This window comes from Paenibacillus xylaniclasticus, assembly GCF_004001065.1.
GTDB classification, from domain to species: Bacteria; Bacillota; Bacilli; order Paenibacillales; family Paenibacillaceae; genus Paenibacillus_T; species Paenibacillus_T xylaniclasticus.
In genome coordinates, this window is the sequence record NZ_BIML01000010.1 from 57,672 (window position 1) to 114,623 (window position 56,952).

The window sequence follows — 56,952 nt, forward strand, 5'->3', positions numbered from 1 at the left end:
GAATGGAACTCCCCGCCTTCTAAGGAACAATTCATCGCCTTCTGGAGGGAGCACTTTCCAAAGTGTATCGAGCCGATGGCGCATCTGTACGAAATGCTCGATTATTTGAAGCATCGCGGCGTCAAGCTAGGCCTTATTACGAACGGACCGGAGCATATCCAACGCCGCAAGATCGACAGCCTCGGCATCGGTGACTATTTTCATTCGCTTCTCATCTCGGGAACGGTTGGAATTCATAAACCGGATGCACGCATTTTTCTTCAATGTACAAGTGAACTGCAAGTAGCACCAGAGCGTGCCTGGTATGTCGGTGATCATCCGGTGAATGATGTGGCGGGCTCGCGAGGAGCAGGGCTCGTTCCGGTCTGGCTGGCGCGGCAAGGCGACTGGTCCGAAGACCAGCACGGCGATTCTCCTGCACATACCGTGCAAACGCTGCAGGAGCTGATAGCGTTATATGACCGGCTTCACCCCCATGATGCATACTAATGCTGCACTAGAACATTAATATGATGCTAGGAGGCGTATTTCGATGTCGACGATTACGTATTCTTCATCCCGGCAAATTTCAGCTGAGGAGCTGTCTCAAGTATTTGCACGTTCTACCATTAAACGTCCGTATCAAGATCTTAACCGACTGCAGACAATGCTTGACAATGCCGACCTGACCGTGTCCGCTTGGGACGGAGAGCGGCTTATCGGCATTGCAAGGGCTTTGACAGACTTCTCTTACTGCTGCTACTTGTCCGACCTTGCAGTCGATCAAGAATACCAGCACAACGGCATAGGTTCAAGACTGGTAGAGCTTGTCCGGGAAGCTATCGGACCGCGCTGCTCGCTAGTGCTAATTTCTGCACCCGATGCCGTCGGCTATTATCCGAAGCTAGGCTTTACCTTGTCGGACAAAGCATACGTTATACCTAGAAGCGTTTAATGAACTGTGCTGCCCTGAAGCACTGGACAACGAGGAGGGGCTTATATATCTATGCAGTGGTTAAGGCAGCTTATTCGTTTCGGCTGGATGCAAGCGCTGAACTGTATGTTCGCCGTCGTCATTTTTGCCGCTATGGCTCTAACCCGTTACGTCGACATCACGTTCATCCCGAGATACGACGCCATCCTGTTCGTATGCTTACTGATGCAAGTGCTGCTTATCTGGTCGAAGCAGGAAACCGTCGACGAGCTGAAGGTTATTATCGTATTCCATCTGCTCGGCCTCGCGCTCGAAACCTTCAAAGTGTATATGGGCTCATGGTCATATCCCGACGAAGGCTATTCGAAGCTGGCTGGCGTTCCGCTGTACTCTGGGTTTATGTATGCAAGCGTCGCGAGCTACATCTGTCAAGCATACCGCAGATTTCGGATCGAAGTGTTCGGATGGCCTCCAGCCATTGTCACGATTTTGCTGTCTGCAGCGATTTATTTGAATTTTTTTACGCACCATTGGCTGTACGACGTCCGCTACTGGCTGATGGCTGCTCTCCTCCCCGTATTCGGGCGGGCATACTTTAAATTTACCGTTGGCCAGCACACCTATTCGATGCCGGTCATTGTCTCCTACCTTCTAATCGGCTTCTTCATCTGGCTGGCAGAAAATATTTCAACATTTCTAGGGGCTTGGCAATATCCGAACCAAGAGGGTGTCTGGCATGTCGTCCATTGGGGCAAAATCGGCTCATGGTTTCTACTCGTTATCATCTCAGTCATTATCGTTACAGAGCTGAAACGGCTCAAAGGACGACTGGACAGAGGCAAGCCTGTCGTTCATTTGCGTTAACAATTTCTTATGGTAAGATTACCGTAAGCATGACTATGAAGGAGGTTGAGTCTCATGAAGGATTTGTTCAGTAAAGCGGTATCGTTCGGACTGGGCGCGGCAATCGCAACCAAGGAGCAGGCAGAGAAGCTCGTAGAGGAGCTTGTGAACAAAGGCGAGGTGAACAAATCGGAGTCGAAGCAGCTGGTCGACGAGCTGCTGCGCAAAGGTCGTGAAGTGCAGGCCTCTATCGATGCGCGCGTCAAGGAATATGTACGCTCTGCGTTGAATGAGGCGAACTTAACGACGAAGGACGACTACAACCAACTCAAGCAGCAAATCATTGATTTAGAACGACGGGTCGCCGAACTGGAAGCGAAGACAGCAAGCGGAGCAGCCGAGGCCAAGCAGGAAACTGAAGGCGAAGCGGTCTCCCTCAAGAAGGAAGAATGATCGGCATCGGTCGCCGGATTCGCCATCTTCAGCGTTATCGGGACATCGCGAAAGCTTTCGCACGAAGCGGCTTCGGCTATCTCGTCAAGGAGCTTGGCTTAACCGAACGATTTCCGCTGTCTTCGCTTCGTTCGGCAGAATCCGAATCTGCCAGCACGAAGTCGACAGGAGAACGAATTCGGCAATTTCTGGAGGAGCTCGGCCCTACGTACATTAAGATTGGTCAGATCGCCAGCACACGCCCCGATCTGCTGCCGGCTGACATTATAGCTGAGCTCATAAAGCTGCAGGACCATGTAGCGCCTATCCCATTCAAGGAGGCTGCTGCTGTCCTGGAAGCAGAGCTCGGCTCTTCCGTATACGAGCTATATGCTTCCTTCGATGAGACGCCTGTTGCTGCAGCATCGATCGGACAAGTTCATCTGGCAGTCTTGCCGAACAACCAGCCTGTCGCCGTAAAAATTCAGCGGCCCCATATTTACGAGCAGATCGAGACCGATCTCGAAATATTAGACAATCTCGCCCGGATCGCTGAGCACCGGATCGAATGGGCGGCCAAATATCAAATCCGCGACATGGTCACAGAGCTGGCGCACTCGCTGCGCTCCGAGCTCGACTACGCGATTGAGGGGCGCAACGCCGAGCGAATGGCACGGGCGTTCGCCCGGGACCCGGGCATTCATATCCCAACCATCTATTGGGAATATTCGAGCAGACGCGTGCTGACGATGGAACGGATGAGCGGTGTCAAAGTGAACGACATCGATGGCCTCAAGAGCATTGGGGCGTCGCCTAAGAAGGTCGCCGAACGGATTACTAACGTATTGTTCCGCCAAATATTCGACGTTGGACTGTTCCATGCCGATCCTCATCCCGGCAATATCATCATCCAGCAAGGCGGTGTCATCGGGATGCTCGACTTCGGCATGGTCGGACGGATGACGCCATCGATGAAACGGCATTTCGGCTCGCTCGTCATTGCACTCCGCCGCAACAGCACGAACGGGATTATCCGCGCAGTCGAAGCGATGGGAGTGCTGCCGGAGGACATTGATATGCGGCAGCTGCGGGACGACATCGATGTGCTCCGGGACAAATATTATGACGTTCCGCTCAGCCAGATCAGCTTAGGTGAATCGGTGAACGACCTGTTCGCCGTCGCCTATTCGCACCGAATTCAAATCCCCTCAGACTTTACTTTGCTCGGCAAGACGCTGCTTACGCTTGAGGGTGTCATCTCTTCGCTGGACAATTCATTCAGCATCGTCGACGTCGCCGAGCCATTCGGACGCAAGCTGTTCATGGATCGGGTCCATCCACGATCATTCGCTGAGAACGCCATGCATTATGCCGGCGAATATGTCGATCTGCTTGCCGAGCTGCCAGAGACGCTGCGCGACGTATCTCACGTTGTGCGCAAAGGAAAGCTCCGGCAGGAATTATCCGTACCGGAGCTGGATACGTTTCTGAAGAAGATGGACCGGATAGGCAATCGTCTATCTTTCAGCATCGTGCTGCTGTCATTCAGCATTGTGATGGTCGGACTTATTATCGGCTCGTCCCTCGGACGACAGTCGACCTTCATTTGGCAATTCCCGGTCATCGAAATCGGCTTCGGCATTGCAACCGTTATGTTCTTATTTATGCTCTACGCCATATTCCGCTCAGGACGATTCTGACTGACGAAGGCAGCTTTATGGACGACCTGCTCCCGGTCAGATCGTCCTATTCGTCTCTGCACAGCCGCTTCGCTTAATCCTCTTCCGTCTCCTTGACCACCTTCCTGCGAACGCCGCCTGGCCGGACCACCGCTGCATACAACAATATAACCGCAGGAGCAAGGAGCGCCGGAATGAGCTCTTCTTGTACCGCTAATACGATTCCGCACGGCAGCCACAGCAGAATCGCAATAATTAGAAATGCCGTCCGGTCAACTACGATCAGCGATGTCGTCCGGCGGTCGTTAGGCAGCGGATATATATGCGCCCAGACCGCATATTTATGCGAATGCCTCAGCGCTCCGAGCTGCAGCCCGATAATAGCTGCGAATAGGGCATACACAGCGCATGCTCCCCAGCCGTCCAGCCATACCGCCTCGCCAAGCCAATACAGCACAAGCATACCGAGCAATGTCAATCGGACAAGCATGCCTCCAAGCTCTGTCCGGAACATCGTCATCGCATATAGATAATGATACGTCCCCCGCTGCGCGTATGGAATCCGTCCGCCAATCCAAGACAAATAACGGCGACGTGCGATACGCGGGGCCTGCGTCGGCACATCGATAAACAAGGCCATAAACCGGTAATAACGCCGTCTGGTCCTTGTCTCTTCGCGAATGAGCGTATCCCAAGGAAACGGGTGCTTTCGCGGCAGACGGCAGGCTAGCGCGTAAAGCACTGCGGCAAGCATTCCGAGAATGAATGCCTTCCATGGCTCAAGCTGATACAGCGCTGCAAGCGTCAGTCCGGATAACACCCATCGAGCAAACCTTAGCAGCCGTCTTGCACCAGCCTCCGACGCCCGCCTCTCCTGCCAAGCGCCGGCCGTATTCGCCACTTTGAGCACCGTTAGAGCGATGAATAGCAGCAGGGCGCCAGCTTGTCCTTCTCCCTGCGAATACATCGGCCAATAAATGAGAAGCGACGCCCATACACCGATCAGCCCTGCTAGAGTGTTATAACGTATGGAACGGCGAATATAGCTGGTCATCGCTGCCTCCTGCGGCAGCAGGAAGACCGTATCCGCCGGTTGAAGCCACGAGCGCAGCGGACTCCAGCAGACGAATCCGATCGTCAGTACAAGTCCGAACAAAGTGAACGGAAAATGTGCTGGCACATCCCGTACGAGCATCGAATACCCTATCGCCGCTACGATCAGCCCTAGCATGATAACACCAGGGAACCCGCTTCGCGCAACGTAGCTGGAGTAGGGTATCATCTCCTTCCGGAATGCGGCTGCCCGGTACGACCATAGCTGGTTCGGGTCGAAGCGGCCGGTCATCGGCAAGGCTGAAGACCTCTGTGTCTCTGTACCGCTTCCCGACTGAACTGTTTTATCGCCCATGGGTCAGTCCTTCGCCTCCCGCCGTATCCGATACGAGACGGAAAAAAGCTTCGTCTAATGTTCCATCCGCCATCCCTGCGGCCTTTCGTACATCGTCCAGCGTACCTGAAGCAGCAATCCGCCCGTGGTGAAGCACGATATAACGATCGCAGTACGTCTCTACCGTCGATAAAATATGAGAGCTCATCAGCACCGCTGCTCCAGCCCGCTTCACCTCAACGAGCCGCTCCAGCAGCGATCGGATGCCGAGCGGATCGAGCCCAAGAAACGGCTCGTCAATAATGAACAGTGACGGATTAGCCAGCAGTGCGTTCATAATCATGACCTTCTGCTTCATCCCTTTGGACAGATGCTCCGCGAAGGCACCTCTCTTCACCCGCATATGGAACTGGTCGAGCAGCCGTTCGCGCCGGTCGTTGTAGGCATCGCCATCCACTCCGTATGCCATGCCCGTCAAGCGCAAATGCTCATCGACGGTCAACTCGTCGAACAGCACCGGCGATTCCGGCACGTAAGCGATAGAGCTCCGATACTTCTGCGGGTCGCGGTCAAGCGTCGTTCCGCTGACCTGAATCTGACCTGTATGCGGCTGCATTAGGCCGAGAATATGCTTAATCGCGGTACTTTTGCCAGCGCCGTTCAAGCCGATAAGGCCGACGATCTCGCCCGGGCGTACGTCGAACGTCAAACCGTGCAGCACCGGCCTCCTCGGACTATAGCCGCCGACAAGCTCCGTCACCTGCAGCACTGGACTTGCCGCCGCGGTCGGACTAATATGATTCGTATCCCTTGTATTAGCCGTACTCTTCTGATTCATCCGTTTCCCACCGTCCTTCCTCTTAATTATACTCGATGAAAGGGAAGAAACAGAAATACAGCGCCACGAATGACTCTTAACTAGGCGACAAGGCGGTACAGAGACCTATATTATGGCCCCGTACCGCCTTGCTCCTGATTCATATAGAAATAATCATCATGCGATTACTTAATGACGATCAGCTTAACTACGTTATGCTCAATCGTCAGTTCGATCGCTTGACCAGCAACAAGCTTCGATGTATCACCCGAAATGACGACGTTCGGATCAACGTTATAGATAGCCGCCTGCGCCGTTCCGTTCACCGTCTTAATAATCGAGACTGTAGCCAGCTTGCCTTGGGCGTTCAACGACACCGTGCTAAGCGCGCCGGCATCAACGAATTTCGTCGATTGCGGAGCCAATTTCGTAACATCGATGAAAATGACTTTATTCTGATACGTGCGTACGAGCACCTCGTCGCCCGCTTGCAGCTCGGATACCGCTACCTTCTTATTATCACGGAAAATAAAGACGTTCGGATCGAGCGCGAGCGTCGCTTCCGACTTATCCGCCTTCACGACAACGATGGAGCCATTAGACGGTGCGGCCTTCAGGCTGCCTGTAATCGCCTGTCCATCGTTATTCGGCAGCTGCGAGTCGGTGCGGTCGAGCAAAGCCGCGAGCTCAGCGCGCGTAACCTGCTGGTTCGGACGGAACGAATTATCTTGATAACCTGTAACAAGACCTTTCTCCAGAGCAACAGCAACATAGCCGACTGAGCCTGCCGGAATTTGCTTCGCATCCTTAAACGTCAGCTTCGTATTGCTCTTTGCCTTTGCTTCCCCATCCAGCTTGAGCGCCTTAACCAGAATCGTCGCCGCCCAGAGGCGAGTAGCTGGCTTTTCCGGGTGAATCATATCTTCTGTCTCACTGAACAGGTCGTTCTCCAGCGCGACGGCTACGTAGCCAACGGCCCACGGATATTTCTTCTTCAGCTGGTCAGCGTCTTTAAAATTCAATTCCGTACTCATCTCAGCCGCTGATTCCGCCTGTTCGCGCAAGCCCATCAGACGCACTGCTGCAACGAGCGTCTCAATGCGGGAAATTTTTTGCGAAGGCTTGAACGTGCCATCCTGATAACCATTGAACACACCTTTAGATGCTAGACGAATAATGTACTCCTCTGCCCATTTCATCTCGTCTGCATCTTTGAAATGAAGGTTAATCGATATCGTATTGTTCTTCTTATCGTCATCCTTGCCCTTGTCTTTACCGTGATCATGCGCAGCGAATGCTGTGGAAGCCCCACTCACCAGTGTCATTGCCGCTATAGAGGTAATCGCAACCTTTTTCCATTTAGAAGCTGTCATTAAAAAGCCACCTCTCCTATGCGTTGTTCGGCTGTGCCGTTTTCCCTTACGCCCATAATGTTCGGGAGCCGGGGAACGCTTTCGGGGGGTGGCCTCAAAAAATGCTGCGTTAATTTTTCGATTCAGACTGCTGCGCGGCTCGTTTCGCCTTCAACCATTTCGGAGCGCCTTTATCCTTCGCTGCCTTCTTCCGCTGCTTCTCCGTCATCTTGCCTGAACCAGACTTGCCTCCATGCTTAGCGCTGGAATCTCGGCGGTCAGCCGGCCGTCCCGACAGATCGGAGGAGCGTTCGCCGAGCCGCTGCGTTCCTCTTGATGCGCCGGATAGACCTGCTGTCCGTTCCGTTAGCCCAGCTGCTGCACGGCTATCGCTTCCCTGTTCAATAAGCGAGGACCGCCTAGCTATGGAAGAACTGCGCTCCGACCGTGAGCTGTATGCTGCCGTCGTTGCCTTATCGCCGGTTGAACCAGCTTGCTTCGAAGACACATTCCGGCTGCCCGGCTGCCCTTTCGTTCTTGGAGCGGCAGCGGCAGCGGCGCCTTGGCGGCGCGCCTCATCCGGCGTCATCAGCTTGCCATACGACATGACGCGCTCCTTCAGCTCAATTCCGAGCCGCTTGGCGAACTTGTCCATTATGAACCGTTCCTGATGTGTGATGAGCGTAATGACAAGCCCTTGCTTTCCCATCCGTCCAGTACGTCCTGCACGGTGAACATAATGGTCAGCATCGATCGGCGGATCGAGATTCAGAACAAGCGGCAGCGCAGGAATATCGATTCCGCGTGCCGCGACATCGGTCGCGATCAGCAGCTTGCAGGCTCCGCTGCGGAACTTATCGAGCGTTACGGAGCGGCGCTGCTTGTTCGCGTCGCCATAGAGCATCTCAACGGTAAAGCCTTCATACTTCAGCTTCGACTCCCACTGAGCGATATTGTCCGTATCGTTCAAGAACAACAGAGCCGAGGACGGATTCAGAAGCCGGATTAGCCGACGCGCCGCATCGACTTTATCACGCTTGTCGACAACGAGATATAGATGCTCAATTGACTCCGCAACGCGCTGCTTGCCGGCGAGGTCGATCAGCTTCGGCTCACGCATCCATTTGTGCTCCATCTCCGCCATCGACTCGGGACGTGTCGCCGAGAAGAACGCCAGCTGACGATCACGCGGCGTACCCTTGAGCAGCGCATCCACCTCGCGCAGCGATCCGAGGTCGAACACTTGATCCGCCTCATCGATGATGAGCTGCTTCACTTCACCAAGCTTCAGCTTGCGCGAGACGAACAGCTCATGAATGCGTCCCGGCGTACCGACGACAAGCTGCGGTTTATTTTTTTTCAAATTGTCGATTTGACGAAATACTGCCGCACCACCGATCAACGGTACGACCCGAACGCCTACCGCCTTACCGTACGTCTGCGCTACTCTCGTAATTTGCATGGCGAGCTCCTGCGTCGGCGCAAGCACGACAGCTTGTACCGACGAGCTTGCGCTGTCGATGCGCTGCAGCACTGGCAGTAGAAAAGCCAGCGTCTTACCGCTGCCCGTCTGTGATCTTGCTGTCAGGTCTGAACCGGCCAGCATGACTGCAATTGCCTCGCGCTGTACCGGCGTCGGTTCTAACAGGCCGTCTGCTGCAAGCGCGTCCGCAAGAATACGGCCTACCCCAATCTCTTCCCATTTCAATGCCATTTCATTTCCTCTTTCCGCTATACATCATCGTTATTTTTTGTTCAGTAAGCCGCCAGCAATCCGATCCGCGGCTCTTGGAAACAGCTGATACAGCTTCACGCCGATCGCTGCCCACCCGGGCAAGTCGATCTCTGCTTTACGGCGCTGGATGACGCGCACAACCGCATTGGCCACCCGATCCGGCTTCATCATGAACGATTTTACACCTTTCACATATGTGCCGCTCGGATCAGCCGTTTGAAAAAATGGCGTCTCGAACGGTCCCGGATTGACAGCAGACACGATAATGCCCGTACCGCGCAGCTCTTGCCTAAGCGCATTCGTGAATCCGAGCATCGCATGCTTCGAAGCCGCATAGCCGGTCGACTTCGGTGTCCCAAGCTTGCCGGCAATCGAAGCGATATTAACAATCTGTCCGCTGCCGCGCTGGAGCATTTGTGGGAGCAGCGCTTTCGTGCAGCGCACAGCTCCCATATAGTTCGTATCCATCATCTGTTCAAAATGAGCAAGCGGCGCGTCTACGAAACTCTCAAAGTAGCCAAAGCCTGCATTGTTGACTAATACGTCCACGCCGTTCATCTCACGCCAAATCCGTTCCAATGTTTCGACGGCAGCTGCAGCATCCGTAACGTCAAGCGAATAAAGCCGGAAGCTCTTCGCACCAGGAAGCGTATCGACAGCCGTCTTCAGCTTCGACATGCTCCGGCCTGTCATGACAACGTTCGCGCCCCGCTCCGCTAACTTCAACGCGGTAATCAGACCTAGTCCGCTCGACGCCCCCGTTATAACAATTGTCCTTCCTTTTACCATCTTTCGCATCACCTGCTAATAGTGTACTTCATCGCTTGATCGTTAGCAAAATAAAAGACGATCCCTCCGGCATTCGAACAGGCTCAGAGCAATCGTCCTAGATGGCGAACATTAATCCTTTCTCATCTTTCATACAAAAAGGCTCCCCGAGGAGCCCATTTCGTGTTACGATGCGATTAAGACTTGAATATCCATCTCGCCGATACCGTCCATAATGAGCGGGATCGTCAACGCGTTACTTGCTGTCAGTGCGGAACTCAACGTCGTAATGATAACCGGTGGCGTTATATCGACGTGAACGCCTTGATTAAATAGAAGCGTGCTGGCATTGCCGCTGATCATATTACCAAGCTCCGAAATCGCACTCTTGCCGATTTCGTCGATCTGTGAGATGGCGAAGCCGCCCATCATCGCGGAGATCATTTTAAGCGCTACTGGCTCGCTAATGCCAAATATAATATGACCTTGCATTTGTCCGTGAATGTCGATTTGAATAAAGATACAGTTATCGACAATTACAATCGGCTTTAATCCAGGTTGTCCCGTAGCTGGCGTAATTTGAACCACCTGCTCAATTACGTTTTTGGCAGATTCTAGAAACGGATTGATGTATTCTGCTTTCATGGAGGTTTCTGCGCTCCTTCTCGACAGCATTCGTGTATTTCCGCTATATTGAATCCATTATACTGAATTCATTAGGACAAGTATACTAGTTTGAAGATGTTTAGTACTTTATACCCATCAGAGGGAGGATAATCATGCCGAACGTTTGGGCACACATCCTTTTCGGCCATACGATAATGGAGCGCCTTGAGGAACAAAACTGGCTCTCAGATGATGAGATGACCAAATGGTTCAATCTCGGGTGCCAAGGTCCTGATTTTTTATTCTATCATCGATTCCTTCCTTGGCATAAAAGCTCCGTCATGAATCAACTCGGCACCGAGATGCATAACCGGGAATGCGGCCCCGTACTTCTCGATCTGCTCGACTCTGTCAGCGGACGGCAGACCGATGACGAGGACCGGTATGCAGCCGCTTATGCAATAGGCTTCGTGCTCCACCACGTTCTTGACCGCAATATGCATCCATATGTCTTCAGCAGATCCGGCTTCCGCAAGTGGGACCATCAGCGGTTCGAAACAGCAATGGACACGATCATCGCTTCGCGGTTGTATGGCATCGATACGTGGAGAACACCCGTATGGAAAAATATCGCTCCAGCACGGCCGCTGCCGAACGTGCTGCTTGAAGCGTTCGAGAACATTGCAGCCGTCCGGTATCCAGAGCTTGCATCCGAGATCAAACGGGAATATTGGCAAGAAGCGCTGCGCGACATTGCAAGCGCACAGCGACTGTTCTTCGATCCGACCGGCATCCGTCGGCTGCTTACTTTCGGGAAGATTGAGCCGCTGTCCTACCGGCGTAATCTTCCGGACTATGATTGGATGAACGAGCAGGAGCTGCCCTGGCTTGATCCGACCGACGGTAAGACGCTCTATACCGTCAGTGCCTGGACGCTGTGGGAGCAAGCGATCGAGGACGGCATCGCAGTTGCCGCAGCTGCGATGCGGATGATCCGGGAGACGCAATCGCCAAGCAATGCGCGCACTGCTACTGCCGAACTCGTCTTAAACCGATCGTTCGAGCTTCGTGAGGAAGTTGAGCAGCTGCTTGGCGATCGTTCGTACGAAACAGGGCTGCCTTGCAGCAGTGGTGCAGTAATCCGATATGCCGATCCGATCTGGCCTGACGGCGGAATCAAACGAACAGAGGCTGACGATACTGCCAATGAAAATACCGGTTAACGACAAGGGCTGCCCGCATGAATCCGAATTACATAGGTTCATGCGGGCAGCCTATTGCTTATATTCAAAATTATACAGCTCTATTCATTTTTCTACGGCGGTACGAAAGCCTTAGAAACCGCAGCCGGTCGTAAATGAGATCTACTGACTGATCTGGCGACACTTCGTTCCCATAAACATGCTGCATAACCGGCTTCAAATATTTATCCCCGACGATATCGAATGCCTCCAGCACCGACTGCTTCTCTTCCTCCGGCATCTCAGCTAGCTCGCTGGCAACGATCGCGTCTAGGTTGTACCCTTCCGTCTCTAGTTGCTCGATTCTCTCAATTAAGCTGCGCCTTGTCATCTCCAGCTCCGCCTGCAGCTCAACCAGCGTTCTTCCGTCCTCAATCGCCTGCAAAATTTGTTTCTTCTGCTTGTGGCGGTCCATCTGATTCCGGTACTTCTGCTCCTTCTGCTTATAAGACCACTGCATGAACGTCTTCGGATCTAGCAGCCTCGATACCCAATCGAGCGGAAAAGTCGTGTCACGCGTGTAACGAGACGTAATTTCCAGTACCTGCTCTGCATAATCCCGCATCTTCGTCTCGCCCCAGCCCGGAATTTGTGCCAGCTCATTCACGTTGTGCGGCTTATAGGCACTTATCATCATAAGAAGCCGGTTCGTTGCGACGAGATACGCCGATTTACGCAGCTGAGAGGCTGTTCTTTTCCTCCATTCCCGAAGCTCCTCGAACAGCTCTGCATTCGCATTCAGCTCGCCGTAGCACTGCAGCATTGCTACGATGCCACCCGGGAGCGAACGCTTGTCCTCCAGCATCCCGTCTATAATCGGCGTAAAGCCAGCCCCCATCTTGATAGAAATACCGTGCCGGAAAGCTGCAAGCATCTCTTCCCAAGACGTTCCCTCATACCAAGTATCCGCTTCTTCTGAGGCTTCCGTCCACAATACAAGCCATGCCCCCTCATGCTCGCAAATGGACACTTGTGCTCCAACGACTGTACGCTCCCCATCCATTCTGTCAAATGTGTTCATAAAAACGACCTGCATCGCTCATCCCTCTTTCGCTGGTATCGAATTTCCGAACCTTCGACAGATTAGCTTCTTCCATAACAACGACAAGAAAGACACCCCTCCCGTCGCTTCGGAAGAGGTGCCTCCTCTAGTCAAAAATTCAGTTAACATAAATATAGCTCTAGTTGTCAAAAAATGCAACAATTATTCATTCACTTCTACGAACAGTTACTGTTTGCCCGGTTAAGGCGGCTGATGTTATGATGATTGCATTGCAAACCTATGGTAACGAAAGGGGCTATCCAATGCTGCTGCCCGATTATGATTTTATGTCTGATTCGACGGAGGAGACGTCCACGCGGTTCGTCACGTTCATCGGACCAAGCATGAAACGGTTCGATCTGGCGATAACCGCAACCAATCGCTTCTACGGCAAGAAGCTCGTTACCGATCTTCAAACCGGAAGAACGGCAATAATCGGCCCAGATGATCTTGCCGAGGAAGGTTATTTGGAGCATGTGTACAAGCTGACGGAGGAAGAGGCTGCGGAGCTGAACCAATTTCTGCAGCTTGTAGTCGGAACGGTGCATTTTACCGACTAATTCGGGCACAATGAGTCGTGGAACAAACCGGCGTCAATCGTCGTATGCGTTCAACGATCAATAAAGGGGTGTGCTATGAATAATCGGTTTACGGACGAACAACGCCGCCGCTATACCGACTTTGCGACGGTAGAGTCACAGCGCAACGATCTCATTCCAGAGGAATTTCCGGATGGTCCTTATGGCGCCGATCTTCAATCCAAGCTTGGCAAAAGCAAGCCTTGGCGGATCGATCAACGAGCAGCTAATCCATACGGATACGAGAATCGCTCGCTTCATGCCGGTATGGAGCGAATCTATCCTGGCGACGACCAGCCAAGCGACCATTCCATCCCTGAGGTGCTGGACGAGCCATAACGGGGCACTCCGCAGTCGATATTCTTCCGATGGCTGTTGTTACCGGATTGCTCTGAACTTTTAAGTTCCCACTAAGGAAGCAATCCGGTAACAAAGGCGACCACTTCGTTTCTCCAGAATAATTCGTCTGCTCCATTGGGAGCAATTTTAATACTTCAGTTTGCTGCCGAACAGCAGCGCATTGCTAAGCTTACGGCCTTCGGCCGTTATCGTCTTACCGCCGACGAACAAGCCGGACGACGCACCGCCGTCCAAATTCATCGCTTGATAGGCGCCAAGCTTGAGCATAATGGCAGCCCAAGTCTTCATCGTTGCACCAGGCACCGTCGCGATAATAATGGATCCGTCCTTCTTAATTCCGATTCCGCTCCGCGCTCCGGCAGACGTTAATATTTTCTCATCACGAAATCCTTCTGCCGCAGCGTCCAGCGCGATAACACCGTTCTTGACAAGCCGAGGCCCAGCGCCGATCGCGGTATGTACGTGGCTCCAGTCGATAGACTTGCCTGAAGCATCCGCCATTTCAATCCGATATTCGGCCTCCGCTCCAACCTTGAACCGGTCCGCAAGCTTCTGCTCATTACCCGTGAATACGACGACGAAGCCATCCTCCGGAATTGCTGCGTTTACGTTGCGCTCGATCTTCGTCACGATGCCTTCTCGAACTGTAATTGCCGTTCCATAATTGAATCCAAGCCTTGTCCCCCGCTTAGGCGTGAATAAAATTGCTGAATTGCTGTCTTTCGCCGGCGTACGATTAATAAAATATGCGTACCAACTGCTGCGTCCATCAATATCGCCTAATATACGAAGACGAAGCGAATCCATCATCGCGGTGCCGTCCGCTGCGAAGCCAATACTTGTGCCATAATTCCCGACATGCGCCACTTCACCGTCCGAAATGATCGTGCCATAAGGATCAGCCGGTCCATCATAAGCGGAGAAGAAGGTGCCATTAATCGCAACGTCAGCGTTATAGCTGGCTGCAATATCCCGCAGCGGCTTCACTTGTCCGACCGCACGGCTAGCAATACCGGACGTAACCGGCGTTCCTTTTGGTATCGTCACCGTTTGTACCGTATAGCTGTGGCCCGATACATTCACCTTCACCGAAGCAGCTTTCAACGGTGCGGCGGCCTGCGCAGCCGTCACCTTAATTGGTAACGTCAAGCTTCCTGTATAGCCCGGGGATGCGACTTCGATCTTTACTTTCGTCGTTCCTGCAGCAAGACCAGTCAGCAGTCCATTCGATTCGACTCTCGCGACTGCTGGATTACCTACTGAATATTTTAGTCTCACATCAGCCGACAGCTTCAGCTTATCACCAAGCCAGACACGGCTGCCAGCCTGGACTGGCTGTTCCGCAGACGCGTACTTCAGCTCTACCTTCTGCTTAGACGTCTGCCCTGCTCCCGTCTCCGCATAAGCATATGAGGAGTGATTTACGATCTGGTGATGACCAAGCGGGCTATATGGCTCTTCTGTAACGGCTGCTCCTAACGCCGCTATCAGCACCAGTGCCGCCGCCGTGCGCCCTGCGCGCATCATTCTGATTTTGTTGTGATTTTGCACTCTTTTATCCTTCCCTTCCATACAATCGATAATTACTATTAATAATCGGATAGAAGGAGATTAACCATTAGATTACACCGCTAGCGTTGCATAAACACTGACCTGCCTTCTGTCTGAAAATGATGATGATGAATTTGGGCCTGAAACCCAAAAAAGGTCAATCGCCTCTTAAATGCAGCTCTCTCTAGTAAAGCTTCTCGTTCTATCTCTTCCAGTTCCCTTTGTTGACGAGCTAATACATTTTCATTGTGCTGGACAGTCTCACGTAGCCAGATGGTTATAATAGTCAGCCTGTTCCAGTAGCTTGCTTATCTCTGTGTTGCCACTTGAGGGTCGGTACTACCAGATCGTCTTAACTCCTCTGCCTGTTGCCGTAACTCTCCTGCTTTCTGACAGTAACTTCTTACTTCCTCCACTATCTTTTCATATTCTGCTTGTGCTTGGGCAATTAAACCCAATGTTTTCTCTACTACCTGTTCACGTTTTGCCATTCGTTTCATTCTCCTTTGATTTTGGGAATGCAAAAAAAGCTCATTCCTACTCATGGTCCAAGTGGGAAAGAGCTTTTGAAAGTTTATCAAGTGTTTGAATTATTTAGTGTTTGGTTTGTTGGTTGTATTGTATGATCTTGCAGCTAAGATGTATACCGAAGATTTTTAATCACCAATTTCCTCTTTCAAAATCATCATTATCTAATTCTTTTACATATACTGATATCCACAATACTGTAAGTTCAACAGGATACTCCTTTGGGGCTAACATAAACTTCTTCAAAATCATCGTATTCAAAACTTGGTTCTATTCGAAGCACCTCATCAATATGCATCCCAACGGTGTCCAGCGTCTTCTGCTTGCGCTGTCGCAAAGGGAGATCACTACCAGCTACAGTACCGTCTACCGAATAATGAAGCAGCATGGCCTGCTGAAGAAAGCCAAGCGTCATCCAAACGGCATAACACGTGAAGACGCCGAAGCTCAAAAGAGCGAGAACTTGATCCAGAGAGACTTCACCGCTTCAGCAGCCAACCAAAAGTGGCTATCGGATATCACCGAAGTCCCTTGTTCAGACGGCAAGCTCTATCTTTCTGCAGTAATGGATTGCTTCAATCTGACTTGGCCCAAAAGGGATTCCTGTAACCAGAATCAAAAATGCCAACAAGATGATGCTCACTCTCTTCACACCTGTACCTCCTCCTCATCGCTCTAAAACTACTTGACTACTTTACAACATCATAAAAGTAGTCTCCTACAGCATACATATGTTCAAAACTACTTAATCCATGATCCTCCCCGAACGTAGCGTAAGCTACGATTGTGTCTAAAGTAACAATTGAATATCCATCGTACCAAACGCCTTTTTGAAGATTAATAGGTTTCGACAACGGCGATACATTCCAGCTGTCCATAAATACTTGAGAAGTATCAATCGCCGAAGTGACCTTAAACTTGAAGCGAGTATATATTCCCACTACCTGTCCGTCCGCTCCATATACTGTAGATAATTCCGGATCGGCATATCCTTGAACAATGACTTTGTTCTTCTTCACCCACTTAACGTATTCTTTGATTGTGTTTGAGTATTCTCTCTTATAGTAGGGGTCTTTGGCGATCCGGCCATAGGCATTGTCGATAAAGGCTTTAATAAGTTTGTTCTCATCAACTGTTCTATAATCTACATTCATTTGTGCTGCATACCACTCACGTATTTTATTCGCTAGAATATCGCCAGTTCGTTTGTACATATCCGGATCCATATCCGCAATGAACTCTCGGTTCAAACTTCCCCTATAGAATGAATAGAACCTCGTCTCCTCGAGATCGCTAAGCTTTATCCACTTCGCACTCCAGTTCTTACTGTACTCCCGTCCCCAAGGATCGAGCTTGACTTTACCGCTGTCTACTTTCTGCTGATACTCTGCATCCGTTACGCGCACGGAATGTGCTTTATTATCCCATTTCACTTCGGAATTCAGCACTTCCGATACGAAGCGAAGAGGCACCATCGTACGCCCCTCATATTTCTCTGCCGTCGTATCAAGCATAATGGCTTCGCCATCTACGACTGCTTTCTTCGAACCGATCGACATTTCGATACGCTTCCCTTTATAGATAATAATTGCCGTCTGCGTCGTGTTGTTCCATTTCACTTGGGCACCCAGCTTCTCGCTTACGAACCGAATCGGCACCATCGTATATCCGTCCGTATTAATATAAGGCTCTGTATCCGGAAACCTTACCTTCTTGCCGTTCACGATGACCGGTATCATCCGAAGGTCCTTCGATGGTGCGGCTTGTGCCGACTCCATAGCTGCACCTCCGGTGATAACGGCAGTAGCCAGTGTAACTGCGACTATTCTCTTAAACATCAATACGCTCTCCTTTAATCGTTTAATAGTGGACTTTCCAACCGAGAAGCAGGACGAATGGCTTAAATCATGCTCTGGGCTAGAGTCTCATTCCATCCATTAGCTCTATTATACCTATTTAAAATCAAATTTTGACTAGATTTTCCTAATATGGCCATAACTCGACTCGAAATGTCATAATTCGTGTATATTATGCCGAATTTGAGAGCTTACTCACAACAAACAGGCCGATTACAGTCGGGATTCGACTATAATCGGCCTGCTCAAGCTTACCAAACTCTTGCCTATTCCAATATGAAAAGCTCGCGTATTTCAAACCGTCGTTCAATTTGATCTTCGCTGACCCATTTGTGATACACGCCCTGATCGACAACCTCAAAGCCTAATTTCTTAAGCTCTATATAATCGCCTTGCATCGTTGATAACAGAAGTTCATCCGCTCTCTCATCCAGAATCGTAAACTCGATATGGTTATAAACTGCTTTCATATGCTTAAGATATATCGATTCGATGTCAGTACGAGGAACTACTTTAACATATACGATACCGCGATATAATTCGAACCCATACGCCGTATCCGCGGCATCCTGAGAACGCAGAATAATTTGGCCGTCGCCCTTAATCCCCGCTTCATACTCTCTGCCGAGGTATACGGCAGAAAGGTTATCTTTCATGTTCTTTACGTATCCTCAAATTTCTCAATATGCCAGATTTTCTTTCAATAAATCCCCTGTCTGGCTATCAATAATAAAATGTCTGCTGTTTCTTCCATACTGATCCGTATTTGAATCATCGCCGTCACAAACGACGGAAGGTTGATTACGATTCGACGTAAGATAATTAAAATCAAAGCCTTCCGGAGGATGCTTCTCAAATCGCAAACTACCATCTAGAGCAAAACCTTTTAACAGCTTGTCTTTCTGATTTATTGCGATGATTATGAGTACAATACCTTGCTCCGCGTATAGCTGGGCGTTCAGAATATTGCAGGTCTCAATCTCTACAATTTTATCCTGATATTTCCAACATACTTTACCGGCCGTCTTATCCACTATAAAAATCGGTGTTCCATCGAATGTTAAATGATAAACTTGATCTTGAGAGAAATTTAATCCTGCTTCAACAACAACGCAGTTTTCAGACTTATTAACTGATGCAAAAAAGACATGGTCTATATTCTTCGTTATTTTGTTTCCTTCAAATACCCAACTGATGCCCTGATTATCCCATTTCATATTTTCAACACTCATGCTGTATTCCCCCTTATTACTCAATCGACCGTACAGAAACGATCTCTAAGTAATCCATTTTGTTGACGCCACGATCAAGCAGCAGCTGGACCTGCGTTCCCCCGCCTGGCAAATATAGATCCGCATTAAGATCAATTTGTGGTCCGACCGGCCCTTGAATCACCGGTATTTCGACTCCCTCTTTAACTCGGTAGGTAACGACTTTGCTGCAATCCTGTTTCCAATCTGATTTAACAGCAAGATTATTTCTTACATAAGCAACGCTAGTAATTTCGTCATATGTAGCGAAGTTTCCTGGCGATGTTAATGGTTGAGAGCTATCCAATGCCATATGGAATGTATCTCCTGATTTAAGAGTGGAAGTATGTAAACTCGTATCAAAACCTTCTGGCCAAGGTGACTGCTCTTCTATTAGTTTAATGTACGACTTAGAAACATCCTCAACACTTCTACCAGGATTGTTAATTAAAAACTCATCCCAAGTTTTCTGACTGCCTTTGGCAAGTGCAGCATTAATGGCTTCCAATGCAGTATCAGCCACTTTAGTAGACCCTATAATCACATCGTCCGCCGACTTCGAAGCGAGCTCCAGGCCCTCTCTGGCAATAACGGCAGCTTCCCGAGCTCCGATCGCTGCATTCTTCGCTAAGGCCGCTTCACCAACCCCAGGAATGAACAGTTCGACCACTTTCTCGACCGCAAAGCCGATCATCTCTGCCTTATGATTCGCATCAGCATTCACGAATTGAGTCTTAATATCGGAGAAGGTCTGCTTAATGCCCGTGTACACAGCCTCGGCCTTGTCCGGCAAACCCATGATGTCGTCTTTGACCTTCTGGAACGGATCCTCGCTCATAAACACATCCGTGACATAGCCTTCTATCTTCAATGATGTCTTCGTTATGAACCAAGGCGCCTCAATGGCCAGCTTCAAGATGCCGCCAACGGTGTCGACCAGCCCTTTAAGAACACCGGTCAAAAAATACTGCTCAATCGGATTCGCGCCTCCAGCAATCGCCAAATCCCGTAGTTGATCCAACCATTTATTCACCGCTGCCACTGCTTGGTCAATGTATCCGCACAGTGTCGACGTATATGTCTCTAGCAGATCCAGCGTGCCTTGCAAGAAATCATCAACGCTCTTCCACGCATCCTTCGCTTTCTCTCCGATATACTCCGCTTGATCGACAACCCAATCCCATGCGCTCCGCTTCTCGCGAAAGTCCTCCATCTGCCTGATCAGCTTATCAATCACTTCTTCTGTTTGCTCATACTTGTGAACAGCATCTCCGAGAAACGAAATCAACGAAGAGAATTGATTCTCGATTTCTCGAATTGAACGATTGGTACTTGTGATACGCGAACCGATACTGCGGCGTGCTGCAATTGCGCCGTCTATGCTAACCGAGGTCGCCCGATTCGCCGCCTTGCTTAACTTCGACTGGCTCTTTTCTAGACTCCTTTTGATCCCATTCAATTCTGTTAAATTCACGTTGATGGATGACATTTCGTTCCACCGCCTTTTATTATCCTTTACCAACTCTTTGCTTGCAATTGGTTCATACGGAAAAATTATTATACGATTGTAATTTCTATTTTTATTATAACTAATTATTGATTAATTGTTACTATTTTTGCCCAAAATGGCCATAAATCGACCTGAAATGGCATTTTCGTATGATTACGAACTAATTTGGTCGCAAAATAAAGAAACAGATCGATCATGGCGGCGGAATGCCAGCCAATTCTCGGCCTGTCTCCTTCAATTAAGTGTCCCTTCATATTAATCAGTCTTCATTATCCCCAAGATCACCGAATTCCTCCTCCTCAGTCATTTCATGAGGCACAAATACATGCCCATTTGGAACGATAATATATTTGACGACTGCTTCTTTATCAGAAACAATAATCGTATATTCATCTTCTACATAAAAATCATTTGGACTGACTTTTACGACGACTAGCCAAACAGGTCCACGTACCATGAGAATTCGTTGTTATATATAACGGCAACGATGATATTCTTAGCATACTCCGGTTTGTATTTCATGATCCGCCCCTCCCTCTTTAAGAACACTGTTAAATGTCTGAAGTAGTGCACAAAAAAAAGAGATAATTGGACGACCAATTATCACCTGTTCCCATTGAATATCTAGCTTAAACCGTGTTACCGGTCAAGCAGTTCAACAATCGTTGCTTGTTTGCATCGTTGCGCAAACGTAAGCGCGTCCATATTTTTCATAAACTCGTTCGTATACCTGATGCTTGTATGTCGATCATTATTGATGACCCCGCGTCGAAGCATCTCGGAAATCGCTACGGTTTCATCAGATTCCCCCCACAGACAATCAACCGTGTATCGCTGTACATAATGGCCATACTTATTAGATCCAGGCTTTGGTCCTTTCATTACAGCTCGAATAAAATCTTCTGGGGGACAATACCCGTGTTCCTTCGCATCATGAATAATACTGCTTGGAGCTGCATATTTCCGCTTGCCGTCTTCGCTTAAGATTCGTCATTCGAATAAACCTGCTGCAGCAGAATCTATATCGAATTCATATTCCCTCTCGTTTCATGAAAAGGGTGCTTGGTATACAACTCTAAATTTTCTATAAAATCATCAGGTATATCACCTTTAACATAACTATCATTTGTAACATCTATCCAGCCAATATTTTGTGCATTTTCAAATTGATGCAGCGAATAATAAGTGAGATCTTTAAAGTACTCTTTTATGTTACTCCACCTTTCTATCCCACTAGTCAATTAATCCTAGTGCCTTTAACACCGCTTGCGACCTTTCACTATAACACCAACCGCAGTCAATAGTTCCTTGACCTTTTAAAAGCTCAGCCAATTTACTTTCCGACAAAGTCGTAATATCCTGCACTTTGATATTTGCCTTGTTTCCCCACCTAGCCAAATCATCTTCAAAAAATTTGAATTCTTTAATTAATGTCCCATCTATAGTACCGTGCGCACCGGTTAAAAAGGGGATTTGAGAAAAAAGAACCAGGGTCTTATGTTGTTATTCTAGCACCCGAATTTTCAGAACCTTCTAGAACTCTCCTATTTAGCCCCCCATATGAACTTGGACAGTACACCCCTTATTCCGATACAATGAAATCACTCGGAAGGGAAAGCGATGGAGAGAAAACGGTATGATCTGAATTTCAAGAAGATGGTTGTAGCCAAGGGCAAAGAAATTGGTAATATGACAGCTGTTGCACGGCAACATGATCTCGATCCGAAGCTGGTACTAAGATGGGCCAAAGAGCTTGAGCGCAAGGACCTTGTTCAATTGGACCGTGCAGCATTGAAACAGCCTGTATTCGTTCCTTCAGCAGCTGACTATGCAGCCCTGGAGAAGGAACATGAGAACTCAAAAAGCTCTATGCAGAGCAGGCAATTGAAAGGGAAATCCTCCGCGACCTGTTAAAAAAAACGAGCCCACACTTACGGATAAAATAGCGATTGCCCAGAAGTATATTGCACAAGGGAATAACATCAGCTTTGTGCTGCGTGTGCTTGAGGTAGAACGCTCCACGTATTATGCGTATGGGAATAGACTGCAGCCAGCCGAGGAAACCATCCACAGGGCAGGTCCCGCCCCTGGTTTATCTTATACACAAGACGGCAAGCCAATTAGTGATGAGCAGATTTGCGAATGGATCATGGAGTTTTTAGCAGGCGAAGGCGCGAACTATGGCTACCGCAAGCTGACCGTGCTTCTTCGATGACGTCATCAATTGAAAATAAACAAGAAGAAAGTCTATCGTCTATGCAGGCAAATGAATGTGCTTCGTCCACAGCGAAAACTCAAGATTAAGCCTCCCAAGCGACTTGCCAACAAGCGCTTTATTACGGCCTCTAATCTAAGCATGACTGGATCAACGGCGAAGGGCGCTTCTTCTTCCTTATGAGCCTCCTGGACGTGTTTGACGCGCCGTAGTTACGCATCACATTGGACTGACCTGTGAAGCAAAGCATCTTGTTCAGATCACACAGGAAGCGCTTATGAAACGCCAGCTCTTTGACAAGGCAGAAAACCCGTCATACGTTCAGACAACGGTACACAATTTATCAGCAACCTGTTTGAGGATGCATGTAACGAGCTAGTATGTAGTGGTGGAGCTGTGATGTCAGATCGATCCGAACTATTTTAAAATAACATGAAAAAAAAGGCGACAACTGAGCAACCAATTATCGCCTTTTTTTACTGCCCTTTAATTATCGAATTAATTCCTTGAAATAAGGCATCCCTTAAGACTTCCGAGTAATTATCGTATCCTTCTTTCTCAGCAATAATCTTATCAAAGACTTGTTTCAGGGTTCCGTCTATGATAATAGTTAAACCATCAACCTCTGTTCCATTATCTTCTCTTTGAAATTTATCATTAATAATCGTTAATTTGTCACTCATGGTTATCCCCCGCTCTTTAATTATCTGATCTTTCAAGTTCAACCTTGTATTGTACATCAATGAGGTCTATATCATTAAATATCCAGTATCGCTCAGCGACAGGTACAAACTCATCAAAACTTTTATACTTCCCCACCCATCCAGCAGGTACATACCTTTCGAATGGCAGGGTTTCAGGAAAATTAGAGAATAACTGCTTGCTATCAAAATTAACATAAAGTGAAGGACGGAGTGAAAGAATAGTATCTTCAACATCACCTGACTCTACCAAATTTTTCAAATCTAATGCTTTCACTTTACAATCATAGATAGAACTTAAGAATAAATCAGCCGTATCCTCATTTATGACTTTGATCTGGAAGCGTGACTCCAAGACATGAGCGAGCTCGTAATCATATCCATTCCTTAGAAAGTCGTTCGCTCTTTTAATAATATCCAGTATCCAACATTCTTTCTCCGTCACGTACCATGAGAATCCGTTTTTATATATAACAGCAACGATAATATTCTCAGCATACATAGGCTTGTATTTCATCATCAGCCCTCCATATTGAAGAACAACAGTTAGTTCACTCTAATTTTTTCGCATTTGATGCATATTCTTCAATCCATTCTATCCATGGTTTAGGAAACTCATAACTGGTGCCTGGCGTTGTAGGATCAACTAATTTTGGAGCTGATCCTCCTTGATTTTTAGGATTCTTCTTGTATCCATCTTGTGGCACAATAGTTTCTTTTACAAAAACATCAAACCAAGTTGGAACTTCAAATTCTATTATATCCCCGCCAGGTCTATTTGTATCTCTAAAATATTTAGCATGTTCCGAATCATATGCGCTAATATTAAGATCTGACTTTTTATTTGGAATAGATATAGTACCGTCATCGTTTACGTTAATTCTATGCTGGCTAGTTTTGCTGCCACTACCGCCGCCTTGGACTCGATAATATTTAACAGTCGCAGGATTTGAAGCTCCATCAGCAACATTATCTATTGTCTTTACTGCTATTTGCTCTATTTTTGCAGCTTGACTGACTCCCTTCGCTCCAATCGCGGCATTCTTCGCTATCGCTGCCTCGCCAAGCCCTGGAATGAACATCTCGATGATCTTCTCAGTCGCAAAACCGATCATTTCCGCCTTGTGGTTCGGATCGGCGTTCATGAACTGCGTCTTAATTTCAGAGAACGTTTGCTTAGCTCCGTTTACATCTCTACGGCCTTGTCTGGCAAGCTCATGATATCGTCTTTCAGCTTCTCCATCGGATCATCACTCATCATCACTTCCGTAACGTAACCGCCAACGGTCTGTACCAGATCAATTGTCATCATCGGCGCTTCTACGACCAGCTTCAATACGCCGCCGATCGTATCGACTAATCCTTTGAGTACACCGGTTAGAAAATACATCTCCAATGGGTTCGCTCCATAGGATATCGCCAAGTCCCAGAGATAATCGAGACTTTTATTCACCGCATTCATTGCAATATCAATATACTCACACAGCAATTCCGTAACTTCACGAAACTTTTCCAGTGCAGTCTTCGCGAAATCTTCTAAACTATTCCACGCTTCCTTCGCTTTCTCTCCGACATATTCCGCTTGATCGACAACCCAATCCCATGCGGTGCGCTTCTCCCGAAAATCCTCCATATCTGATGTGAGCTTGTCAATAAGTTCTTCCGTATCGGTGTAGCGCTACGAGGCTTCACCGAGAAATGCAATCAGCTGTACGAATTGATTCTCGACCTCTTGAAGCGTACGATTAACGCTTGCAACACGCGTGCTAATATTCCGCCGTGCCGCAATAGCGCCGTCAATGCGGACTGACGACGCTCCGTTCGCCGCCCGGTTAAGCTTGGTCTGGCTCTTCTCAAGACTGCGTTTAACTCCATTCAATTCTGTCAGATTGACGTTGATGGATGACATAATCTCCACCGCCTTTAAGATCCATTATTACTGCTAGACTTGCAACCGACGGGTCCAGCCGCGGCTTCGTTAACGAAACGCTTCCTCGAATACTTCCATCACTTCGCTACTGTCGAACGGCTTATAGCCGTTCAATGAGCAAGCCCGAATATGCTTCAAATACGGAATGACAATCAGCTTAGTCCGCAGCGGGTCGACAGCCAGATCGCGCATAATGCGGATCGGTTCGACCGGCGGATCAATTAGAATCACTTTGCGGGCAACGTTCTCTTCCTTGAAAGCAGCGATCGCCGATTTAACGAGTGCATTTCCTCTTGGCGTGCAGTCAGTAATAAAATGGACAGCCAGAGCCGAAGAAGCGAGTCGATCCAACAGCTCAGTCTGGGAAGCGTCTAATATAAGACAAATGTGCGCGTAGTAATGAATGCGTGTCTTAAGCTCGTACAGCACCTCATCGAACCGCTCCGAATCAGGCTGAAGTGTTCCCTCTACCGCCAGCAGCGGCCGCTCGATCCGGTCGGCCATGAACCGATCAAGCTCGACGGTCTCCATGCCGTATTGCTTCATCTTCGAGCTGCCCGTTAAGTCGAGCAGCAGCGTGTTCTGCCTTCTAGCAAGAATACCTGCCCATGTGACAGCTGTTGCGGTCCGTCCGGTGTCCGCCGGTCCGACGAACAAGCGAAGCGCATTCTTGATGACATTATCGACGATCACGACGTCCTCGACACGCTGCGAACGAAGCAGCTGAATCAGCTTCTGCTGGTAATCGATAATCGTCGCATCCTCTTCGCACAGACGGAAGACGAGATTGACGACGCTCTTAATTTTATTTTCCATAATAGAGAGCGCGACTCGGTTGCTCTGAAGGTCGCCGATCAGTCGATTCGTAACGTCGGCGATATTTTGCGGAACGAACAGCCCTGCCGCTGGCTTCATGATCTCGTTCACATAGTCGTTGTCGAACGGACGTGTGCCACTCTCCTTCATCCCATCAACCATCTCCGTGACGCTTTGGTCCATCGCCATGTACACTTCGATAATCTCTTTTGACAACGCCATGAGATCCATCTGAATGCTTAAGCGCGTTTCGATCAACGTCTGCAGGCGGGCATGATCTTGATATTCGAGCCGAGTGCTCGTTACAGCGCCTAATGACTGGCGAATCGATTCGATTCGGTTATCGACTGTATCCTCCGCCGATTTAATGACGGCTCTCATGATGGAGCTAAATTTGTCAACGATGATTCCGTTACCGAGACCTTCATAAGCTGCCCGCTCGACACCGAGCTGCTTAATCCGGTCGAACCGCTCCTCAGCCGTTAGAGTTGTATCTTTGAAAATATGATAGATCTGCGCATCGAGCGTCTCCAGCAGGTTTACGACACCTGCATACTGCGAATTCTGTGCCATTAGCTCGCCGACAACGGCATCCTTCTGAAGCGACTGCTTCAGAAGGCCGAAATCGGCGAACTGCCCCATTTCCGCCAGCCTCTGCTCAATGGTCTTCATCGCTTCGGACGGTTCCTCGTATTCGGAGATTGGCTCTTCTATCGGTTCCGGAACGACTTGTACGTATGTTTGCTCTTCTTCCAATACGGAGGCAGCCGCTTCTTCTACTGCTTCTTCTATCTCTTGCGTAATCGTTGGATCAGCTGGAACCGCTGGAACCGGTTCGACCTCCTGCTCCTCGTGAGTTCTGGCATCCGCTGATTCGATCACACGGGCGTCGCTGCCGATGTCGCTCATCGATTTAATGGAAGCAATCGCTTCTCCGATGCCCTCCGGCGTCACTTTGCCTACCTGAAGCTTCGTCACGTTGTCGCCGAGCAGGTCTGCCTCATGGTCTTTCATGTACAGATACAGCACGGCCACGTCGGCATTTTTGTTGTTCACCGCTTGCTCCAGCGTGCGGCCGACGACGCCCTGCAAGTCTCTAGGCCCCAGCACGACTGCGTCCATGTTCGAGACGTCCGGAGATTGCGGGAGCAATTCGATAATTTTATTCACGTTAGTCTGAAAGGCCTTGTCTCCCAACGCTTTCTTCACATATGGACCGAGCGAGGCGCCAAAAATCATTATTCGTTCCCTCCTACAAATTTCTGCCGATACGTTTCAAAAAATTTAATATTTAATTGCGCATTACGATCTTTGTTATATACGAATGGATAATAATAGCCTTGCACGAGACTCATTTGCTCCAGCGTATATTCGTCGATATTGAACGCCGAGCCTAAGAAGTCGAATAAATGAATCATGTACTGCCTTGAAGCATTAAACGTCTCTTCGGACGGATCAGTCCTCGTGCTGGTCTTCGCCTCGGCGGCCTTCTTCACCGCCTCGAAATCATCAGACAGCTGGTATATGAACGCCTCGCTTTTCTCGTTGAGCGGCTTACGCTGCAGCTCAAGCTTCTTCGTCAGCTCTTCGATCTGCTTGTCCCGCTCCTTAATGATCTTCTCCAGCTTCTGAACCTCGGCTTGCGCCGCCTCAACCTTCGCGTTCTTCGCTTTCGTATTAGAGGTAGTGAAATAGGTATAGCCACCGAAGCCAATCAGCCCGAGTATCGCGATCACCATAACAGACGTCATCCATTTCTTCGCTTTCGTCGATGCCTGTTCCCGGCGCTTCTGCTGACGGGCGCCCTTGCTTGCTTTCTTATGTTCTAGCTGTTCAATAGCAATCTCAAGTTCCTTCGCCAAGCTTCGGTTTGCAGACGCTTGAAGGGCGCGGTAAGCTTCCAGCGCCTCTCGCAGCTTGCCTTTCTCCTCCAGCTGCCGTGCCCGTTCCAACTGGCTCACTGCCGCTTTCATCGCTTTGTTCTTATCATCCGAAGCTCGCCGCTCCGCCTTCTCGGCAGCTTTAGCCGCCTTCGCAGCAGCCTTCGCCGATGAAGCCGCTGAACCGCTTGCCGGGGCCGCGCCTGGATTCAGCTTGGATAGCTGGGCGAGCCATTCCCCGAAGGTAGGGCAATGGCTCAGATCGCGGCTTTCCCAAGTCCGCTTAAACAGCGGAAGCAGCCCATCCCCCCAAGCCGATCGAATCGATTCAACCAGATTGCCGTACCGCTGGCAGTTGGTCTGCAGCTCCTCGGGAGAGAAGTAGCTTTCACCCCAGCTGTTCTCGAAGAACGATGCTTCGCTTGCGCCCAGCATTTCCATGATGAGTACAGCTCCTGCGAACCGATCCGCATAAGGCCCCCAATATTGAGAGCCTAAACCCGATTGCGGCGTATAACCCAACGCCCCGACAGGCACTTGATCCGGCCGTTTCATATCGACAGAGAACATTTGCTCCAAGTCTATCAATTCAATGTTGTTCGCCTGCTTCGATGCATCCCGATTCGTACTCATCATCGGAAGCATCACGTTCGAAGCGGACAAATCACAGTGCGCGAGTCCCCGCTGCTCCATGCCAACCAGCGTTTGTAAGAGCGAATAAGCAGCCGCATAGCTGTCGCTGCGGCTAAGGCGCTGCCTCTTCAACAGCACGTCGACCCAGGTCGGACCTTCAACCCACGGCATGATGACAGCGTTCAGCAGCTCTGGCTCCGCCTGTATCGTATCTGCATCGGTCTGCGGCGTCACGATGAAGCGGTCGCAGGAGGATAGGCCTGTCATCCCTTTGTATTGAACCAGCTGGTTAGTCTGCTTCACAAGCGAAGGGCTGTTAAATTTGCCGCGGAATACTTTAAGCGCCTTCTTGAGCCGCTTGTCCATCGTATGAAGCAAATAAACCGTTCCTTGCCGTCCCTCTTGTCCATAAGGAACGCCTGGCGCGCCGGGATGCTCCCCGATCGTATATTTGTGACCGTTGATACTGATCTCCGCATTAACCTTCGGCTGAAAACCCATGTCGATCCAGTCTCCTTCTGTTCACGTTTATCGAACCGGTGTTGCTGCGGACATCTGAAAGCCGAGCGCTACCAGGTCAGGATGCGCGCCGGGGAACATAAGCAGTGAGCCGGGTGCCAAGCTGTAATTGGCCTCCTGCATCGTCTGTCTGTAACTTTCCGGAAGAACAGAAGACATGCGCATCAGCTTCTCGCCGTACTCATCGCGGAACGTATCGCCTTCACGTACGCCGCCCCAACGCTTCGGCTGGTCAATTTCTTTCTCCAGCACTTCGTCGGACATAAAAATATTTTGAATAAGAACGTTGCCGTCCTTGACAGACATCTCCATAATTCGTTTGGCTATCGGCTCCGGGTCTTCTCCCGTGTAGATGCCATCTGTCATATGACAGATCAAGGGCGCCGGTCCGTCTTGAATATTCGAAAGCTCTGCTTTCAGAAGCTTCTCCGCTTGCAGGAACGCCTTTGCGGCATCACTGAACCGGTGAGTGGACAGCTGTGGAACCATGCCTGAGCTCATCAGCTCATCGATCGGTTTGATTCCTCCTAGCAAATCTGTCGCTTCGTCGCTGTATGTAATAATCGCGACTCGGTAGCGCGGAGCGATCCGGCTCCCTTTGGTCGAGCGGAACACCATTTGGCGCAATGCGATGCCAAGCGATTCCGTCACGACATCGATTCGCTTCTTCCCTCCGCTCGTCAAGCTCATAGAGCCGCTGACATCCAGCAAATATATAATCAACGCAGGATGGGTCTGCGTTGCCTTGGTCGTATATAAAGCGGGGGCAGGTGCTCCCCCGTATGCCAAACCGCCCAACGATGCCGTATTACCGTATGCTCCCGGCCGGTCCTCGCTCTTGATCATCACCGTCCGCATGACCGGTTCTTCGACCGCGGCAGCAACGGGAGCTGCTGGCTTAACCGGCGGTTGAATAGTCGAAGTCGTATGCTCGGTAAGCTGCTGCTGTACGCTGCGCAGCTCTTCCCCGGCTTGACGGATCGATGAATAACGCCGACTCGGCTCCGGCTCAAGCATCCGCTGCACGATGCGTGCCAGCGGAATCGGCACATGCGGCATCGCGTCCATGATGCTGCCTCTGTTCTGATAGACGAATTGGCCTTCCGTCAACAAATAATACAGCACCGCACCCGCTGAGAAGATGTCCGTTCGCTGATCCGTCTGCTTGTTCTCGAACTGCTCCGGGGAAGCGAAAGCAATCGTCCCCATTTGCACCGTATCGGACATCTTGGTGCTGTCATAGCTGCGGGCGATTCCAAAGTCAATCAATTGCACATTGTCATGCTGATCAATCATCATATTCGCAGGCTTCAGGTCACGGAATATGATCGGCTGAGGCTGTTCGTGCAAATATGCGAGAATGTCGCACAATTGAATCATATACTTGAAGATTGTAGGAAGCGGCAGCTTTCGAGAGGAGCCGTCGAAACGCTGCTGCAAAGTCGTACCATTCACGTATTCCATGACGAGATAGCAGCGGCCCTCGGCATCCGGTTCAAAATAGTCCGTTATTTTCGGAATATGGGGATGCGACAGCGCTGTCAATAAGCGTGCTTCCTCTTGAAACCGCCCGCTGCCGTCCATTTGCAAAATCTCTTTGACGGCCCATACTTTATCGTTCAGCTTAGCGTCTTTGACAAGATATACGCTGCCCATTCCGCCTTTGGCAATAATGGACTCCACTTTATAACGGTCTCCTAGCCATTGTCCCGGCTGCAACATTGCTATCACCAAGCCTTAGTCAGAAATTAAATGCATGATATTCATGTACACATTTCTACTACCTGTTCAAATCTAAAAAAAACTGCCCCAGAGCGACCATTGGTTCTTACTGGAAGATGAATTGTTCTTCGCAGCCTCCGCTTGCGCTGCGGCTGCTGCTGCGGCGGCTGCTGCCCGACGTTCAGCCTCCTCTTCTTCTCTTCTAATTTCATATGCCACGCTTACAATGTCACTGCTTAGGGAACTAAGCTGCGAGCTCGCTCCCTGCAAGCTCATAATAATTCGGTCAAATGCATAGCTTGCTTTCATCACGCCATCGGCCTGCCAATTCTGATTCATCTCCGCTTTGTATTGGCTGAGCGAATTAGCTAGATCGCGAAGCGTCGATGCGCAATCGCTCATGTCACTGGCCTGTGAGCTCGCGTGGCTGACGTTGATCCCCATGCTGGACCACCTTCTTCATGACGAAAATGCGAAACATACCTGCCGCCGCCTAAGCAGGCGGCAGGCAGGTATTCAGTCTGCATTACTTGAATGCGTTAGCGTTATTGTTGAGCGCCGTCTCAACTTCTTCATACTGTTTAGCAGTGAGTTCAAGGAACTTCCAATACGACTCTATGACATTCTTGTAATCATCTGTACGTTTATACAGAGCATTGAAGTTTTGCACAATCGTCTTCGCGGCATCACTTTCCCAGGAGTTAGAGAGCGAGTTCATTTGCGTTTTAATATCTTCTAGACGCTTCATGAGGTTTTCGTTCGTAGCCTTAATTTTTTGAGCAGTGCTCTGCAGCTCGCTAGTAGAAATATCAATTCCTGTAGTCGCCATATTTCATTCCTCCCAATGAATATTATTTTAGTTAGCCAGCTTACCGGCTGCCTGAACAATTGCAGCTTGAGTATCTTTGTATGCTTTTGCACTCTCCGTCAGGAATCTGGCAAACTCGTCCATTAATCTTTTCATGTTCTCGAGATCATCCTTGAAGCCATCGATCTGCTGCGTGTAAGCTCTGTTATCTTCACCCTTCCACGCATTGCCCATATGCGCGACATCGTTGTACAACTGGTTGTATAGTTTCTGGTACTCTGTAGCCTGGTCTCTAATTTTCCCTGCAGCGGTCTCTAACTGCGAAGGGTCAACCTTAATTCTTTTTGCCATTTGTGTTGCTCCTCTCACAATAAATTTTTTATATTAACATCAGTCTAGCGCCGTTCTGCAAGCCCAGCTCTAGAACTGATTTGTTAATATCAAGCTCTTCACCGGACAGACGATCGCAGAGAACCGTGTCCGGCGACGGCACGAAATAGCCGTCGGACAAATCTTGGAACGCGCCCGCCAACATCGCCTCGATCTCATACACTTTGCTGGTGACTGGGATATGAACATCGTAGGTTTGATCGATGACGGGCACATATACTTCTACCAATATTTTACTCATCACCTTCGCCCTCCTGCGTCATAGTGACGGAAGACAGAAGCTTAATAAGTGTCGCTTTGCCATTCTGCAGACGGTAGCCAAAGCGATTACCGATCTCTTGATACATCTCGCTCGTTATCTTCGAAGGCTTCATCTGGTATTGTTCGCCAATGCCATCGCCAATCCAAATACCGTCACTGAATGATACCTTTGCCTTCACCCAGCTATCGTAAGCAATCGATTGGAAGCTAGAGACGGAGTCGAACAGAACGAAGCTAACCTGATAGACGGCCTCCCCTTTCTCCAACAATACCTGCAGCTTGTCCTTCGCATCGTCTGACAGTCGGGACATTAGCGCAGACATGGAGTAGATAATGTAAGTGATGCCGTCAAAGACAGGCGGCTGCTCGCCATTTGCTATCGCATCTTTGTACGAGTTGTTCCGTTCAACCAGCGTACGGAACATGTGAACGACGTGACTCTCGACCTCCGACGCGGAGCTGTAATACGTGTAGCCCTTTTTCTCATCCGGCTCGAACTTCTCTTCCGGATCAAGCACGACGATCGACCGCCGTCCTTGTGCTGTCATTACCTCGGCAAGACCTTGGGCGAAGGTTGCATTATCTGTACTATTCGACAGTGCCAGTGTAACGTACGCTGCATCAAACGAATAATACGAGAGGGACAGTCTTCCCTTCTCTATACCAATCGGCACCCTAGAGTCGGCTTGGAGGTCCAACTCACCGACTAAGAATTCCGCATCGATCCGATCAGGTAAGATTGGTACCCTAGGCGCTCCCGGCTTCGTCCAGCTGTCGGCATATGCTTGGCAGTACCGACGTAAGTTCTCGAACATATGCTCGACATCCCGATCCACGTGAGCGATTTGGAATTCGTAGCCCCGGTCCGTCTTGAATACGCCGCGTCCTTTATGCTGGGATGGTATAAGTCCATCGATATTTCCCAATATCGTGCCGTATTCGGTCGGATCATTCATCTGCAGAACGAACAGCTGCTTGAAGTTTTGCAGCGTTCGGTAACGAACCGCATTCGATGTAGTTGCCGTCAAGATGAAGTACAGCCCGTACTTTACGCCTTCCCTTGTTAAATAATTGATCGCCTCGTCTTTATCGTCGTGCGTCTCCGTGAAGGCCGAGAAGTTATGAATGATGGTGACGATCGCCGGCACTTCTTGACCCGAAGAACGAACATAAGAATGATAATCGCCTCCGTAGTCGGCAAACAGCTTCTTACGTCGCTCAATTTCACGATACAGCATTTTAAATAAGTTATTTGTTTTCTCCATATCGTGAGACAACAGTACTTCCCCAACGTGCGGCGCCTTCGCAAAGGCACGCAGCGTTTCCGAGCCGTAATCGAGCAAGTACAGGTTCACTTCAGATGGCGAGTGCTCTGTAATAAGCGAGTAGACGAGAGTCGTCACGAAGGTTGTCTTACCATTGCCCGCCGAGCCAAAGATAACCGCGTTGCCTTCCTGACTGAGCGGGAACCGCATAGCCAGTTGACGCTGGTTCACCGGATCATCAATTTCCCCAATGACCGGGTTAAGCTGCATCTTGACAGGCTTACCGATGCCGTATTTCGCCTTGAGCTCATCGACTACAATCATCGCCGGAATCGGTTCGAGCCACAGCTGTCTAATCTTAATGTTCTCCTCCGCTGCGATGGCCGCCAAATATTTGTTAATCTCGTCGATCTGCTTAGGAGGATTCGCTCTTCCTTGGTCTTTATTAATGCGAACCTGCTTCGTCACGCGGCCCAGATTATCGATGACGGTAATACTATCGTCCTTATTCTTCGTCATTCGATCCGATGGAATATACGGTGCCCCGCCCCACGCCGACTGTCCGAGCTCAAACAGCTCGTTGAAGCCAACCTGTACATAATAGCGGCCCGTGATGGACAGCTCTGCGGCATCAGGCCGTTTGATCATGTCCATACTGTCTGCTTTCTCCTGTACCTTCAGACAGATTCTGAATTTACTGTTACTCCAAATTTGATCATCGACGACCCCGGATGGCTTCTGCGTTGCCAGAATAAGGTGAACCCCCAAGCTCCGTCCAATCCGCGCCGCGCTGACCAGCTTCTCCATGAATTCCGGCTGCTGTGTCTTCAGCTCAGCGAATTCGTCCGAGATAATAAATAAATGCTGCAGCGGCTCCTGAACCTGACCCTCACGATACAGCTTCTGATATTTGTAAATATCAATATTGCTGATCCCTACAAGCTTGCTCGTCTCGCTAAAGATAGCCTGCCGACGCTTCAGCTCGCTCTCAATCGAGATAAGCGACCGCTTGACCGCCGCGCCATCAAGGTTCGTAATGGTACCTGCCAAGTGCGGCAGCGTCGCGAACGCATGTGCCATACCGCCGCCCTTGTAGTCGATCAGAATGAATGCGACCTCGTGCGGATGATAGTTAACCGCCAGCGACAATATGAACGTCATAATAAATTCACTCTTGCCAGAGCCCGTCATACCGGCGATAAGTCCGTGCGGCCCATGAAACTTCTCGTGCAGATCAAGCTTGAATTTCTCACCAGTCGTACTAACCCCAATTTCCGTCTCCAGCGACTTCGTTGGATCGTTCTCCTTCCACCTGGTGAGCGCGTTCAAGTGCTCGATCTTGCCGACCTCGAACATCTCAAGGAACGTAAGCATTGTCGGCAGCGCATAAGCAGCGTCAGCCGAATCAAGCTTCGTATTCGCCAGACTGACGGCCAGATCATGTTCGTCCTGCTTTAAGTAGAAGTCCGGTTGAAATGCGATATATTTGCCCGAAATGTCGTCTTTGTCATAAATCTTCGAGGCATTGCCTCCATACTCGACGACCATGGAGCATTCCAGCGGCAAGTTTTTGAGCTCGTCATACAGATGGAGCACGCTGAAGCCTAAGTACTTTTTGGATTTGTAGATTTGATTCAGCATCTCTGCCTTGGAAGCCAGTTTCTTGTTCACAGCAACGATAATATATTGCGGACTGATCTCCTTCAGCTCTGTGTTCCTGCTTAGCTCATCCCGTCTAGCAATTTCCTTCTCGAAGAATGCGGAAAGCTCTTTCACTTCGTTAGGCGTTGTAGCCAAATACCGCATCGTTTGCTCGTTATTCCATAGATGCGGCAGCCATTTAACGAACTCCCACTCTTCCTGCTCGCTCTTATCGTAAATGAACACCAGCTTAAGCTCGTCGTAGCTGTGAAGACTAACCAGCTGCCAGATAATCCCCTTTACCATATCGATCACGCTGCTGCGGTTACCGATGCAGCCGGTTATCCAGTCGTCAATCAACGACAGCGTAATCGGAACGTTATCGAGCACTTTAGGCGCATTAGCCAGTTCAAACAGCTCATCCTGCAAATTATCATCCTCAAGCGAGAAGCGCTTAGTCGGAAATTGAATTTCTGCCTGCAGCGGCAGTTGGCCGATACCAAGCCGTACTCTAGCAAAATCGTTCTGGTGATGCGTCCGTTCCCACAAGTTGCGCTGCCGCAGCTTGATCCGCGTTACACAGTTGTCGACCGTCACATGATTCTCGTTCAAAATTTGGCTTTGATACGCACACAGCTCTGCGATTTCCTGCGACTTCTCTTTCAGATACTCGCTATATTTGTGCTGCCGGAGCGATTCGCGCTTTGCCCGCTTCTTAATCTCATATTTACGCGTTAATATCGGCCACAATATGGCACCGGTCAGCATGCTGCCCGACATGACAAGCGACGGCATTGCCGATCTCATGCCATTGCCCGATTGCATCGCATTCTGCAACGAATACATCGCCATAAAGGCCGAGGACATCCCCATCGTAATCGAAGGCCCCATCGTCAGCATAAGGGGCGTCATCTCCTGATCACCCTTAGAAGGCGGCGGGTCAATCACGATCTGGACGGTCTCGATATCCCGCTTAAAACGCGGCGAACGGTAGAACGAATAACCGATCTCTAATTCTTCTTCGAGCAGCTCCTCTTCGTCCTCAGCTTGAACAATCTGCTGCTTGCTATAGGGCATAAGATAAGCAGGCTTGTACAGCATTTGGCCATCCGGATTGTTAATCGAAAGAAACCCTTGCCCGACGATTATCTTCAAACCAATTAAGTAAATCACGTCCCCAGGCATAAGCGACTTGCGCTGAATACGGCTGCCGTTAACGAAGGTTCCATTCGCACTGCCCAAATCTATAATGGTAAGTTGGCCATTGGTGATTTGAAGCTCAGCGTGACGCGAGGATACGAAACGACTGGCGAATTGAATATCGCAATCCTCCGCACGACCGATGACGAGCCTGCCCTCCTCAGGAAGTCGAAACTTGCGAAAATGTTTGCGATCGTCCGATATCGGCTCCGAATAAAGCCACACCGTTTCGTTCGTCTTTCGCAGATAGATGCTGTAGAAGAACGGCGCTTCCAGCGGCAGCTCTTTGATCCGCTGCCGATTCTGATCTTGAATGACGGCGTTACGGTTCGATTTAAGAATCCATTGTCCCTCAACGCCTTCAACGCCAATTACTCGTTCTTCCTCATCATGCTCATTCGTCTGAACGACCCAATATTGTCCATTCTGCTTCTCCGGCAGGACACATGTATAAAGCGCGTTGTCTTTCAATAACGACAGCTGCATGCCAGCTACCTCCCGACGGATTACTAGTTTTCTTTCAAAACCGTTTCATCTAGCAAATAGCCTTATGATCCTCTTTGAATCGGCTCTTGTTTAATCGCCTCAACTCGATAATTCCCTGCGCGAATCGACAGCTCCCATAGCTCGATCAAATCATCGCCTAATGAGACTCGAATTCCTCTTCTCGCCTTTACTGGATAATGCGTGAGCTCCTTGCGCACGATGATCGAGTCGCCTCCCATCTGAAGCATCTGCCATCTGCGGATCCGATGCTTCTTCGTCCCGAACATTCGCCGAGGGTTTTTCCATATCCAATCCATCACTTCATTGCATACTTCATTCGAAGCAAATTGACTAAAATAGGCAATATCTGCTGTATGATGTGTTAAAATGTAAGCATCGTCCGCTTTCTCCAAATAGTCCAATAAAGACTGAGACATCGATAGCGGCGCCCCTTCAATGCTTGGCTTGAATCGGGGGACGCTATTACGAATAATAGATGCGGCGATGATAACAACAGCAATAATTGATGCAATTCCGATATAGGCCACGGCTGCCTCCCGCGTTGCTGACAGATTAATAGATATTCAAATACAAGAAGGAGTGTCTCGATTGAAGACGACCCAAGCTACACCAGCTCAATTCCAAGCCCGATTCGGAAGCGATCGAATCGTTCCAGGGCGATTCTCTTACTTTATCTGCGACAATGGAATGGGCATCATCCGTGACGATAACAAACGAACGCTCGAGATCATCTCGGATTCCCAGCTCGATGACACTGAGTTGACGCCAGAGGACGAGCTCATTCTTATGTCGCTGGTATGCGGCGATTTCCAAGAAGAAATCGAAGTTCCGGCTGTTGACAGCTTGTTCATGTACGAAGAGAGGGAGCTGAAATCACGGCGCAGCTTGCACCTCATCCGCTACGCGATCTTCCTCATCGTCGCTGCATGTCTCGTCGCTTGCATAGCGGCATTCATCCTGATCGTCTAGCACCCCTGCTGCTGCCCTATGAGACGTTATTTCTTCAATCCTGCAATACCGGATAATGCTTTTACATGGCCGCTTAGAATAAGCGGCTTGAACGCTTCATCACTTCGCTCGGAGAAGCTGACCGCCCCTGCCAGCTTCATATCAATATACCGCCGCATCTGTGTGAGGCTTTCCTTCAATGACTCTACTGAACGATCCAGCTGCTCGACAGCATCCTTCACAACTTCAGCTTGATTGTCTGGCAGCCGGTGAAGTATCGTTCGATCCGCTAAGGCGGACACATGCGACTTCAACTGCCTTACATTTTCGTTCGCCTGTTGATCGTAGATATTGCTTTCTTCATAGAGCTTCTCCAGCAGCCTCTCGTCGAGCAGCTTTGATTTACCTCCCATCTTCTGCATCCTCCGCTTTCGATAGTAAGCTCTCCTGAACGGCGCCAACGAAGCCGCCGATCGAGCGAATTTCTTCTATTAAATTCTCATACCGATCTTCTAATATTTTTATAAAAGTCAAATCACTCGATACTGCTGCTTCGCCGTAAATCGCCTGCAGACGCTCTGCACCCGTTCGAAGCGAATCCAGCTCGTCTGCAATGCTTGATAGAATGTGCTGATAGTGGTGAATGATCGGTTGATTCTCCTGGAGCGCTTCAGCCGGATCAATCAACTCCGTAAGCTGGTCAGCCATCTGTCACCCTCCCATTCCTAATATTCAAGCCTTTATCGCATCAACAAATTCCGCGTGGCTGATCGCTCCGCTTCCTTCGCTGCGGCAACCGTGTATGCTCCTTTATCGCTGGGTCGGCCTATTTGAGCGACCGTATGAGGAAACAGCGCTATCGTATCCGTAACCGATACCGGCTGCTCTTGCCGGTCTATCGCCGCCCCAGCTGCAAGCTGCTGTCCACCGATCAAGCTTCCGCGCTGATCATATGGAATGGAAGAAGCAATAAACCGATCCCATGCCATCTCGTATTCCTCCTTAATCGATAGAGAGAACGAGACGCTGCGCCGAATTTCTGGAGGCTTCTCGATAAATTGCCGCACATGAATCATCGATGTAATGACATGCAGCACACCGCATGCTTGCTCCATGTCCTTATCGATCACACCGTCGATCAAAAGCAAATATGGCGCAAATATATGAAGCGGCTTAGGTGCTGATTCATAGAACCAAGCTGCCGTCTCACCGTTCACATCCTTACCGCCGACCAGCTCGGACAACTGACTGAACTCGCGATAACGGTCTGACAAAATGACGGCTTGGTCATACACGTCACGATGAATATAGAAGTAATGCTCCCCTTTGGTTAATACGATCATATTGACCATAACCGGGATGTACCGTTCTTTCGTCACGACAATCATCCAATCCGCCTCCCAAGTTAAGACGTCGGTACGATTCGAGCAGGATCGACCGCATTACCGTTAATATAGAGACCGAAGTGCAGATGCGGCCCCGTCGAGCGATCACCCGTGTTGCCTGATTTCGCGATCGGCTCATATTGCTTCACCTGCTGTCCCTTGCTCACGCTATAGCTGGACAGATGCCCGTACAACGTCTTGATGCCGTATCCGTGATCTATGATGACATAATTACCAATATCCGAGCTGACAGAAGCTTCTTCTACGACGCCGTTGAATGCGGCAAGTACAATCGTTCCTTCCGCAGCGCGCAGATCCAGACCGCGATGAAACGTCATGGCCTCCCTCGTAATCGGGTCCAGCCGGACCCCGAACGGCGATGTCAGCTCAGCTGGCGTCTCAAGCGGAGAACGAAAATTCGTTATATCTCCTAGCTCAGGATAATTCAGCGACCTCTCATACTTATCACGCTGTTGGTCCACCTGACGGGACAAGTCGTTCATTCTCCGCTTTTCTTTCTCGCTTGTCGCTACCGAGTCCGCCGGTTGAGCGCCTGTCTCCTTCTTTATGAACCGCTGCCTCGCCTGACGCTTCAGCGTCAATTCGGCTTCGACAGCCCGATACTCCTCATCCAATGCCAAAATATAAGCAACGTCGCGCGCTTTGCTCTGTCCCATCTGCTGCTCAATCCCTTTCAACCGATCGGCCAGCGCATAAATTTCCCGATCTAAGTCTGCGAGCAGATTGACTTCCTCCTGGTATAAGTTCGATACATCATAGGCCGTCGCAAGCATTTCATTGCCGTTAACTTTTCGAGCCGTGACATAGTATTCTTCCTCTAGCAAGTTTAGCTTCGCGCCTTCAACGACGGGATCGTAAACGGAAATACCGTACTTGTCCAACAGCACGGAGGCGTTCTCCGCCGAAACGGTGACGGGAAATACAAGCAGCAGAGCGAGCGACAACACAGGAATAAATGGTTTGCGCAGCATATTCCCACCTCCTCTAATTCTGATGATTGTACGAATCTTCATTCCGCTCTTGCACCATCATTATGGCTGCAGTGGATATTTCGGGTTCATCGCTGCATCGAAGCTGTAGCCTGCCTCTGCCGCTTCCTTCTGTGTCGAGAACATCTCATCGAGCACGATGCCAAGGCTTTCATAATGGGCTGGCAATTGATCCGCGTAAGCATAATACTTGACGATACTTACACCTTCCATGCGCCTATAAGCGACAACCATGCGCGCTTGATCGATTCTTGTTCCCGCTACGCTGAATCCGCTTATTGGTCGAACCGAGGTTAGATTGACTCCTTGCACGAGTACGATGAAGCTCGGTCCCTCGATCGGATTTACGCCCCATCTATCGGTTAACTGGCTCGGGATAAAAAATCGGTTACGCCAGTACGGGCTCGCTTTATTCGTCTCGTCGATCACATAAGCCATATGCTGAGAGATTCGGTCGTTAATATATCTGCGGGCCTCGATACGGCTCATGGTCTTGCCTTCATCATTAAGCGGCAAGCCGTTCATCTTCGTTAAGCTGCCATCCTGCACAACCAGCGTGTATTCCAGCCCCATATTTAAGGCATAGGTTTTGGAAGTATCCCCGCTTCGTTCATACGTATAAGGCAGTTTCATGCCGAATGTAAGATCCCAGTCCGCATCGTTTATTCCTGATTCTGGATACAGCCCGCCGCGATTACGAACAATCGAATGCTGAGCCAGGTAGTAGCCGTCATAGGTTGCGACAGCGGCAACCGGGATAAAATCTTTAATAAGCGCCTTATTCTCTTCCGTCGGCTGAAGATCGTAATTTAAGCAGAAGACGGATAGAAAGGCATCCAGCGCTAGATTCGGATTCAAGTTAAATGATCCTATGTCTGTATAATCCATATCCAGACTTCCCGTGTTGAGCAGCTCCATCGCGCCGGCATCCGTCGCATAATCGGCCGCATAAGACAGCTTCAGCCGCTCCAGCTCATCCTTTTCTTTTTGAACATAATTCATATAACCGACTATGAGAGCTGCCAAGAACAGAATGACCATCATATTGACAAACCCGAAAAATCTGCTCATAACGCCCCTACTTCCTAATCATTCCGGCCAGCGTCTGTTCGAACTTCGACGGACTGAGATGAAGCAGACGGTACTGCAGCCGCTGCGCTCCGGTATAATCGACGGCGTTGACCGTTACTTTGATGATGTCGCCTGTATTCCAAGTCGTATTATCATTCGTATATACATAAGTCGTTCTCGTTCCGCCTGCTCCGTCTGGATTGACGACCTTCATATAGCGCTTGATGGTCGCATCCATCGTAACGCCATAGGAGGATATCGCGAGATAGAAATCAGCAAGCTGATCATCGGTCAGTTGGCCGCTGTCGCTTACAATATCTATTAAGTTAGTCATTTCGTTCAACACATTGCGGTTCATAGACAAGTCTTTGCTGAGCGTGTTGATAACAAGCGGAGCGCCGGCTAACAATACGAATGCAAGCAGCACGCCTAATATCTTGTTGAATAAGTCCGTCAATTCACCCGCCTCCTGCTATTGCCTTGCCAATCGGCTTTCCTCTATCGCATACAACAAGTTTTTGACTACTACACCGTAATAGATAAACGTTGAGCCTTCGCTATCCTTATATTTCATAATCGACTTAATCTGCCCGACCGCTCCCCGCTTGGGAGAGCCATACAGATTGTGTTTGTATTCATTCTTCTTATCAAGCCACTGAAACAGGTGCTCTGCGACCTGTCCCCGCGCGCACACTGGGTCTGCAACGACGACGGAGGAGCCTTGACGGTAAGCAGGAATAAGTAATCCGAATAATTTCATAGTTAACGCCCCCTTATGGATGAATGTCCCAGAACCTCATACCGTCGGGTCCCGCGAATAACTCCAATTTAACGTCCTGTCTCGCAGGTATAGCAGAGTTGACCAAATTCAACGCATCGGCCCTGGCGCCGAATAAGTTCTCATCGATCGTAACGGTCGTCGGAGTGCCTCCCATATTGATGCGGAGCTGTCGCGGCTGCGGTGTATTGCGATCTGCGATAAGAACCATCAGCAGAGCGTCTCTTGTCGTAAAGCTGGGAGGATCCGGCTCGATCTCGCTTACGGTTGGCGGCGCTGACTTCTCGATTAAGACGTCGAATCCTCCTACCTCGCCCTTGAACAGCGGAATCGAGCAAGTAATCATGACGACAGAGAATACCGCCAGCGTAGCCACAAGTATGATCAAGTCGAGTGCGTCATCCGACTCATTCATCTACGTTTCCTCCAATATTTCGACGTTGTATCGATCATTCACAAGCTCGACGTCGACCCGTACTTTGCGCGAGATCAGCCGGTCGCTGATTAAGTCCTCCGGCTTGCGAATGAAGACGCCTTGGACGTAGCCCGACAACGTGCCAAGCGCAGAATCGTTTTTTTTCAACATTTGAAAGACTGAGACTGCCGGCAGCGGACCGTAATATTCCGCATTGACGAGTTCGCTGCCGTATGTCTCCGCTTGCTGGCGCTCAATCGTCGAAAGCGCATCGCGCTTAAAGCTCATGCTGAGCGAGGTGAACATCGACAGCATGCCGATAATGACAGACAGAACGATCAGCGTAACGACAATGTGCATACTGTAGCTAACCTCGTTGTCCATTGACCAGCCTCCAAAATTCGATTAATGTCACGACGCCGTTGGCATCCTCCGTCACTTTCGATTCGAATATTTCCTCCGGCAGCAGCAGCGTCGTCAGCGTCGATAATTTGAAATAATCCTTGCTGGTGTTTTTGTTCCAATCCAAGGTAACCGAGTACGACCCGATCTTGGTGTACACCTTAACCTGCGGCATGCCCGCCGATTCACCGATGACCGACATCACTTCCTGCGCATGGATGTCCCTCTTATCTCGAAGCCAATCGTACTTGCGATGCTCCTTCACGATCGCGATCGCCGTATCATCGGCCTGTTGAATCGCCGCCGACTCCTTCGCTAAGTTGCCCAGCGTAAATATTAGCGTCAGTACAAGGGCTGCTGTCATGGCGCTGACACTTGCCCATACCGCCGCCGGCCATTCGTTCATCCGCTGCCGCCTCCCTTTCTCCTATTTCGATACTCTATGAGAACCCGCGAACCGGACTGAGCCGGCTCACGAGCCTTAACAGTATGAAATTCGGCTAATTAGTTCGCAAGCTGCGTAAAAGCTACGCCTACGTACGTCCCCGTATTGTCTTTAATCAATTCAGCCAAGAATTTAGCCGTTGGGCGGACAAACGTAGAAGTACCTGACTCCGTCATCGGAAGATACTGCATATTGGGTGATTTTTCAGTAGAATCCAAATCGCGCGTATAGAACGAATCAGTGGTATTTTTCTTTGTAAGTGCATCAGTAGTTGTGTAAACTTTACCAGTTGCATCTTTAGATACATTTTTAAATATCGCGCCGTAATTATAACCCCTGCCTGCGGTACCACCCGAATTCAAAGCAAGCGTTCTAACGATCATACCAACCGGACGACCTTCGAACAGCTTAATGGCCGAAATGACTTGCGTGCCGGACATGATCTTCTGATCGTAGTCATCGAATTGTGCCAACGACATCGAATCCATCGAGTTCGACACGGTCGTAATGCCCTGGTTGGTCGTACCCCTCGTAAAGCCAAGAATGACGAAAATAACTGAAATAATAACCCCGATTACAATAAGTGCGATCGCTATCCTCGCGCCCGATCCCAGTTCGCCTTCCATTGCTTGCTCACTCCTTCAATATCATTTGATTAGATAATTGGTACTGCAAGATTTGCGACTACAAAGTTTGGTTCTGCACGACAGTGAAACTGCTCACCCCGCCTTGCTAATTCACCCCCTTCAAGTAGTCAACTCCTTATTGTGACTGGACGTGAGACAAAGCTGTCATAAATTCCTTGAACCCGAGCATGCCAAGCGGCAGCAAAATGTACAGCACCGCCGTCAGCACGAGCGGCGCCATTGACAGCGGACTAACCATGGCCCGCTTCTTGTTCAGCGCCGTTGTCTGCGAGATTTCACGGATGCGAAGCACATGGTCGCGCTCCGTCGTCAGATCGCTGAACGCTTCCGCAAGCGTAATCTGATGTATGGTCAACAGCAGCTTGTCGACCATCCGCCGAAAGCTTGGCAGTACAGCCTTCGCCTTCAGCCGGTTCAGCGCCAGATCGGGATTCGATGGGTATTCATGATAAGCGTCGAGCAGCGCGTTCTTGTGCACGCGGCTCTGCTTCTCAAGCCAGTACAGCGTCTCTAACGTATCGGTCGACGTATTCATTAAGATCGAGATTAACGTCTGCAGCTGCAGCACGTCTTCCTCGCTCTCCGTCTTCAACAACCATGCGCGGCCCCGCAGCAGAAGCTCCGGTACCTTGGAAGCCGCAAGACCAACTAAGAACGAGATCAGAATCATCCACCATTTGAATTCCGCATTATGATAGTTCTTGTATTTCTCCTGCAGCCGTTTAATTTGTGCATCTTGGTCGAACGGCGGCAGCTTCGGCAAGTATTGCATAACGAACTGCTTCGTCTGATTCTCGCTCGGCAGCTCCGGCTCCGCGAGATACAGCTTGTCCATTTCCCGGCGGATGCGAATATCCTCGGCATTCAGCTTCTCGCCGCCGACGAGCGATACTTCGTGCACGTTGTTATACACGAACTGCTTGCCCAGATTGACCGCGAAGAAGAAACAAGTAATCGCAATCGCAAATGCCAGTACGCCGTAGATGAGCTTGCTGGCGTACATATGCCGAATATCCGTCATGCTGAGCGCGCCTTTAATCATTTTCAGCTTGCGCGCCTTCTTATGAAGCTTCTTCGGAATCCAATCTTTGACGATCCTATCGAACCACTCATACTTGAGCATCCTCATCACGATCGCATTACGATCATCCTTCGCTACGGCAACGGCGCTGTTAATCTTGACGATGACGGTATAGCCGATAATGGAAGCGAGCAAAATACATGCCCGAGAAATGTAGCCAATTGCGCCGTTATAAATGACGGACGTGCCCGGAATGATCGATTGGAAGAAGTTCTCGATGATGCCGATTGCCCCGAGCGGTACGATCGGCAAGTACTCCAGCATGCCGAACTTCGCCTTCTGAAGCGAAATCCGCCGAATCTCGAGGTTCACTTCATCGGCCATCATGCCCATTGCTTGCAGAAAGTTCGATTGACCGTCGCGCAGCTTCGTATCGCCCGCATTGTTCAAAATGTAGCAGACGCCCGCAAGCGTACAAAGCAGCTTGAACGGCGTCGTCGCATAAAACTCATCCAGCCGTTTCTTGCCGTCGACGTCAGTGAGAATAAAATAAATATCCTCGAACGCTCGGCGAAGCACCGTTCCTGTCTCCGCCTCCGCAACCGCCTGCGAAATCGAATTAAGCCGCAAATAGTTCTGCCTAAGCGACGACAGCGCCATCGAGAGCTCCTTGAGCAGCTTGAAATGAACGCTGTCCACCTGCTTCGCGACGAGCACATTGTTCATAATGATCGCGTACAACACCACGAGCAGCGTAGAGAATAAGTCTTGAAAAATGAAAGCGCCGGCTGCGATAAGTGCGATCGACGATGACATTGCAATCACGTATACGCGTACGGAATAGATACGAATCTCCTGCGCCGTATAGACGGACAGCTCTGCCACACGCAGCTTTACTTTCCTATAGCTGCCGCGCGTAAGAAAGAACTCCTCGAGAAACCGATTCATTCGGAAGTAGGTCGACAGCGAGATGAACGTATTTTTCTTCTGCGGCCTGCCCTGCCTCGATCTTCGCTTCTTCCGATCCGTCACGATAATCATCGTGATGCTGAACACAGCCGTGAGCAATATCGCAATAATGAGAAAGACCATGGCTGCCTCCTACAATCTCCAATTATCGAGAATGAATGATTTGAACTCCTGGATTTTCTCCGGAGGCATAACATCAAGCATCTTCTGCGTCAGCTCGGTCGTAAACCATTCGCAGGTCTCGTACGTGTCGGTCTCGAGATTGTATCTTAATATGTCCCGTGTCGTGAACGACTTGCGGTCCGTCTGCCGTGTGTAATACTCCTTCGTAATCTCGTTCATCGAATGCAGCGGATTGTTCGGATCGTAATCCGGATACGGAACGCTGACATCCAGCTTGACGATCTCGGATATACGCTCGATATATCGTCGTCCGTCCGTCGTATAGTTCAGATGAATATCGACCCGGATAACATCGATAACCTGCTGCTCGGCCGTAATCATATTGCCGGTGAAGCCGCCCGCGTTCACGAGCGAGTTACGGATCGCGTAGACGAGCTGTTCCGCTAGGTTGGCGTGGTGAGAGAAGATCGTAAAGATCGAAGCAACCTGACCCATCTGAATCATCCGGGCCGCAATCGCGTCCGTCGCAACCTCGCCGACAATAGATACGGCGGCGTCAGATTTTTTCAAGGCGTCCTGAAGCTCTGCAGCGGATACGAATTCGGTCTCTTGAACGGACAAAATATTCCGTTCGGGGTACAGCTCCCGCAAATACATCTCCGGCGCCATCTCGAGCACGCGAATCGTATAGCGCGGATCAATATATTTGACAGCCGCCGTCATCATGACCGTCTTACCTGCGCCTTGCCGTCCGGTAAAGCCGCACGTCACTTGCCCCATCATCAGATAAATGACGAGATTGATCGGTAGAAATGCTTTCTTCACATACGGTTTGTCGATAAGCGCTGGAAGCGAGGAATCACTAAGCGTAAACTTCCGAACGAACACCGCCCAATATTCCGCTGCCGGCGGTCGAAGCGCGAGCACGCGCGACTTATCGTACATCGTATTGACGAGATAGCCGCGCTTCTCCGTCAATGGTCCCGGATTGTTATAACGGCACAGGAGCTGAATGACCCGCCGCAGCTCCTCCTCCGTGTAGAAAGTAAGGAACCGAAGATGAATGTACTTCCCGTTGAAGTAGAGCCATACCGATCTCGGCGCCTGCGGAATTTTACGATCCTTATTCAGCAGCGCGCTCAGAATCGAGCCCGACGTTCCGCAGTTGAAGCCGTTAATGTTCATCTCTCGCAGCGTATCGATTATGCCGAAACCTTTGTACTTCTGATAAATCAGAATCGAGATAAGGTCCAGCATGACCGGATAGCTCAGCTCGAAGTTTTTCTCGGCATAGATCATGTCGATATCCTCGTTCGTAATGAGATAAGAGGCTTGAGACTTATCCTCGATCTCATAGCGCGGACGATCCAAATTATACTCAGCGATCATTTCTGCCAGCGCATCTTTGCCGTACTCCTTCTTGTAGAAGTACATCAAAATTTCGAACTTGACCCGAGGCTCCAGATAGACGGCGCGAAAGTCGAACACGTCAAGCAGTTCCTCTTCGGTCTTAAGAATGTCGGCAATTATGCCGCGAATAAGATCCTGCACGATCAGCTTGGCGGAATCGATACCGTAGACGCAGTTGCGCAGCGCATCCTCAATTCTCGCCTTGCGCTTATATAACGCCTCGAACTCCTCGTCCGCAAGTCCCGCAAAATTTTCGTCCTTGACCAGATCGGCAAGGCTGTACTTTACGATTTCGAGCAGCTTGTCCATCGTCAGCTTATCGGACTGCTCGATATCGGGCTTTTCCCGCTTCGCACGGAGGTAGAGTGCCGTCATCAACAGCGCAATGCCGAGTATCGTAACGATGATTAGGATGCTGTTTAAACTCAAGCGAACTCCCCCCTTAAGATTGCGGCCATACCGTCCTTCTGCCCAAATTCGCCAGTACGACCGTTAAGCATTCCTTCAAATCGTTGTGCAGCTCGATCACACGCGGATCCTTGTTCATGATGTGCGGCAGAATCGTCTGCAGCTTGCCGATGTTGCTCGTCCGCTTAATGTACGGGTTGTACGAAATTTTCGCACAGCGCCGGTGTCTAAGATTTAACCGTTTCGTCGTATCCCGGAAAGCCTCCACATAAGGGTCGTATTGATTGCAAATAAATACGAGCCCTTTCTGGTTCAAATATTTCATAACCCCTGCCGACTCCCAAATCTTCAGCCGCGCAGCGATGTCTCTCGACTGCGAGATGACCATGACGACGAGATCGGAATTGTCGATAACGCTCCCTGTGATCTCGTCATAGATTTCAGTGACGACGTCGGTGATCACGATCTGGTGATTCAAGTTCTCAAGTGCGAATCGAAGCAGCTTCGCGTTATCCTCGGCTGTAATCGAATCAGCCGTCGTCTCGATGATTTGCAGGTTGGGCACGCCCGGTACCTTCGTACAGTAATCGACAATCTCGTTACCGGAAATAGCATTCGCCTCTAGCAGCTTAATAACCTGAGTAATCGTTCTCGTTCGATCCTCCTGCGGCTTGATGCCAAGAAAGCTGGTAATCGTACGGTTTTCGTTACCGGTGTAAGTCAAACAAGTGGTTAGATTTTGCGTCTGGGCCAGCGCAAGCGCCAGCAGTACGCTTATCGTCGTCCCCCCTTGCTTGCGATCCGGACTGATGACCGCGATTCTCATCGACGCCACCTCCTTGTCAAGATCGCGAGTGCGCTCTTTTGCTTCATTCCCAGCTTCGAAGCCAACAGATTAGCTAGACCTCGATTCAGCACTTTGGAAGGAAGAGGCGCGAGTATTTTCAGAGCTTCGATCTGTTCAACCGTCCGCCAGAGCGGACTGACGGGCTGTACGTTAATAGCCTCCCTTTCGCTTTTGCCGTCGTATAACAGCTTGACGACCTTTACATCGTCGCCAAGCATCTCTACGAAGTCCTGCTCTTCCTCTTCAACTGCGTAGCCTTTCACGTGAAGCACGAGGGACAGATCGCCGGGAATCGTATCCTGAATATCGAATACGACATGCTCGAAATCGTCTGGCGTATGCCCGATCTCCTCGAAGATCTCGTCCGGCGACGAGTCGGATACGGCGATCATGATGTTCGCCATATGCCCTTGTGACTGCCCGTACTCCAACAGCCGCTTATAATGTCTGTTATTGGAGAATAAAGCGACATCGCCGGTTGCTTGCAGCAGTTTCAGCAGCGCATACACGACGGGACGCTTATCCGTAGAACCGTAGACGCCGATCTGCATTACTCCACAACACCTTCCCCAATTTCTAAACTGCCGCTGTCACCTGACGCTGCGGGGGACGCCCCCGCCGAACTCGTCGTTTCCGCTGGAGGAGAAGATTCTCCTACGGATGATTCTCCTCCCATCTGCGCGACCAGCTCTTCCGCTTGAGCTTTGTCCCGCAGCTCATTCTCCAGCTCCACTGCACCGTTTTCTACCGTACCGGCCATATTATTCCGCCCGCTAGAGAGTTTGGATCCTTGTTCCTGCGGAATATCGCTGAACCCTTTCTCGATAATCGATCTCGTCGCATTGTTCAGCGCTTCGTTCGCCATCTGAAGAATGTTCGGATCTGCGATCATAATCGCCAGTATGTTCTTCGGAACCGCATAGTACGTAGTTGCCGGCACTTGAATACCTGGCTCCAGATATTTGGTCATATACAGCATTGCGCCGTTCTGCATCTGCAGGAAGTAATCCACCAGAGCGGCCTGATACATATGGATCTCCGTCTCCGTGAGCCTCACTTTAAGCGTCTTGCCATTAATCGCTTCAATCCGCTTATGCGACAGCACGATATAATCTTCACCGAGCGGATATACGATCCGATAATCGATATAATCGCCAACCCGCAGCCCGATCGGAAGCACGTTCGCAATAATATCGTACTCACGCGTCGTATCTTCAATCGGTTCTTCCATAACGAGATCCATGCTTAGCGGAGTGCCTGAGGTCATGGCGATTTTGTAGTATTTGCCGATTACCGTCTGCGGCTCCAGTACGAAGCTGCGGTTTAACAAAGACTCCGGAATTTGATGGACTTCCAAATCGCCTGCCTCGACCTGCTTGCCTGCATACAAATCCGTTGCACCCTCTCGAATCGTCCAAATATTAACCATCGGACCGATAGCATCCAACTGTGCCTGCAGATTAGCGACCTGCGCCTCATACTCTGCCTTCATACGATCCTGCTTCGGTCCCCAAATGGCATAATATTGGCCGACATTCGTCCCGACGAACAAAATGACTGCCAAAGAGAGGATGATGATGTTCTTCAAATTCCACTCGATGCCTAAACGCACGACACTATACCCCCATTCACCTGCTTACATACCCTTTCGGGTCAACAACTTGCCAATCTACGTCATAGAAAAGCTTCATTCGATCCTCTAGAACGATGAGTCTCGTAACCACATTCTCCTTACGTATGTAATAGTCGATGTACTGCCAGTCTCCGTAGTACCCGTCAATCGTCCAGCCGTCGGCGAGCAGCGTCTCCAAGTAAACGAACGATTGCTCCGGGGTACAATCGAACGTATACGGAATAGAGGGAACGATTCCAATTCCAAGACTCGTTGGATCGACCAGACCGTTCTCCTCGTAACGAGTAAACGTTGCAGCGGGCTTTGCTTCCTGTCTAACCATCATGCTCTGAGGATTTTCCTGAGAAGCTCTTAGTCGGATCGATTGGTTCGCAGTCCGATCCTCGACGTAATAGGCTCCATCCCGTACATATCCAACATAATGCCCGCCTTCCGTTACCGCTTCCTTCACAATGACGATATCTGGCGCTCCCTCGACCTTGCTCTCCCCGAATGGATTCTTCTCCATCCAATAGAAAGCGGCAGTCCCTGCTATGAGCAGCAGGACGATGCTAGCGAATACCGCTCTCCTTATCCCAACGACATCGCTCCCTTTCATCTTCTGCGCTTCAATTCGCGTTCAATCGACTTATTTTTAGGTCTTACAGCACATTTTCACAAAATCTAACAGAATGTACCCCCTATTATACAGATGGAATAGTATCCCTCAAATACCCTTTTCCTGGAATGGCAATAACTCGACTCGAAATGGCAAATTCGATCAAAAAATGCCGATTTTAGGTTGCATAAATATACATTTTTTATAAAATTATATGGATTTGGAAGTATATAAATTCTACGTCCCTCCTGTCACCTCTGCATATCCGGATTGAAGAACATCAAGTTTTGGCTATCTACATACACAGTCTTTTGACAAATAGTCTAATAATTCTCCAAAATTAGTTCTATTAGCCCTTGATTTTCCCGAGACACCTCAGTAATATAGTTCTAAAAACTCAATATTAATTTATTGAAATTATGACTAGCGCTCACAATGCAATTAATTAGCATGTCAAGAGATGTAATTTAATAAATTTACGCATAACTTCTTTGTTATTACCGTTATTTTTGTTGATAAAATACAAATAATAGTTTCTTTGTTAGAGTCTATTGACACGGTTCTTCATGCGGCATTATATGATCCTTGTTTCCTACCATGTCCTACGGCACTTCAATTGAGACTATACTGTTTGGAGGAAACCTTAATACACTAATTTGTCATAATATTCATTCCATTTTGAATGAGGGGGAATCTAATGAGCTCGGTTATCGTCGCTGCAAAAACAAAAACATCTTATTCACTCCTTCAATCGTATTGTCTGCGGAGTGATCTTGAGATACTAGCCCGTACCAGCTGCGGCTCCGATATGCTTAATTTGGCCCAAACCTATAAGCCCGATCTCATTGTGATGGATACAGAATTGAGAGGGTTATCCGGAATTGAGGCTGCTCGGTTGCTGCGTACGAGACTGGATTACAGACCCGACATTATTTTCGTAACCAATTCCTTAAAACCACACATTGTGATGGATGCCGTGAACGAAATTAATGCTTATTACATATTGAAATCTGAAATCGACCGTTATTGGAACACGGCCATCCATAAAGTATCCAGCGCAAATCGCCGCCTGCCTTCTGTCCATGTCATAGAAGAAACGGCTAATCTCATTCATATTCGCTATATGCGCAAACGTTATCCAATCGCTGAAGATCTCATTCTCATGGTAGAGAAGGAACCTGGAAACAAACATATTAAAATTTATTTGACGACAGGTGATGTGATTAAGAGCAGCAGTACAATCCAAGATATTAGCGAACAAGTATCGAGTTGGATGTTCGAATCGATTCGAGGTTATATCGTGAACATGCGTCATATTGCAGGATATACAAGGGAGAGGAGCACGACGGATAAGCCGCTCCGCCGGTATACGATTTCATTCAAGAACAGCTCCATTACTGCACCGATGGGCCGTCTTCAGGAGAAAGTGTTCGCGATCAAATTCTATCAGCATAAATTAGGCTAACCGGCAATTTACCAACCCAAACAATACAGCCGCACTCCTCCACGAAGGGAAGAGTACGGCTGTATTGTTCTCTCTATTTAGACTTGCAGCAGCTTTACAAGCGAGCCGAATTCGAGCTCTTCGAATTTGCGCGTCGCTGTCTCTACCTGCAGTCTCCATTCACATTCGCCTAGTTCGCAATCGACCGGCACGTCAATTCGGATCGTCGCGAGGTTTCGGGACAAATGGAGCATTTCGAGATTCGATTCGATTTTGTTCCGGATGCCCTTGGGAAGGTTATCCAGATTCTCCAGCACACCTTCGACCGATTCGTATTCCAGCAGCAGCTTCAGCGCCGACTTCTCGCCGATGCCTTTAACGCCTGGATAGTTGTCGCTTGTGTCGCCCATAAAGCCTTTCATATCGATAACCTGCGCGGGCGTAAGCTGCTTTTCCTCCCTCAGAAGGGCAAGATCATATACGGCGTAGTTCAGCTTACCTTTCTTCATAATAACGACCTTAACGTTCTCTCTAACTAGCTGAAGCATATCGTGGTCACCGGTTAGAATGAACACTTCCACATCCGGCTCAGCACTCATTCTCGTCGCCAAAGTGCCGATGCAGTCATCCGCCTCGAAGCCGCTCAATCCGACGTTCGGAATGCCCATCTCCGCGACGACCTCTTTCACTAAATCGAACTGCGGAATAAGCTCAACCGGAGGCTCACCACGATTGCCCTTATAATCTGGATACTGCTCTGTCCGGAATGTCGTGCTTCCCATATCCCAGCAGCAGACGACATGCGTCGGTTGAAACGTATCGATAGCATCAAAGAAATATTGAATAAATCCGTACACCGCATTCGTCGGCAGTCCTGCACTCGTCTTGCGGATATAACCACTGTAAGACGTCGCGTAGAAAGCACGGAACAGAACGGCCATACCGTCAACGAGCAGCACTTTTTTCGTCGTTTGCAACGTTAATTCGCCTCTATTCAGCCTAGTTTTCGTTCTCTATCGACATTCTATCATGTTCACAAGCGCGACTCTATTGAAATTATTGGGGAGGTTTGAGCTCTCAAATCACCCTATGACGTATAGAGCCTGCACATTGTGCAGGCTCTATGAAAAAACTCTATTCAAGCTAATCTTTGCATGTGCGGGTTTACAACAACGGACGAAGCGCATCGGCCCAATGGCGGTACCCTCGTTCGGTCAAATGGCAGAAATCAGGAGCTGTAAGCTCAGACAGCGTACCATCTGGCTCGAGCAGCTGTGGACCGATGTCAACGAACGTGTAGCTTCGCTCAGCGGCAAACTGCTTGTACAGCGTATTGATATTAGCGATCAGCGCCCGGCGAGGATGATCCGGATGCTGCTCACGCGGGAACACTGCCATAATGATTATCTTCGCCTGCGGCACTAACGATTCGACCCGGTCGCAAATCGCCTTCAGTCCTTCTGCGATCTCTTCAGCGGTGTTCGCTCGGGCGTTCTCCGTCTCGCTCGTATTGTTCGTTCCGATCAGGATGACTACCGTCCGAGGAGACAGTCCTTTCAATTCACCATGATCAAGCCGCCACAGCACGTTCTGAGTCCGATCCCAGCCAAAACCCATGTTTAGTACACGATAAGGAGAGAATACAGAGTTCCACGATTCAGGAGATCCGACCAGATCTTTCGTACGCGGCTCGCCTCCCCAGAAATGTGTAATCGAATCGCCGATCATGACGATCTCGGGATTGATCCGTTCCTGCTGCTGCAGCACCTGCTCGTGCCGTTCCCACCAATCATAGAAATCCTCTTCCAGCTTAGAAACAGGAATAACAGCCGTATTAACGTTAGCTCTCGTGTTGTCCATATATCATAACTCCCCTACGTCATTCTGCTATTCACCGCGAATAAACCGTCCAATACGCCGCGCAGCTTCAAGAAGCCGCTCATCATCCTCAACTAAAGCGATGCGCACATATCCTTCACCCTCACTGCCGAACGCATCACCAGGGATGACAGCAACGCCTGCGCGAAGCAGCATTTCCCGGGCAATACGACGCGAATCCCACTGGCCTCCATCGGGTGGCGACCACTGCATATCCGGCAGCGGCGCCCAGACGAACATCGTCGCCTTCGGCTTCTCTACCTTCCAGCCTTCGGCCGCAAGCGCCTCTATAAACAAATTTCTGCGCCTTTCATACAGCTTGCCTACCGGCTCCATGGCCCCGGACATTCCTTCCTCCAGCGCAACGATACCCGCTTCCTGCACGGCGCCGAACACACCGTAATCGATATTCGCCTTCAACTCTCGCAGCGCTCCAACCGCTTCAGCATTACCGACGAGAAAACCAATTCGACAGCCAGCCATATTGAAGCTTTTCGAAAGCGAATGGAACTCGACCGCTACTTCCTTCGCCCCTTCGAACTGGAGCACGCTCATTGGCCTCTCGCCGCCGAAGCCCATCTCCGAATAAGCCAAATCGTGCACGAACAAGAAGCCGTACTGCTTGGCGAGCGTAATCATTCGTTTGAAGAACGTCTCATTCGCAACCGCTGTGACAGGGTTAGCCGGATAACCGAGCAGGACGAATTTCGCCTTCCGCCACACTTGCTCCGGTACCGCATCCAAATCGGGCAAAAATCCATTCTCAGCTCGCAGCGGCAGCAGCTCTGCTTCGACTTCCGCAAGCGCCAGTGCTGCAGAGTAGATCGGATAGCCCGGATTCGGCACGACCGCCGTATCGCCTGGATTACATACCGCCATTGCCAGATGCGACAGTCCGTCTTGTGATCCCATCAATGTCACAATTTCCGTCTCCGGATCGATCGCCGCAGCTTCACCGAACCGCCAGCGAATCCAATCGGCTGCTTTCTTCCGGAAAGCTATGCTGCCTTGAGACGACGGGTACGCATAACGATCCGGCTTCAACGCCGCTTCGGCAAGTGCCCGGCGAACCGATTCTGTCGGCGGTTGATCGGGGCTGCCAATGCCCAGGTCAATAACATCCAGCCCGGCATCAGCTGCCTCTGCCTTCCACTGAGCCACCTCCGCAAATATAGATGAACCTAAATGACCCAGCTTGTCCGACCGCCAGCTTTTCAGTGCTGTCATCACTACGCTCCCCACTCTTGCTCGAATAAATCTTCCTTAAAGCCAACGGTCACTTTCGTACCATCCGTAACGATTGGACGCTTGACGAGCCGGCCATTCGACGCGAGAAGCGCTAGACGCTCTTCATCCGTCATCGCTGGCAGCTTATCCTTTAATCCGAGCTCCTTATACAAATCTCCAGAGGTGTTAAAAAACTTCTTCAGCTCTAATCCGCTGCGCTCGACGAGCGACCGCAGCTCCTCGATCGAAGGCGCTCCTTGCTGGAACAAATCATGCTGTTCCAGCTCCCACCCTTTAGCTTGCAATGACTTGATAGCCGATCGGCATGTGCCGCACTTGGAATATAAATAAATGGTCAATTTACCCTTCGCACTCATACTCATCTATCCTTCCTGCAAATATTGCTCCAGCCGCCGTAAATCCTCTGGCAATGCCGCCGTCCACTGCACCCGCTCCCGCGTTATCGGATGCGTAAAGGCGATCGATTCGGCATGCAGCGCCTGCCTGCCTTCCATCAATAAGTCCTCCTGCATCGGACCTGTGTCTAGCCCATACATATCATCACCGATAAGCGGACATCCGATTGACTTCATATGAACGCGAATCTGATGCGTTCGGCCCGTCTCCAGCTTCAACCGAACACATGAGACCGTGCCCTCTCTATATACAGCAACCGTCTCGTAATGAGTAACAGACGGATAACCTTCCGGCGTCACGATACGCAAATGCGGGCGCTTTGGATCACGATCGATCGGACCGTCCACCGTACCAGAGGCCGGAATCGGCCTGTTATGAACAAAAGCCAAATAATGCTTGTCTACCTCATCTGCCTGCAGCTGCTCCGACAGCTGCTGATGGACATAAGGCGTCTTAGCGATCACAACTAACCCAGATGTGTATTCATCAAGACGATGAATCGGCCGGAACCGCACTTTCTCTCCCCGCTCACGCCAATAATGGACGACGCCGTTCGCCAGCGTCCCCGTATAATGACCATGTGTCGGATGTACAATCATGCCTGGAGGCTTATTCACAACCAGCAAGTCTTCATCCTCGAACACAACCTCAATCGGTATCGGCTCAGCTAATATATCGTCAGAGGATTCCTTCTCCATCCGAATCGTCACGACGTCGCCGGTACGCACGACGTCGGACGTGTAGACCCGCTTATCGTTGACGGTAAGTCCAAGCTCTGTTAGCTTCAGCTTAGACAACAGCTTGCGCGATACGCCAAGCCGACGTTCAAGCACCGTCCGCACCTGCATGCCATCCTCACGTTCCGTCACCGTAACGGACAGAGGACGGTAATAGTTGTGCTCGCTCATGTATCCTTACGCGGTGTAAACACGTTGGCACT

The 56,952-nt window shown here is 49.8% G+C and carries 65 protein-coding genes and 1 pseudogene (2 of these 66 running past the window's edge); 12 read left to right on the plus strand and 54 right to left on the minus strand.

Annotated elements, in window-relative coordinates:
* The 5 genes in view from PXY01_RS12825 to PXY01_RS12845 are tightly spaced (at most 54 nt apart) and all read left to right on the plus strand, a layout consistent with a single transcriptional unit that may run on beyond the window.
* Positions 1–489: the 3' portion of an HAD family hydrolase gene (locus PXY01_RS12825; protein WP_127570408.1), read on the plus strand. Its footprint begins 210 nt before the window's first position; 489 of the gene's 699 nt are visible here — the last part of the coding sequence; its start codon lies beyond the left edge, outside the window; it ends in the stop codon at positions 487–489.
* A 43-nt stretch (positions 490–532) separates the two neighbouring features.
* Complete coding sequence (locus tag PXY01_RS12830) at positions 533–934, plus strand: GNAT family N-acetyltransferase (RefSeq protein ID WP_127570409.1); 402 nt, start codon at positions 533–535, stop codon at positions 932–934.
* A gap of 51 nt (positions 935–985) precedes the next feature.
* Positions 986–1,777 carry a DUF817 domain-containing protein gene (locus tag PXY01_RS12835; RefSeq protein ID WP_127570410.1) on the plus strand — a complete coding sequence of 264 codons (792 nt, stop codon included), beginning with the start codon at positions 986–988 and terminating at the stop codon, positions 1,775–1,777.
* Between the two features lie 54 nt (positions 1,778–1,831).
* The gene (locus PXY01_RS12840; RefSeq protein ID WP_246027912.1) at positions 1,832–2,209 is read left to right on the plus strand and encodes a phasin family protein; all 378 of its coding nucleotides are present in this window, start codon (positions 1,832–1,834) and stop codon (positions 2,207–2,209) included.
* On the plus strand, positions 2,206–3,888 hold the full coding sequence (locus PXY01_RS12845; protein WP_127570411.1) for an ABC1 kinase family protein: 1,683 nt from the start codon (positions 2,206–2,208) through the stop codon (positions 3,886–3,888). The genes PXY01_RS12840 and PXY01_RS12845 overlap by 4 nt, the downstream gene beginning before the upstream one ends.
* Before the next feature lie 73 nt (positions 3,889–3,961).
* Here the strand turns inward: PXY01_RS12845 and PXY01_RS12850 are convergent, their stop codons facing one another.
* From PXY01_RS12850 to PXY01_RS12875, 6 genes are all read right to left on the minus strand, one after another.
* Complete coding sequence (locus tag PXY01_RS12850; protein ID WP_127570412.1) at positions 3,962–5,275, minus strand: ABC transporter permease; 1,314 nt, start codon at positions 5,273–5,275, stop codon at positions 3,962–3,964.
* Positions 5,265–6,092 (minus strand): ABC transporter ATP-binding protein, encoded by an 828-nt coding sequence (locus PXY01_RS12855; protein ID WP_127570413.1) that lies wholly within the window; start codon positions 6,090–6,092, stop codon positions 5,265–5,267. The genes PXY01_RS12850 and PXY01_RS12855 overlap by 11 nt, the downstream gene beginning before the upstream one ends.
* A gap of 164 nt (positions 6,093–6,256) precedes the next feature.
* Positions 6,257–7,444, minus strand: coding sequence for an S-layer homology domain-containing protein (locus PXY01_RS12860; RefSeq protein ID WP_127570414.1), 1,188 nt, complete (start codon positions 7,442–7,444; stop codon positions 6,257–6,259).
* A 109-nt stretch (positions 7,445–7,553) separates the two neighbouring features.
* On the minus strand, positions 7,554–9,137 hold the full coding sequence (locus tag PXY01_RS12865) for a DEAD/DEAH box helicase (protein WP_127570415.1): 1,584 nt from the start codon (positions 9,135–9,137) through the stop codon (positions 7,554–7,556).
* 30 nt (positions 9,138–9,167) lie between these two features.
* Complete coding sequence (locus PXY01_RS12870; protein ID WP_127570416.1) at positions 9,168–9,947, minus strand: SDR family NAD(P)-dependent oxidoreductase; 780 nt, start codon at positions 9,945–9,947, stop codon at positions 9,168–9,170.
* A 165-nt stretch (positions 9,948–10,112) separates the two neighbouring features.
* On the minus strand, positions 10,113–10,571 hold the full coding sequence (locus PXY01_RS12875; protein ID WP_127570417.1) for a chemotaxis protein CheX: 459 nt from the start codon (positions 10,569–10,571) through the stop codon (positions 10,113–10,115).
* 134 nt (positions 10,572–10,705) lie between these two features.
* Here PXY01_RS12875 and PXY01_RS12880 point away from each other — a divergent pair, with 134 nt between their 5' ends.
* Positions 10,706–11,755, plus strand: a complete 1,050-nt coding sequence (locus PXY01_RS12880) for a zinc dependent phospholipase C family protein (protein ID WP_127570418.1) — start codon at positions 10,706–10,708, stop codon at positions 11,753–11,755.
* A gap of 70 nt (positions 11,756–11,825) precedes the next feature.
* Here the strand turns inward: PXY01_RS12880 and PXY01_RS12885 are convergent, their stop codons facing one another.
* A complete protein-coding gene (locus PXY01_RS12885) occupies positions 11,826–12,809 on the minus strand; it encodes an HRDC domain-containing protein (protein WP_127570419.1) in 984 nt (327 codons plus the stop codon).
* Between the two features lie 269 nt (positions 12,810–13,078).
* On the opposite strand from PXY01_RS12885, the gene PXY01_RS12890 reads away from it, so the two are divergent.
* Entirely contained in the window at positions 13,079–13,375 is a 297-nt protein-coding gene (locus tag PXY01_RS12890; protein WP_174721826.1) for a DUF3055 domain-containing protein, read from the plus strand.
* Between the two features lie 75 nt (positions 13,376–13,450).
* Positions 13,451–13,732, plus strand: a complete 282-nt coding sequence (locus tag PXY01_RS12895) for a hypothetical protein (protein ID WP_127570420.1) — start codon at positions 13,451–13,453, stop codon at positions 13,730–13,732.
* Positions 13,733–13,879: 147 nt separating this feature from the next.
* Here the strand turns inward: PXY01_RS12895 and PXY01_RS12900 are convergent, their stop codons facing one another.
* The gene (locus tag PXY01_RS12900; protein ID WP_246027913.1) at positions 13,880–15,304 is read right to left on the minus strand and encodes a phosphodiester glycosidase family protein; all 1,425 of its coding nucleotides are present in this window, start codon (positions 15,302–15,304) and stop codon (positions 13,880–13,882) included.
* A gap of 308 nt (positions 15,305–15,612) precedes the next feature.
* Positions 15,613–15,795, minus strand: coding sequence for a hypothetical protein (locus tag PXY01_RS12905; protein WP_127570421.1), 183 nt, complete (start codon positions 15,793–15,795; stop codon positions 15,613–15,615).
* A gap of 131 nt (positions 15,796–15,926) precedes the next feature.
* On the opposite strand from PXY01_RS12905, the gene PXY01_RS22360 reads away from it, so the two are divergent.
* Entirely contained in the window at positions 15,927–16,511 is a 585-nt protein-coding gene (locus PXY01_RS22360; protein WP_164744408.1) for a hypothetical protein, read from the plus strand.
* A 10-nt stretch (positions 16,512–16,521) separates the two neighbouring features.
* Here the strand turns inward: PXY01_RS22360 and PXY01_RS12910 are convergent, their stop codons facing one another.
* The 7 genes from PXY01_RS12910 to PXY01_RS23305 all read right to left on the minus strand — a co-directional run bounded on the left by PXY01_RS12910 (position 16,522) and on the right by PXY01_RS23305 (position 21,939).
* Positions 16,522–17,670, minus strand: a complete 1,149-nt coding sequence (locus PXY01_RS12910; protein WP_127570422.1) for a copper amine oxidase N-terminal domain-containing protein — start codon at positions 17,668–17,670, stop codon at positions 16,522–16,524.
* 284 nt (positions 17,671–17,954) lie between these two features.
* On the minus strand, positions 17,955–18,344 hold the full coding sequence (locus PXY01_RS12915; protein ID WP_127570423.1) for a UCP033725 family protein: 390 nt from the start codon (positions 18,342–18,344) through the stop codon (positions 17,955–17,957).
* Positions 18,345–18,368: 24 nt separating this feature from the next.
* Positions 18,369–18,920 (minus strand): hypothetical protein, encoded by a 552-nt coding sequence (locus PXY01_RS12920; protein ID WP_127570424.1) that lies wholly within the window; start codon positions 18,918–18,920, stop codon positions 18,369–18,371.
* Between the two features lie 16 nt (positions 18,921–18,936).
* Complete coding sequence (locus PXY01_RS12925) at positions 18,937–20,427, minus strand: hypothetical protein (protein ID WP_127570425.1); 1,491 nt, start codon at positions 20,425–20,427, stop codon at positions 18,937–18,939.
* A 660-nt stretch (positions 20,428–21,087) separates the two neighbouring features.
* Positions 21,088–21,435 (minus strand): DUF7919 family protein, encoded by a 348-nt coding sequence (locus PXY01_RS23450; protein WP_444980861.1) that lies wholly within the window; start codon positions 21,433–21,435, stop codon positions 21,088–21,090.
* A gap of 32 nt (positions 21,436–21,467) precedes the next feature.
* Positions 21,468–21,689: a DUF7919 family protein gene (locus PXY01_RS23455; protein ID WP_444980860.1), complete on the minus strand. Its 222-nt coding sequence runs from the start codon at positions 21,687–21,689 to the stop codon at positions 21,468–21,470.
* Positions 21,682–21,939 (minus strand): hypothetical protein, encoded by a 258-nt coding sequence (locus PXY01_RS23305; RefSeq protein ID WP_127570497.1) that lies wholly within the window; start codon positions 21,937–21,939, stop codon positions 21,682–21,684. Before PXY01_RS23305 ends, PXY01_RS23455 begins: the two co-directional genes overlap by 8 nt.
* A gap of 129 nt (positions 21,940–22,068) precedes the next feature.
* On the opposite strand from PXY01_RS23305, the gene PXY01_RS12935 reads away from it, so the two are divergent.
* Positions 22,069–22,362, plus strand: coding sequence for a transposase (locus PXY01_RS12935; protein WP_127570426.1), 294 nt, complete (start codon positions 22,069–22,071; stop codon positions 22,360–22,362).
* 777 nt (positions 22,363–23,139) lie between these two features.
* Here PXY01_RS12935 and PXY01_RS12945 read toward each other — a convergent pair.
* The 15 genes and pseudogenes from PXY01_RS12945 to PXY01_RS13010 all read right to left on the minus strand — a co-directional run bounded on the left by PXY01_RS12945 (position 23,140) and on the right by PXY01_RS13010 (position 37,463).
* Positions 23,140–23,346 (minus strand): hypothetical protein, encoded by a 207-nt coding sequence (locus PXY01_RS12945; protein WP_246027914.1) that lies wholly within the window; start codon positions 23,344–23,346, stop codon positions 23,140–23,142.
* Positions 23,347–23,362: 16 nt separating this feature from the next.
* A complete protein-coding gene (locus PXY01_RS12950; protein ID WP_127570428.1) occupies positions 23,363–23,884 on the minus strand; it encodes a hypothetical protein in 522 nt (173 codons plus the stop codon).
* Positions 23,885–23,915: 31 nt separating this feature from the next.
* Entirely contained in the window at positions 23,916–24,509 is a 594-nt protein-coding gene (locus tag PXY01_RS12955) for a hypothetical protein (protein ID WP_127570429.1), read from the minus strand.
* Positions 24,510–24,550: 41 nt separating this feature from the next.
* Entirely contained in the window at positions 24,551–24,997 is a 447-nt protein-coding gene (locus PXY01_RS12960; protein ID WP_127570430.1) for a hypothetical protein, read from the minus strand.
* 45 nt (positions 24,998–25,042) lie between these two features.
* Positions 25,043–25,273 (minus strand): hypothetical protein, encoded by a 231-nt coding sequence (locus PXY01_RS12965; RefSeq protein ID WP_127570431.1) that lies wholly within the window; start codon positions 25,271–25,273, stop codon positions 25,043–25,045.
* Between the two features lie 69 nt (positions 25,274–25,342).
* The gene (locus PXY01_RS12970) at positions 25,343–27,349 is read right to left on the minus strand and encodes a hypothetical protein (protein WP_127570432.1); all 2,007 of its coding nucleotides are present in this window, start codon (positions 27,347–27,349) and stop codon (positions 25,343–25,345) included.
* The gene (locus PXY01_RS12975) at positions 27,349–29,124 is read right to left on the minus strand and encodes a hypothetical protein (RefSeq protein WP_127570433.1); all 1,776 of its coding nucleotides are present in this window, start codon (positions 29,122–29,124) and stop codon (positions 27,349–27,351) included. The genes PXY01_RS12970 and PXY01_RS12975 overlap by 1 nt, the downstream gene beginning before the upstream one ends.
* Positions 29,125–29,151: 27 nt before the next feature.
* Complete coding sequence (locus PXY01_RS22820; protein ID WP_246027917.1) at positions 29,152–29,832, minus strand: vWA domain-containing protein; 681 nt, start codon at positions 29,830–29,832, stop codon at positions 29,152–29,154.
* A gap of 312 nt (positions 29,833–30,144) precedes the next feature.
* Positions 30,145–30,864: pseudogene (locus PXY01_RS22825) on the minus strand (serine/threonine protein kinase); the annotation flags it as partial.
* A 72-nt stretch (positions 30,865–30,936) separates the two neighbouring features.
* Positions 30,937–31,308: a hypothetical protein gene (locus tag PXY01_RS12985; protein WP_127570435.1), complete on the minus strand. Its 372-nt coding sequence runs from the start codon at positions 31,306–31,308 to the stop codon at positions 30,937–30,939.
* Between the two features lie 82 nt (positions 31,309–31,390).
* Positions 31,391–31,693 carry a pore-forming ESAT-6 family protein gene (locus tag PXY01_RS12990; protein WP_127570436.1) on the minus strand — a complete coding sequence of 101 codons (303 nt, stop codon included), beginning with the start codon at positions 31,691–31,693 and terminating at the stop codon, positions 31,391–31,393.
* 27 nt (positions 31,694–31,720) lie between these two features.
* Positions 31,721–32,023 carry a WXG100 family type VII secretion target gene (locus PXY01_RS12995; RefSeq protein ID WP_127570437.1) on the minus strand — a complete coding sequence of 101 codons (303 nt, stop codon included), beginning with the start codon at positions 32,021–32,023 and terminating at the stop codon, positions 31,721–31,723.
* A 28-nt stretch (positions 32,024–32,051) separates the two neighbouring features.
* On the minus strand, positions 32,052–32,303 hold the full coding sequence (locus PXY01_RS13000; protein WP_127570438.1) for a ubiquitin family protein: 252 nt from the start codon (positions 32,301–32,303) through the stop codon (positions 32,052–32,054).
* Positions 32,296–36,915 carry a type VII secretion protein EssC gene (gene essC / locus PXY01_RS13005; protein WP_127570439.1) on the minus strand — a complete coding sequence of 1,540 codons (4,620 nt, stop codon included), beginning with the start codon at positions 36,913–36,915 and terminating at the stop codon, positions 32,296–32,298. The genes PXY01_RS13000 and essC overlap by 8 nt, the downstream gene beginning before the upstream one ends.
* A gap of 62 nt (positions 36,916–36,977) precedes the next feature.
* Positions 36,978–37,463, minus strand: coding sequence for a hypothetical protein (locus tag PXY01_RS13010; protein WP_127570440.1), 486 nt, complete (start codon positions 37,461–37,463; stop codon positions 36,978–36,980).
* Positions 37,464–37,524: 61 nt separating this feature from the next.
* Between PXY01_RS13010 and PXY01_RS13015 the strand changes: the two genes are divergently transcribed.
* Positions 37,525–37,905 carry a hypothetical protein gene (locus PXY01_RS13015; RefSeq protein ID WP_127570441.1) on the plus strand — a complete coding sequence of 127 codons (381 nt, stop codon included), beginning with the start codon at positions 37,525–37,527 and terminating at the stop codon, positions 37,903–37,905.
* Between the two features lie 26 nt (positions 37,906–37,931).
* Here the strand turns inward: PXY01_RS13015 and PXY01_RS13020 are convergent, their stop codons facing one another.
* From PXY01_RS13020 to PXY01_RS13100, 17 genes are all read right to left on the minus strand, one after another.
* Positions 37,932–38,297, minus strand: a complete 366-nt coding sequence (locus PXY01_RS13020) for a hypothetical protein (RefSeq protein WP_127570442.1) — start codon at positions 38,295–38,297, stop codon at positions 37,932–37,934.
* Complete coding sequence (locus tag PXY01_RS13025) at positions 38,287–38,592, minus strand: hypothetical protein (protein ID WP_127570443.1); 306 nt, start codon at positions 38,590–38,592, stop codon at positions 38,287–38,289. The genes PXY01_RS13020 and PXY01_RS13025 overlap by 11 nt, the downstream gene beginning before the upstream one ends.
* Positions 38,593–38,624: 32 nt before the next feature.
* Positions 38,625–39,272, minus strand: coding sequence for a hypothetical protein (locus PXY01_RS13030; RefSeq protein ID WP_127570444.1), 648 nt, complete (start codon positions 39,270–39,272; stop codon positions 38,625–38,627).
* A 17-nt stretch (positions 39,273–39,289) separates the two neighbouring features.
* The gene (locus tag PXY01_RS13035) at positions 39,290–40,261 is read right to left on the minus strand and encodes a M23 family metallopeptidase (protein WP_164744410.1); all 972 of its coding nucleotides are present in this window, start codon (positions 40,259–40,261) and stop codon (positions 39,290–39,292) included.
* Positions 40,262–40,321: 60 nt separating this feature from the next.
* Positions 40,322–41,350, minus strand: coding sequence for a hypothetical protein (locus tag PXY01_RS13040; protein ID WP_127570446.1), 1,029 nt, complete (start codon positions 41,348–41,350; stop codon positions 40,322–40,324).
* Positions 41,351–41,357: 7 nt separating this feature from the next.
* Entirely contained in the window at positions 41,358–41,807 is a 450-nt protein-coding gene (locus PXY01_RS13045; protein WP_127570447.1) for a hypothetical protein, read from the minus strand.
* A gap of 15 nt (positions 41,808–41,822) precedes the next feature.
* A complete protein-coding gene (locus tag PXY01_RS13050; RefSeq protein WP_127570448.1) occupies positions 41,823–42,110 on the minus strand; it encodes a hypothetical protein in 288 nt (95 codons plus the stop codon).
* A gap of 13 nt (positions 42,111–42,123) precedes the next feature.
* Positions 42,124–42,543 (minus strand): hypothetical protein, encoded by a 420-nt coding sequence (locus tag PXY01_RS13055; RefSeq protein ID WP_127570449.1) that lies wholly within the window; start codon positions 42,541–42,543, stop codon positions 42,124–42,126.
* Complete coding sequence (locus tag PXY01_RS13060; protein ID WP_127570450.1) at positions 42,544–42,927, minus strand: hypothetical protein; 384 nt, start codon at positions 42,925–42,927, stop codon at positions 42,544–42,546.
* Positions 42,911–43,351, minus strand: a complete 441-nt coding sequence (locus PXY01_RS13065) for a hypothetical protein (protein ID WP_127570451.1) — start codon at positions 43,349–43,351, stop codon at positions 42,911–42,913. The genes PXY01_RS13060 and PXY01_RS13065 overlap by 17 nt, the downstream gene beginning before the upstream one ends.
* A 98-nt stretch (positions 43,352–43,449) precedes the next feature.
* Positions 43,450–44,016, minus strand: a complete 567-nt coding sequence (locus PXY01_RS13070; protein WP_127570452.1) for a hypothetical protein — start codon at positions 44,014–44,016, stop codon at positions 43,450–43,452.
* Between the two features lie 136 nt (positions 44,017–44,152).
* Positions 44,153–46,150: a hypothetical protein gene (locus PXY01_RS13075; protein WP_127570453.1), complete on the minus strand. Its 1,998-nt coding sequence runs from the start codon at positions 46,148–46,150 to the stop codon at positions 44,153–44,155.
* Positions 46,151–46,159: 9 nt separating this feature from the next.
* On the minus strand, positions 46,160–47,989 hold the full coding sequence (locus PXY01_RS13080; RefSeq protein ID WP_127570454.1) for a hypothetical protein: 1,830 nt from the start codon (positions 47,987–47,989) through the stop codon (positions 46,160–46,162).
* A 13-nt stretch (positions 47,990–48,002) separates the two neighbouring features.
* Positions 48,003–48,794, minus strand: coding sequence for a CpaE/TadZ family protein (locus tag PXY01_RS13085; RefSeq protein WP_127570455.1), 792 nt, complete (start codon positions 48,792–48,794; stop codon positions 48,003–48,005).
* Positions 48,791–49,366, minus strand: a complete 576-nt coding sequence (locus PXY01_RS13090) for a hypothetical protein (protein WP_127570456.1) — start codon at positions 49,364–49,366, stop codon at positions 48,791–48,793. The genes PXY01_RS13085 and PXY01_RS13090 overlap by 4 nt, the downstream gene beginning before the upstream one ends.
* Entirely contained in the window at positions 49,366–50,427 is a 1,062-nt protein-coding gene (locus tag PXY01_RS13095) for an SAF domain-containing protein (protein WP_127570457.1), read from the minus strand. The genes PXY01_RS13090 and PXY01_RS13095 overlap by 1 nt, the downstream gene beginning before the upstream one ends.
* Positions 50,428–50,443: 16 nt before the next feature.
* Positions 50,444–51,046, minus strand: coding sequence for a hypothetical protein (locus PXY01_RS13100; RefSeq protein WP_127570458.1), 603 nt, complete (start codon positions 51,044–51,046; stop codon positions 50,444–50,446).
* Between the two features lie 697 nt (positions 51,047–51,743).
* Between PXY01_RS13100 and PXY01_RS13105 the strand changes: the two genes are divergently transcribed.
* Positions 51,744–52,511, plus strand: coding sequence for a LytR/AlgR family response regulator transcription factor (locus PXY01_RS13105; RefSeq protein ID WP_164744411.1), 768 nt, complete (start codon positions 51,744–51,746; stop codon positions 52,509–52,511).
* Between the two features lie 77 nt (positions 52,512–52,588).
* Here the strand turns inward: PXY01_RS13105 and PXY01_RS13110 are convergent, their stop codons facing one another.
* The 6 genes from PXY01_RS13110 to PXY01_RS13135 all read right to left on the minus strand — a co-directional run.
* On the minus strand, positions 52,589–53,467 hold the full coding sequence (locus PXY01_RS13110; protein ID WP_127570460.1) for a 5'-3' exonuclease: 879 nt from the start codon (positions 53,465–53,467) through the stop codon (positions 52,589–52,591).
* Positions 53,468–53,654: 187 nt separating this feature from the next.
* On the minus strand, positions 53,655–54,350 hold the full coding sequence (locus tag PXY01_RS13115) for a GDSL-type esterase/lipase family protein (RefSeq protein WP_127570461.1): 696 nt from the start codon (positions 54,348–54,350) through the stop codon (positions 53,655–53,657).
* 27 nt (positions 54,351–54,377) lie between these two features.
* Positions 54,378–55,595 carry an aminotransferase class I/II-fold pyridoxal phosphate-dependent enzyme gene (locus PXY01_RS13120; protein ID WP_174721825.1) on the minus strand — a complete coding sequence of 406 codons (1,218 nt, stop codon included), beginning with the start codon at positions 55,593–55,595 and terminating at the stop codon, positions 54,378–54,380.
* Positions 55,596–55,597: 2 nt separating this feature from the next.
* Positions 55,598–55,972, minus strand: a complete 375-nt coding sequence (locus PXY01_RS13125) for an arsenate reductase family protein (RefSeq protein WP_127570462.1) — start codon at positions 55,970–55,972, stop codon at positions 55,598–55,600.
* A gap of 6 nt (positions 55,973–55,978) precedes the next feature.
* Positions 55,979–56,920, minus strand: a complete 942-nt coding sequence (locus PXY01_RS13130) for an RluA family pseudouridine synthase (RefSeq protein WP_127570463.1) — start codon at positions 56,918–56,920, stop codon at positions 55,979–55,981.
* Positions 56,917–56,952 carry the final stretch of a cob(I)yrinic acid a,c-diamide adenosyltransferase gene (locus PXY01_RS13135; RefSeq protein WP_127570464.1) on the minus strand. 543 nt of this gene lie beyond the right edge of the window, so the window shows 36 of its 579 coding nt (coding positions 544–579); its start codon lies beyond the right edge, outside the window — the gene reads right to left on this strand; its stop codon occupies positions 56,917–56,919. Before PXY01_RS13135 ends, PXY01_RS13130 begins: the two co-directional genes overlap by 4 nt.

Bases quoted from the DNA above. Each gene is read 5' to 3' on its own strand.
- PXY01_RS13035 (WP_164744410.1), bottom strand. From the start codon at position 40,261: ATGCTGCGCAAACCATTTATTCCTGTGTTGTCGCTCGCTCTGCTGCTT.
- PXY01_RS12960 (WP_127570430.1), bottom strand. From the start codon at position 24,997: ATGGAGGATTTTCGGGAGAAGCGCACCGCATGGGATTGGGTTGTCGAT.
- PXY01_RS12910 (WP_127570422.1), bottom strand. From the start codon at position 17,670: ATGTTTAAGAGAATAGTCGCAGTTACACTGGCTACTGCCGTTATCACC.
- PXY01_RS12845 (WP_127570411.1), top strand. From the start codon at position 2,206: ATGATCGGCATCGGTCGCCGGATTCGCCATCTTCAGCGTTATCGGGAC.
- PXY01_RS12840 (WP_246027912.1), top strand. From the start codon at position 1,832: ATGAAGGATTTGTTCAGTAAAGCGGTATCGTTCGGACTGGGCGCGGCA.
- PXY01_RS13060 (WP_127570450.1), bottom strand. From the start codon at position 42,927: ATGGACAACGAGGTTAGCTACAGTATGCACATTGTCGTTACGCTGATC.
- PXY01_RS13055 (WP_127570449.1), bottom strand. From the start codon at position 42,543: ATGAATGAGTCGGATGACGCACTCGACTTGATCATACTTGTGGCTACG.
- PXY01_RS12855 (WP_127570413.1), bottom strand. From the start codon at position 6,092: ATGAATCAGAAGAGTACGGCTAATACAAGGGATACGAATCATATTAGT.
- PXY01_RS13085 (WP_127570455.1), bottom strand. From the start codon at position 48,794: ATGAGAATCGCGGTCATCAGTCCGGATCGCAAGCAAGGGGGGACGACG.
- PXY01_RS13000 (WP_127570438.1), bottom strand. From the start codon at position 32,303: ATGAGTAAAATATTGGTAGAAGTATATGTGCCCGTCATCGATCAAACC.
- PXY01_RS12905 (WP_127570421.1), bottom strand. From the start codon at position 15,795: ATGGCAAAACGTGAACAGGTAGTAGAGAAAACATTGGGTTTAATTGCC.
- PXY01_RS13050 (WP_127570448.1), bottom strand. From the start codon at position 42,110: ATGAAATTATTCGGATTACTTATTCCTGCTTACCGTCAAGGCTCCTCC.
- PXY01_RS12935 (WP_127570426.1), top strand. From the start codon at position 22,069: ATGGAGAGAAAACGGTATGATCTGAATTTCAAGAAGATGGTTGTAGCC.
- PXY01_RS12890 (WP_174721826.1), top strand. From the start codon at position 13,079: ATGCTGCTGCCCGATTATGATTTTATGTCTGATTCGACGGAGGAGACG.
- PXY01_RS13125 (WP_127570462.1), bottom strand. From the start codon at position 55,972: ATGAGTGCGAAGGGTAAATTGACCATTTATTTATATTCCAAGTGCGGC.
- PXY01_RS12880 (WP_127570418.1), top strand. From the start codon at position 10,706: ATGCCGAACGTTTGGGCACACATCCTTTTCGGCCATACGATAATGGAG.
- PXY01_RS12850 (WP_127570412.1), bottom strand. From the start codon at position 5,275: ATGGGCGATAAAACAGTTCAGTCGGGAAGCGGTACAGAGACACAGAGG.
- PXY01_RS13040 (WP_127570446.1), bottom strand. From the start codon at position 41,350: ATGAGCAGATTTTTCGGGTTTGTCAATATGATGGTCATTCTGTTCTTG.
- PXY01_RS12950 (WP_127570428.1), bottom strand. From the start codon at position 23,884: ATGATGAAATACAAGCCTATGTATGCTGAGAATATTATCGTTGCTGTT.
- PXY01_RS13105 (WP_164744411.1), top strand. From the start codon at position 51,744: ATGAGCTCGGTTATCGTCGCTGCAAAAACAAAAACATCTTATTCACTC.
- PXY01_RS12830 (WP_127570409.1), top strand. From the start codon at position 533: ATGTCGACGATTACGTATTCTTCATCCCGGCAAATTTCAGCTGAGGAG.
- PXY01_RS12925 (WP_127570425.1), bottom strand. From the start codon at position 20,427: ATGTCATCCATCAACGTGAATTTAACAGAATTGAATGGGATCAAAAGG.
- PXY01_RS12885 (WP_127570419.1), bottom strand. From the start codon at position 12,809: ATGCAGGTCGTTTTTATGAACACATTTGACAGAATGGATGGGGAGCGT.
- PXY01_RS12860 (WP_127570414.1), bottom strand. From the start codon at position 7,444: ATGACAGCTTCTAAATGGAAAAAGGTTGCGATTACCTCTATAGCGGCA.
- PXY01_RS12985 (WP_127570435.1), bottom strand. From the start codon at position 31,308: ATGGGGATCAACGTCAGCCACGCGAGCTCACAGGCCAGTGACATGAGC.
- PXY01_RS22820 (WP_246027917.1), bottom strand. From the start codon at position 29,832: ATGAGCTTGACGAGCGGAGGGAAGAAGCGAATCGATGTCGTGACGGAA.
- PXY01_RS13030 (WP_127570444.1), bottom strand. From the start codon at position 39,272: ATGATTGTCGTGACGAAAGAACGGTACATCCCGGTTATGGTCAATATG.
- PXY01_RS12875 (WP_127570417.1), bottom strand. From the start codon at position 10,571: ATGAAAGCAGAATACATCAATCCGTTTCTAGAATCTGCCAAAAACGTA.
- PXY01_RS12965 (WP_127570431.1), bottom strand. From the start codon at position 25,273: ATGTCATCCATCAACGTCAATCTGACAGAATTGAATGGAGTTAAACGC.
- PXY01_RS12870 (WP_127570416.1), bottom strand. From the start codon at position 9,947: ATGGTAAAAGGAAGGACAATTGTTATAACGGGGGCGTCGAGCGGACTA.
- PXY01_RS22360 (WP_164744408.1), top strand. From the start codon at position 15,927: ATGATCTTGCAGCTAAGATGTATACCGAAGATTTTTAATCACCAATTT.
- PXY01_RS13120 (WP_174721825.1), bottom strand. From the start codon at position 55,595: ATGACAGCACTGAAAAGCTGGCGGTCGGACAAGCTGGGTCATTTAGGT.
- PXY01_RS13070 (WP_127570452.1), bottom strand. From the start codon at position 44,016: ATGGAAGGCGAACTGGGATCGGGCGCGAGGATAGCGATCGCACTTATT.
- essC (WP_127570439.1), bottom strand. From the start codon at position 36,915: ATGCAGCTGTCGTTATTGAAAGACAACGCGCTTTATACATGTGTCCTG.
- PXY01_RS12835 (WP_127570410.1), top strand. From the start codon at position 986: ATGCAGTGGTTAAGGCAGCTTATTCGTTTCGGCTGGATGCAAGCGCTG.
- PXY01_RS13065 (WP_127570451.1), bottom strand. From the start codon at position 43,351: ATGAACGAATGGCCGGCGGCGGTATGGGCAAGTGTCAGCGCCATGACA.
- PXY01_RS12945 (WP_246027914.1), bottom strand. From the start codon at position 23,346: ATGAGTGACAAATTAACGATTATTAATGATAAATTTCAAAGAGAAGAT.
- PXY01_RS12915 (WP_127570423.1), bottom strand. From the start codon at position 18,344: ATGAAAGATAACCTTTCTGCCGTATACCTCGGCAGAGAGTATGAAGCG.
- PXY01_RS13020 (WP_127570442.1), bottom strand. From the start codon at position 38,297: ATGGGAGGTAAATCAAAGCTGCTCGACGAGAGGCTGCTGGAGAAGCTC.
- PXY01_RS13130 (WP_127570463.1), bottom strand. From the start codon at position 56,920: ATGAGCGAGCACAACTATTACCGTCCTCTGTCCGTTACGGTGACGGAA.
- PXY01_RS13090 (WP_127570456.1), bottom strand. From the start codon at position 49,366: ATGCAGATCGGCGTCTACGGTTCTACGGATAAGCGTCCCGTCGTGTAT.
- PXY01_RS13115 (WP_127570461.1), bottom strand. From the start codon at position 54,350: ATGGACAACACGAGAGCTAACGTTAATACGGCTGTTATTCCTGTTTCT.
- PXY01_RS12975 (WP_127570433.1), bottom strand. From the start codon at position 29,124: ATGGGTTTTCAGCCGAAGGTTAATGCGGAGATCAGTATCAACGGTCAC.
- PXY01_RS12865 (WP_127570415.1), bottom strand. From the start codon at position 9,137: ATGGCATTGAAATGGGAAGAGATTGGGGTAGGCCGTATTCTTGCGGAC.
- PXY01_RS12920 (WP_127570424.1), bottom strand. From the start codon at position 18,920: ATGAGTGTTGAAAATATGAAATGGGATAATCAGGGCATCAGTTGGGTA.
- PXY01_RS12970 (WP_127570432.1), bottom strand. From the start codon at position 27,349: ATGATTTTTGGCGCCTCGCTCGGTCCATATGTGAAGAAAGCGTTGGGA.
- PXY01_RS12995 (WP_127570437.1), bottom strand. From the start codon at position 32,023: ATGGCAAAAAGAATTAAGGTTGACCCTTCGCAGTTAGAGACCGCTGCA.
- PXY01_RS13075 (WP_127570453.1), bottom strand. From the start codon at position 46,150: ATGGTCTTTCTCATTATTGCGATATTGCTCACGGCTGTGTTCAGCATC.
- PXY01_RS12990 (WP_127570436.1), bottom strand. From the start codon at position 31,693: ATGGCGACTACAGGAATTGATATTTCTACTAGCGAGCTGCAGAGCACT.
- PXY01_RS13025 (WP_127570443.1), bottom strand. From the start codon at position 38,592: ATGGCTGACCAGCTTACGGAGTTGATTGATCCGGCTGAAGCGCTCCAG.
- PXY01_RS12895 (WP_127570420.1), top strand. From the start codon at position 13,451: ATGAATAATCGGTTTACGGACGAACAACGCCGCCGCTATACCGACTTT.
- PXY01_RS12955 (WP_127570429.1), bottom strand. From the start codon at position 24,509: ATGAACGCCGATCCGAACCACAAGGCGGAAATGATCGGTTTTGCGACT.
- PXY01_RS13100 (WP_127570458.1), bottom strand. From the start codon at position 51,046: ATGAAAGGGAGCGATGTCGTTGGGATAAGGAGAGCGGTATTCGCTAGC.